Genomic DNA, 55,335 nt, shown 5'->3' on the forward strand with positions numbered 1-55,335 from the left:
GGCTGATGTCGAAGGTATCGGCTGAGCGCAGGCGGGCGGCGAAGATCATCCGGTCGCCAAGTTGCTCGATGCGCGGCGAGGCGGCGTGCTCGGTGAGTGGCGCCTGCGCAGGGCCATGGCCCTGATAGTCGACCAGGACGGTTCTGTCATCCTGGTCGTATTCGATTTCATTGCTCATGTCGGTCAGTTCCTGATGGCCCAGAATTTCAGTTCAAGCTCAGCGAACTCGCCGGACACATGGAAGGCGAACCCTCCGGAGCGTTGAAGTTGAGCCAGGTCATCGGCGCTGAGTTCGAGAATGAAATAAGTCTTGTTGGCGTGGAATGCGATCTGCCGTGGTGCCACCGGCAACGGCTTGATCTTTATCCCTGGCAAGTGCAGGTTGACCAATTGGCGAATCTGCTCCACCCCACCGACCTTAAGGTGCGCCGGCAAGCGATGGCGCAGCTCCTCGGAGTCGCAGCTGGCACTAGCCGCCAGGACGAACGAAGCCGAGCCCAGCAGTGCCCGGTCGTGCAATGGCGCGACGATGATCCCGTACTCACGCACCTGCAGCTCCAGCTCGATTGCGTGCTGCTCCAGCACCATCGACAGCACCTGACGGATCGCGTCCATCAATTTACGGAAGCACGCGCCCTGGTCGCTGTGCTGGTAACCGCTGTCCAGGCGCGGTCGCTTGCTGTCACTGGCAAAGGTCGCCAAATCGCCGAGCATGGTCAGCAGCGTGCGGTACAGCTCCTGAGGGTGCACCTGCTCCAGGCCCAGGTCATGGCGCAGTAGCAACTCGGTACGGTTGATCAGTTGCAGCATCATGAAGTCGCCGACTTCAGCACCGCCAACCTTGCCATTGGACCGAATGCGATCAGCAATGGCATCGCCGCGATGCCCGAGCATGCTGATCACCTCCTTCAAGCACGACAGCAGGTAGTTCGAGGCCTGCACATGAATGAAGGTCGGGACGAAATCGGGGTCGAGGCTGATCACCCCATCCGGTGTGGTATCGAGCACTTCGCAAAATTTGAGCTTTACATACGCCTGATCGCTCTGTTGCTCGCCCAGCAGCAAGCGGAACTCCGGCTTCGCGCAGTTAACCTGGCTGCTGGTGTCTTCGCCGGCGTTGGAGTCGGCCACTTCCGCTTCATAGGCGGTGTAGCGCGCCAGCACGTCAGACTGCTCTGGGCGCCGCGCCTCGACGTGATTGCCGGTCACCAGCGGCAACGCCAGATAGACCGGGGTATTGCTCGTGTTGGGAGGCACGTCGAGGGCCAACGGCTCAGTATTTTCGAACAGGCTGCCGTCAGGCAGGACACCCGAGGCCTGGCTAACCACCAGCTTGCCCATGTCGAGGAAGTGCAAATCGATTTCCAGACGCAAAAAACCCCAGCAATTGCTGCTCAGCAGCTGGGTGCGGGTTTTCATCTGGTGGTCGTAGTAACGATCGTTATGCTGGAAGTGCTGCGGACGCAGCAACATGCCTTCCTGCCAAATGACTTTATGTACATTCATGATGATTTGTCCGCCTTGGAGAGCGTTGCGTTGCGGGTGCGGATACCAGCCTGTTCGAGGATTAAATCGGCTTCGTTCAGTTGCGTTGGCGTGAGCTGCAACACATAGCGCCACTGGCTTTGAGAAAGATCGCGATAAGCGGCGAGCACACCGACATAACGACTGCCGGGTTCGACGCTGAGCTTGAGTGTCACGGTTTCACCCGGGCGCAGTTCCAGCTCTTCGCTGGCAACCATGTCCGGCTCCAGCGACTCCTTGGCACGCTCGTAAAGGCTGAAAAAGTCGGCGTTTTCGAAGGCTACCGGGTGCTTGAGCTCGATCAGCCGCACCACGATGGGCGACGGACGACCATTGAGATCGGGGTTGAGCTCATCGCTGGTCGTGAGCGTGAGGTTCAACTTGGTGAGGGTTGAATACGGCGACAGTGACGAGCAACCGGCCAGTAGTGCCAGAGCCGTCAGCGCAGCCAGCGTCTTGAACATCAGCGTTGCGAAGCGAGACATGCGCGTTATCCTTGGTGGTCGGTGTGAAGGGTGCCAATCAGGCGAATCTGTTCTTCGTAGGCCTGAGCGAAGTCACGGGCCAGCAGGCGCTCGACCCAGTCATCGTCCTCACGCAAGGCCTGGTGATAGCGGCCAAAAGCCCGCCAGCGACTGCCGGCAGTGGCCAGCAGCGGTTTGCTGTCACGTTCGAAACGCAAGGTCAGCTGCTGTGGCGAGAAATGCTCGAGCGCGCCACGCAGCGCCGCGCGGCTGGCCGCCAAAAGCGCCACCTGATGCGCCTGCAATTCGCGCAAAGCCCCTTGGATGGCCTGCTCCCCCGAGGGCTGCCCGGGTTGGCTGCGCTGCAGCAGGATGCCCAACACTTCGTGGGTATCCAGGGCGAGTTTGAGCGGGTTTTTGCTGACGCCCTGGGCACTGCACAGCGCCAGACGCAATTCGCCTTTCAGTTCATCGCGGGTATACAGGCTTTGCTGCAGGCCGCCGATGCTGTGCTTGAGCAGGCCTGCGGCATTGATCGCCAAGGCCTCACGCTCGTCCTGATCAAGGTCAGTGAGTTCCACACCCAGCGCTGCAGCAAATTGCCTCCAGAAATCTTCACGCGTGTCAGCCACCGGGGCTTGTTCGGCTGCGACCGGCGCCTCGGGCGGCGCCACCAGCTCCGGCACCAACAGGCTTTCCACGTCGATACGGGCGAAATCCGCGCGTTGCTGGGTGGCCTGCCGTGGTGGGTCAAGTGCGGCCAGCTCGTCGATTGGCGCATACATCCGTTCCTGCTCGTCCAGCATCTTGAGCGGGTCGAGGCCGATGAATGCGTCATCGGGAATGGTGCTACCGGCAGCTTGCGGGCGCCCTGCTTCGACCTCCGGGGTTGCCGACGTGCGCACCAGAAGCGCACGGATCTCGAACCGCCCCAGCCTGTACACGCTGCCGTGCTCAATGCGATGCGGCGTCCCCTTGTACAGACGTGCGCCGTTGCTGAGCCAGGTTCCGTTACTGCTGGTATCGGTGAGAAAAAACGCCCCGTCACGGTAACTGACCTTCGCGTGGCATTTAGACAACTGAGATGTGCTATCGGGGATGACCCAGTCGCAACCCTCGGCCCGCCCGATCACCCCTCCCTCCAGGGTGAAAGACCAACTGCGCGCCAGCTTAGGTTCGAACTGCCAGCTATTGAGCATTTCGAAAACCAGTTCCATCGTGATGCTCCTTGCGGTCACTTACCGCGATTGACCGCCTGTGGATCACCCAAGGGGCGATAGGTGTTGTCGTTGAACTTGTAATTGCCGCTACAACCGCCAAGGCCGCTGAGAACGAACAGAACCAGCAGAGCGGCTTGCCACTGACGAACAGACATCAGAAGGTCTCCATGAGTAGAAAATGCATACAACGCCGCCCCTTGCGGGCGACGAACCAATTGATAAAACGCGCGTGGGGAACCCTGCTGCGCTAGCCCTCTACATCACTGAGGTTGATGTTCAGGCGTCCAAGGCGGTACAGCAGCGTGCGTCTGGGCAAACCGAGCTCACGGGCTGCCAGGCTCTGGTTACCGTCGTTCTTGCGCAGGCAAGCGAGCAGCAGATGGCGCTCGACCCTCTCCAGGCGCTCGCGCAGGTTCAGGCCGACGGCCTCCGGCAGCGCTTCGCGGTTCAAGGAGAAATGCTCCGCCTGCAGCTCGCCGCCTTCGCACAGCAACACCGCCCGCTCTACCAGCCCCTTGAGCTCGCGCACGTTGCCCGGGAAGCTGTAGTTCAGCAGTAGATTCAGGGCCGTTTCCGACCAACTCACCCGTTCGCGGCACAGGAAGGCACAGGCCTTTTCGGCGAAATGCCGGGCCAGGTCGAGGATGTCGCCTTCGCGCTGGCGCAAGGCCGGCAACTCGATCGGGAATTGCGCCAGGCGGTAGTAAAGGTCTTCACGAAAGGTGCCTTCACTGACCAGCATCGCCAGGTCGCGATGGGTCGCAGCGATGATGCGCACATCGACCTTATGCGTGTCGTTTGAACCCAACGGACGGATCTCACTTTCCTGCAATACGCGCAGCAGCTTGGCCTGCAGGGATAAAGGCATGTCGCCAATTTCATCCAGCAACAACGTGCCGCCATTGGCCGCATCGAACAGCCCCGGGCGGTCGCAATCGGCGCCGGTGAAAGCACCTTTTCGGTAGCCGAACAGCTCGCTCTCAAGCAGGCTCTCTGGAAACGCGGCACAATTCTGTACAACGAACGCCTGGGAACGCCGCGGGCCGTAGTCGTGGATGGCGCGGGCCACGACTTCCTTACCCGTGCCGGTCTCACCACAGAGCAATATGGTGTAGGGGCTATGCAGCACCTTGCTGATCAACCGGTAGGTCTGACGCATGGCCGTGCTGGTGCCAATGAGCCCGTAACCGCTGGCACTGACCGGGGTGCTGGCCTCTGCTTCTGCCGCGCGCAGCGGACGATGCAGGTGGTGCAAGAGCTGCAATTGCCCGAGCACGAACGACCCCAGTTGCAGCATCGAGTCGGCAAATGCCTGCAGGTCCATATGTTCCCGGCTGGCACACAACAACAAGCCTTCAACGGCCTTTTGTGTATTGACCAATGGCACGCACAGCAGCGACTGCCAGGGTGTGTCCCGGGGTGGCAGAAAATTGGTATCGTGCAGGCTGCCGTTGAGCCCGACCATGTTCACCACGCGGCTCTGGCACAAGGCAAACTGCAGCAGTTGCTCGCCGTTGTAATCTGCCGACAGGCTCGCCGCTTCCCGGGGTTGCAGCGCGCCGTCCAGGCATTCTGCACTCAAGCCCAGCCGCGTATGGGTGGCATCGAGCAGGTACAACTGGCTCAGCTCGCAGCCGCTGAGTTCGGCTACCCCACGCACGAACTCACCCAGCAGTGCCGGGCCGTCAGCCGCCCGGGCCAGACTGACAAGCTGCGCCACCAGCGCCTCAGCGTACATCAGCGGTTGCGGTACTTGCGTGAACATCACACCCACCTCAAGCGAACTGGCACGTCACGCCGCCGCTACTGTCGAGCGTCGCGTGCACTTGCTTGAGGGTTTCTCTGCGAGCCATGGCCTCAAGCAGACGGTCGGCCACCAGTGGCAGCACATGTAGATCAAGCAGGTGATCGATCAGGCGCGCACCGCTGTCGCTCTGGGTACAGCGTTCAGCCAGGTGATCGACCAGGCGCTGGCAATACGTGAATACCAGCTGGCGACGGCTCAGGCGTTCCCCCAAACGATTCAGTTTGACTTCGATCAGCTCACGCAGCACTGCGCCGCCAACCGGATAGAAGGGCACCACGCGCATGCGCGCCAGCAGCGCAGGCTTGAAGTGCTGGCTCAGGACCGGCCGAATGCTTGCTTCCAGGGCCTCTGCACTCGGTCGGTCGTCGCTTTCACACAACCTGCTGATGCGCTCGCTGCCCAGGTTCGAGGTCATCAGGATCAGGGTGTTGCGAAAGTCGATCGACCGCCCTTCACCGTCGTTGACCACGCCCTTATCGAAAATCTGATAGAACAGGTTCAGCACATCCGGGTCGGCTTTCTCGACCTCGTCAAGCAGCACCACTGAATAGGGTTTCTGCCGCACCGCCTCGGTCAGCATTCCCCCCTCACCGTAACCAACATAGCCAGGCGGCGCGCCGATCAGACGCGACACGGTGTGCTTTTCCTGGAACTCCGACATGTTGATGGTGGTAAGGAAACGTTCGCCGCCATACAGCAGGTCAGCCAGGGCAAGAGCGGTTTCAGTCTTGCCTACCCCGCTTGGGCCTACCAACAGGAAAACCCCCACCGGTGCATCCGCTTTGTTCAGCCCCGCGGCGGTCGCACGCATCGAGCGGTCCAAGGCGTGCACTGCTTGCTCCTGACCGCGAATCCGCGTGCGCAGGTCGGTGGCGAAACTCGCCACCTTGGCATTGTATTCACGGGCCAGTTGCGTCAGCGGTACGCCAGTCCAGGCGCTGACCACTTCAGCCACCAGGCGCGGGCAAACCTCAAAGCTGACCAGACGCTCCTGGCGCTGGGCATCACTCAGGGCGCGATGGGTTTCATCAAGGGCGGCTTCCAGCGCCTCGACGCCCAGTTCTTCTTCCTCACTCGCGTTTAGGGGCTCAATCGTCCTGCCTTCGGCCCCCTCCTCTACCGCCCCCTGTGGTGGCTGGCAGGTGGCAGCGCGGGCTTTGGACAGTTGTTGACGCAACGTGAGCAGCCGCTCGGCCAGGGTGCGCTGTTGGTGCCAGCGTGTTTCCAGCCTTTGCTGCTCGACGGTGGCTTCTTGCAGACGCGCCTGCAGCGCATCCAGTGCCTCCTGGTCGATCGCCAGGCCGGCCTCGCTATCGCGGCGCATCGCCTGAAACTGGCGATTGCCTTCGGCCAGCTCGCCACGCAGGGATTCCAGGCTCTGCGGCGCAGCTGCCAGACTGATCCGTACCCGCGCACAGGCAGTATCAAGCACATCCACCGCCTTGTCCGGCAATTGCCGACCGGCCAGGTAACGGGCCGACAGCTCGGCTGCCGACACCACCGCATCGTCGCGCAGGTAAATACCGTGGCTCTGTTCGTAGACCTGGGCCAGGCCACGCAGAATGGTCACCGCCTCGCTGACCGTCGGCTCGTGCAACTGCACGGGCTGAAAACGTCGGGCCAGCGCAGGATCTTTCTCGAAGTACTTCTTGTACTCGGCCCAGGTCGTGGCAGCAATGGTGCGCAGTTCGCCACGGGCCAAGGCTGGCTTGAGCAGGTTGGCCGCATCGGAACCGCCTGCCTGCCCCCCTGCACCGATCAGGGTGTGGGCCTCGTCGATAAACAGAATGATCGGCTTGGGCGAGGCTTTGACCTCGTCGATCACACCCTTGAGGCGACGCTCGAACTCACCCTTGACGCTGGCGCCCGCCTGCAGCAACCCCATGTCCAGCGATAACAGCTCAACACCCTTGAGCACCGCGGGCACCTCGCCGGCAGCGATGCGCGAGGCCAAGCCTTCAACCACGGCAGTTTTCCCGACGCCGGCTTCACCGACCACAATCGGGTTGTTCTTGCGCCGACGGGCAAGGATGTCGATCATCTGACGGATGGCGCCATCGCGGCACAACACCGGATCAAGCCGATCTTCGCGTGCCTGCTGGGTCAGGTTATGGGTGAATCGCTGCAACAGCGACTCACCGGAAGCCGGGGTTTTACCGCTGTCAGATGCCTCTTGCCGCGACAAGGCAAAATCCTTCAGACGCTCGATGTTCAGCCTGGCCAACACCGACTGGTATCGGCTACCGGCATAACGCAATGGGTTACGCAGCAGCGCGAGGATCAGCGCCGCCTGCTCAACCTGATGCTGACCGAGTTCAAGGTTGGCCACCAGCAAGGCATCCTGCAGCCATTGCACCAGCTCAGGCGCGAACACCGGGTTACGTGAAGCACTCTGCTCAACCCGCGGCTGCAAGGCTGAACTCAGCTCACCAATGTCCACTTCGGCATCCTGCAGTGCCCGAGCCAGCAGACCGCCCGGGCGCTCCAGGAGTGCCAGCAGCAGGTCTTCCACCAGGATTTTGTTGCCGCCGCGAGCCACGCAGCGTTCGGCAGAGTGCTCCAGGTCACGGCGGGTTTCGGCGTCGAGCGCCTGGATCAGTTGCTGCAGGTCTACGTTGATCATCTCATGTGTCCTCAATCCGTTTTGCTGCCCAGAATGACCACGCCGTCGGCACGCTCACGGCCGAGCCAGCTGGTCCATCCAAGGCGGCAGGCGTTCTGCTCGCCGATGCGCAGTTCGTGAATTTCCTCCTGGCGCAAGACCAGGCGAATGTCGTAATCCAGCGGATCACGCAGGGTGAAACGCACCAGCGCACACAGTGGCTGGTAACCCACACCGATCGGCAGAAACTCGTGAAAGCGCTGCCAGTCCAGTTGGCGGACATGGATGCGAAACTTGCCGCAGCGGTCGCGCACCCGCTCGCCGAGCACCAGGTCCTCGCCGAGCATGCTGTTGGCGAGGGCCAACCGATTGCGTTGCTCCTCAAGGATCACCACCCGGCGCTCGATGCATTGCTCGATCAGCAGGTCGGCATGCTTGAAGTAGTAACGCAGCACAGCCTCAATCAGCGCCGCCGAATGGGCCCGCAGGCTGAGCAGGCCGAGGTACGGCAACAGTCGCTTCCAGTTCAGCTCCCTGGCTTTGCGGATATCCTTGCCACCGAGACCGATCAGGGCGAACAGCTGCGCCGAAAACGGGTCGAACGCGCCGCGCCTGAAACTGGCGTGGTAGCGATACTTGCTCCAGATCGGCAGCATCAAACGCTGCAGGCGATGATGAAACAGGTCGAGAAAACCACGGATCGGGTTGCCGCCTTCACTGTCACCCAGGGCCTGCTCACCGTAAAACGCCGGCAGCGGCGAGCTGGCCCCGAACAACCCGATCAGGTTGAAACGCAGCCGCGCGCGCATCTGCCCCTGCTCTTCGAAAAACTCCACGCGATCGATATCGCTGCCAGGGAACCCCAGGCTTGGATTGGCCTGAAATTCCAATTGCTCATAGAGGTCTTCTTCGCTCAGGTCAGGATGAGCTTCGCGCAGCCGCTCCAGCACCACCAGCACCGCCTGAAACAGCGAGTACTCGCGGATGACTTGGGCCAAGCCGCTCAAAGCAGGGGCTGAAGCCCCATACGTGGTGTCCATTGGTACACCTCTCCCTGTGTACTGTTTACCCGCAGCTCGTGATAGGAGTTGAGACTGGCGTAAAGAGCGAAAAACTCGTTGAGTACCGAAGCGAACACGAACATGTCGCCTTCGCCGATGTAGCTTTGCGGATCCATAGTCAGCTCAGTGCGCAACCCGCGCATCGGCAAGCCCCGATGCAGCCTGTCGACATGCGTATGCCGAATCGACTTGAGCCCACCCAGCAGGCGTTTGCTGACTTTTTCCAGGTGTTGGTCGTAGTAGCGCGGCAGGTCATACGTTTCGAGAATCACCTTCAGTGCCTCGACATTGGCCAGCGACAGGTAGTTGAGTGACATGTTGCTGATCAGCTTCCAGAGAAAGTCTCGATTCAACGGCGGCGCATAACTCGCGGTGACCGGTGTGATATTGCTGAACTTCAGGAACTCCGGAGTTTTCGCGCACGTCTGGTTGATCTGTCCTTGCTTGAGACGACGCGGTAGGTTTTGGTTGGTGCAGGTCAGCTCGACGGACAAGGTTTCGTGCGCTTCGGTGTCGCGCACGCCAAAGCTCAGGTAAGTATCCAGGCCGTCGTGCAACAACGAAGAACGCTGACGGATGCTGTAGTGCGGGTGCGTCTGCGGGACGTCGAAGCTCAGGTCGTGCTCGAAGGACTCGAACGGCACATATTCCTGGTAACCAGTACCGCTGGGGTTCCAGCCGGTCACCGCCTCTACCGAAAACACTCCGCAGTGCTCCAGTGCGTACGTCGCTGGCAGTAACAGGTACTCGTCCTGCTTGCCGTCGAGACGAATCGGCAGTGCATCGTGCTGGAACAGATTGACGATGGGTGTACAAAACAACCTGACATTTTCCAGCGTCGGCCGCAGGCGCTGGATACCGCTCTTGCGAATGTCGAAGCGTACTTCCAGGCCATGTATCTGCTTGAGCGTGTCCTCGGGCAGCGACTGGAGCAAGTCGAGGCCGGTCAGATCGACAAACAGGAATTTGTCCTGAAACGCGAAGTACTCCTGCAGATAGCGATAGCCGCGAAAGGTGTTCAGCGGATACGGGATCAGCGCCTCTTCTTCGGCGAAGCCAACAGGCTGAACGTGTTTGCCCGCCAAACTGAACGACAGCGCGCGGCCGTCGGCACCCAGGCACGGCCTGCCTTCTGCGTCCAGCGGCACCAGTTCGATGCCTTTGAGGTTGCGCAACAGGCTCAGGTAGAGCGTCTGGCTGATGTAACGCTCGCCTGCGAGGTGCAGGCGCAGGCGGCTCAGTTTCAGTTCGCCGACATGGCCGTCACAGCTCATCTGCAGGCGCAGGCTCAGCAGTGCGCCATCACCTTTCACTGAATAGTTCAGTGCCGTCAGGCTCAGTGGCAAGACATCGGTGGGGTAGCAGGTGCGAAAACAGCACTGCACATCATCAATGGGCTCGCTCTGCACCGGGGTATCACGCTCCACACAGTAGGCCGGCCCGGATTGCGGTAGTGGTTCGAACTGCAGAATGCTGAACGCTGGCAGCGGCCGCATATAGTTAGGACACAGCAGGTGCATCAACGAGTGGCTCAGTTCCGGTAACTCGTCATCGAGCTTCTGGCGCAGCCGCCCAGTGAGGAAAGCGAAACCTTCCAGCAGGCGCTCGACGTCCGGGTCTCTCCCGGCCTCACTGAGAAAGGGAGCCAATGCCGGACTACGCTCGGCGAAGCGGCGACCTAACTGGCGCAACGCGGTAAGCTCGCTTTGGTAGTAATGGTTGAACGACACTTCGGGTTCCTTGCTTTCTGTGCTCGTGAACGTCGTGAAGCCAGCAGCATTGGCATCGACGTGCTGTTGGCTGACGCCGTCGGTTTAACTGACTTCGGCCTTGCCGCTGCCATCCAGGCACGCGGTAAACCGAGCCTGGCGCTTCAAGCCATCGACCTCCAGCAGGCCTTCAATGGTGAAAGACAAGCGAAGCGGATCGTGCTCACGTGGCAGGGAAACGACACGCACACCGCTCAGGCGCGGCTCATAGGCTTCGATGAAATTCTCGATGGCCAGACGCGCCTGGTTCAGGGCGTCGTGCAGGCTCAGGCGCATGTCGTTAAGGTCAGGCAGCCCGTAATCGGACAACGTTTGCACGCTGCCCGCACGGGTACTGAGCATCTTGCCCAGGTGGGCAGCCACCGACGCCATGATGCAAACTTCGTGACTCCAGCCGGAACGCTTGTCAGCTTCGCCACCCAATCGTTCGAACAGGCTGCCGTAACCACTCATGACCAGGCTCCTGACTACTCTTTGTCCAGCTTGCCAACCAGCGACAAGGTGAAATCAGCGCCCATGTACTTGAAGTGCGGACGCACGTTCAAGCTGACGCGGTACCAGCCTGGCTCACCCTCTACATCGCTGACAGTGATCTCTGCGGCGCGCAGCGGACGACGGCCACGCACTTCAGCACTCGGATTCTCCTGATCAGCCACGTACTGACGGATCCACTTGTTGAGCTCCAGTTCGAGGTCGGTACGTTCTTTCCACGAACCGAGCTGCTCGCGCTGCAACACTTTCAAATAGTGAGCCAGTCGGTTGACGATCATCATGTACGGCAACTGTGTGCTGAGCTTGTAGTTCAACTCGGCAGTCTTGCCTTCATCACTGGTGCCGAAGAACTTTGGTTTCTGCACAGAGCTGGCGGAGAAGAACGCGGCGTTGTCACTGCCTTTGCGCATCGTCAGGGAAATGAAGCCTTCTTCGGCCAGTTCGTATTCACGGCGGTCACTGACCAGGACCTCGGTCGGAATCTTGGTTTCGATTTCGCCCATGCTTTCGAAGTGATGCAGCGGCAGGTCCTCGACGGCTCCACCGCTCTGAGGGCCAATGATGTTCGGGCACCAGCGGAACTTGGCGAAACTGTCGGTCAGCTTGGTACCGAACGCATACGCCGTGTTGCCCCACAGGTAATGCTCATGGCTGTTGGCAACAGTTTCCTTGTAGACGAAGGATTTCACCGGGTTGGCTTCTGGGTCGTACGGGTTACGCAACAGAAACCGCGGCAGGGTCAGACCGATGTAGCGCGAGTCTTCCGACTGCCGGAAACTCTGCCATTTGGCAAATTGCGGGCCTTCAAAGTGATCTTTCAGGTCTTTGAGGTCTGGCAGGCCGGTAAAGCTTTCCAGGCCGAAGAACGCCGGACCGGCGGCGGCGATGAAGGGCGCGTGCGCCATGCAGGCGACACTGGACACGTACTGCATCAACTTCACATCAGGCGCGCTGGGGGACAGGTAGTAGTTGGCGATGATCGCGCCCACCGGCTGGCCACCGAACTGACCATACTCAGCGGTGTAGACGTGCTTGTACAGGCCGGCCTGCATGACTTCCGGCGAGTCTTCGAAATCATCCAGCAGGTCCTGCTTGGAAACGTTGAGGATTTCGATCTTGATGTTTTCGCGGAAATTGGTGCGCTCGACCAGCAATTGCAGGCCACGCCAAGCCGACTCCAGTGACTGGAAGTCTTCGTGGTGAACGATTTCGTCCATCTGGCGGCTGAGCTTGGCATCGATCTCGGCGATCATGCGATCAACCATGGCCTTCTTGACCGGTTCACCGTCATTTTGCGGTTTCAGCAACTCTTCGATGAAGGCTGATACGCCGCGCTTGGCGATACCATAGGCTTCGTCTTCCGGCGCCAGACGGGTTTCGGCAATGATGCTGTCGAGAAGGCTGGACGTGCCGTTCTCGTGACTGTTCTGTTGTGCTGCACTGGTGCTCATAAGTATTGGCTTCCTTGACTGGCTCAGGCTTTAGGTTCGGTGGCGCTCAGGCCCAGCTCACCCAGCACACGGTCCCGCGATTCGTCGTCGGCAAGTACCGCTTCGATGGCTTTACGAAATGCAGGCGCGTTACCCAGCGGACCTTTAAGGGCCACCAGCGCGTCGCGCAGCTCCATCAGCTTTTTCAGCTCAGGCACTTGCTCGACCAGGCTGGCGGGATTGAAGTCTTTCATCGAGTTGAGCCGTAGCGTGACCGCCAGGTCTTCTGTGTCATTCTCTTCTTGAAGCCGGTTGGGCACGCTCAGCGTCAGGCTCAACTCTTGCTTGGCCAGCACTTCGTCGAAGGTCATTTTGTCGATACTGATTGGCTTGCGGTCCTCCACCTTGCGCTCGTCGAGGCGCTGGGTGTAGTCACCGACTGCCAGCAGTTTCAAAGGCAGTTCAATTTCTTCCTGAACCCCACCGGTGGCGGGTTTGAAGGTAACGTTGATGCGTTCCTTGGGGGCTACCGAGCCTTCTTTGGCCATGGCAATTCTCCGTGCGGTTGTTGGCCCAAAGGCCTATTCGAGTACCACTTCAAGGTCGAGGTGGCACAGCCTGCGATAAATCTCTTCTTTGTGTTCTCGCACGACATGGTTCTGCGGCAGCAACTCACAGCAGCTATGCAGCAGGTGCAACACTTCCAGCGCCAGATCCGGCTCCCAGGCATGCAGGCCCGAGTGCTGCAATTGCGTGTCGAGGGTTTCAAGCTGGGTCTTGGCCAGCTCGTACTTCTTGGCCATGAAACACAGCCGTGCCAGGCTGAACTGCCAGAAAAACCGCGCCCGCCCACCGAGGGCACTTTGCAGGCCTTGCTTGAGGACCTGCACGGCAACCTTGAGGCCGTCTTTACGCAGAATCGGCAGCACTTGCTCAAGGGCAGCGTCCCAAGCCGGCTGGCTCGCGGACGGTTCAACCTTGCGTGGCGCGCTGTCGCTGTGCAGGTGGGGCATAACGTGGGCGCTGATCCAACTGCGGGTAGCCGGATCAGCGAACGGCACACCATCGTGGAAGTGCAGCTCCACCACCCCCGGCAAACGCTGAAGCAAGAGCGCGAAGTGAAACTCCACTTCGCGCATTGCCTGGTCGGCATTCAAGCCTTGCAGGCACTCCCAGGCCAGACGCTGCCCGTCAAACCAGAACGGCGCCCGAGCCAGGCTCGCTTCAACCTCGACCAGCAAATCGGCGAACTGCCCATTCGCGTAGCGCTCCTGGCAGGCCTTCAACTTGTCGGCCGGCAGCCCACGCAGCGCGGTGATCTGCTCACTGTTACGCTCGGGCGCGGCCGTGATAGGCAGCCACAGCATGGTGCGATTCAAGCGCAGCGCGCGCACATCAATAGCGTTCTGCTTGAGCCACCAGGCACACAGCGGACGAGCGTGCTCCTGCAACCCTCGCAGCGCCTTCTGGGCGTCCTTCTCATTCTCGATGGGTGCGCCGGGGGTCAACAGCTGGGTAGCGACCTGCTGGACTTGCGCCACGACTGCACCCACAACCCCGGGTTCCGGCTGGTTGTCTGCAGCGCGCTGAACCATATTGTTCAGGCGTCGGCACAGTGGCAGCAGCAGCGGCGCGTCATCCGCCAGATGTTCGGTGAACACGGCATCCAGGCCTTCCAGATGCCCGGCCATGCTCCTGAACAGGGGCAGTTGCTCCTTGATCGGAATGCTATCGCTCAATACTTGTTCAAGGCGTTGCAACAGCCAGCCGACAGCTGCTGCACGCGTGCGCCCTTTGACCGGATGAACCTCCTGCCAGTGGTGTTCGCACAGGTGGTGCAACACGCCAATGCCCGCCAGCAGCCCGGCAAAGGATTCCCGCTGATACAAGGCCCAGGTCAGCCAGACCGCCACCCGCAGATCCTTGGATTGGGTACGCAGCAAAGCTTCACTGACCTGCTGCACTTTCAGCCAGTCGATCTGACCGTGTTCATGCATGGACCGGGCTTTAGCCAACTCGCCTTCCAGCGCCTCGAACTCGCTCGAAAAGCGAACGTCCTCACCTGCAAAACTTTGCTTGCAGATGGCTGACTTCGCGAGCTCAAGGTAGTGAGCCGACAATTTGCTGGAGTAGGACATTTAGACTGATTTCATTAAAGTTGGCCGGCATAAAAACTTGTTCCTGGCTGCCCCTATACCCGCCCTCAAGACGAGTAATAAAAACGCACCAGAGAAACCGAGCCCAAAAGATACGCCGGATGAGAAATTACCCCCATCAGACGCTTCTTTCCTACTTGTGGGAATTTTCCCAAAACAACACCTATCGCAGCACCTACGGCAGCACGGTATTGAATTATTGGGGTGATGGCGCAAGACTTGGTAAAAGTCAGCCCGAAGAAGCGTTGGGATCAACCCAGGCGCGGGCAATGAATATTTAATAACCAATCAAGCAGGCGCCTGAGTTCTCCAATGGCGATAAAAATGCCACGTCCTCTTTTCATGCTATTGCTGTTGGCGGGGTGCCAGGCAGCGTCCTATCCACTGCCAGAAAGCCAGAAACTCTCGACCGAGAAAGTCGCCCAGATTGCTGCGACCATTGAGCAGAAATACCCAAAGCTGTCCAGCGAAACGCGCAGGCAGCTGCTGAGCACTGTTGTGCAATCGCTGGACAATATGGTGTTTATCGAAGGTGGTGAATTCGAGATGGGGGACTTTGGCTGGCCGTATGATGATGATCCTGAAAATTTATGTGACTGGCCTTGTGGAGTAGAGCCGGAGCGCATGGGAAATATCAGCCCGTTCGGAGAAGATGACTTTGTTCACCCTGTAAAATTGAGCAGCTACCATTTTTCAAAGTTTCAAACAAAGCTTGAAGACTTCGACCTCTATTTTGTTACTCAAGGCAAACCGTTATTTGATAAAGAGCTAAGAAAGCGTGAGGATTTACAATTCCGCTATCAGCCCGATCTTCCTGCACCTGTTAAAGACTGGCAGGAGGCGAAAGATTACTGCGGCTGGCTCGGTCTGCTGAGTGGTTACCCCGTGGACCTACCTACCGAAGCACAATGGGAGTTTGCTGCTCGAAACCGCGGTAAGTACGTAGCATTCCCTACGGATAACGGCAGTTTGAATTTTGGACGAAATTTCCCAGAGTCCAATAGACTGAAACCATTCCCAGTCGATACTTTTACTCCTAATCCGTTGGGAATTTACAACCTTTCAGGTAACGCAACAGATTGGGTCAATGACTGGTACGACAAGGACTATTACCGAAACTCTCCTGTCGAAAATCCACAAGGACCAAACACTGGCACCCAACGCATTAGGCGAGGTGCAACCGTGGCAGAGGAGCCACGTTTCAACGCTAGTGCCGTTCGCCGTTGGGGTGATGACCCGATAAAAAAGGACTACTATTCTACTGTGAGTTTTCGCTGCGCTATACAGTCAGAAAAGCCACTTTAACTTTAAAAATAAAGTCGCTCACAAGCGCCTTTAGCTTCAAGTGCACTACTTTTAGGCAGAACCATAAAAACGCCCGCTACTGCGAGCGCCCTGCTGCACTTTCTTCTTACACCAAGTATCGCCTTGCCCACACCCGGAATAATAAGTAATATTTTTCTGATATTTCGGATCACGACATTTTCTGAAAATCACCATTAGATAAACGTGATAACCTTCAGACTTCGCTCAGTAAGCGCTGGATTACCCACATGGCAAAGCAAATATCATTACTCGTCTGTTCTCTAATGCTGACAGCCTGCCAGGCCCAAACATATCCACTGCCTGAAAGCCAGAAACTCTCTGGCGAGAAAGTCGCCCAGATTGCTGCGACCATTGAGCAAAAATACCCAAAGCTGCCCAGCGAAACGCGCAGGCAGCTGCTGAGTACTGTTGTGCAGTCGCTGGACAATATGGTGTTTATCGAAGGTGGTGAATTCCAGATGGGGGATTTTGGCTGGCCGTATGATGATGATCCTGAAAATCTATGTGACTGGCCTTGCGAGGTAGAACCGGAGCGAATGGGTAACATCACCCCATTCGGGGAAGATGACTTCGTTCACACTGTAAAACTGAGTAATTACCACCTTTCAAAATTCCAAACAACGATAGCTGATTTTGACCTGTTTTTCATCGCGCAGGGCAGGCCCATCTTTAATTCCGAACGACGTGATCGTGATGATTTAAAGCATTTCTTTCATTCTAATCTGCCAGCGCCCACACTAAACTGGCAAGAGGCCAAGGACTACTGTGGCTGGCTAGGACAGCTGAGTGGTTATCTCGTGGATCTACCGACTGAAGCACAGTGGGAATTTGCCGCTCGGAACCGTGGCCAGTATGTAATGTTTCCTACGGAAAATGGCAGTTTGAACTATGGACGAAACTTTCCGGAGCCCGGCAAGTTTGACACATTTCCGGTCGATCAATTCCCCCCAAGTCCGCTGGGACTCTACAGCCTCTCGGGCAATGCTACTGACTGGGTCAATGACTGGTACGACAAAGACTATTACCAACAGTCCCCCGTGGACAATCCAAAAGGCCCAAGCACTGGCACCCAGCGAGTTAGACGAGGTGCGAATGTTTTAGAGGAGCCACGTCTGAACGCTAGTACCGTCCGCCGATGGGGCGATGAGCCTAATCAAAGATTTTATAATCCGGGCGCCAGCTTTCGCTGCGCCATTCAATCAGCAAGCTCATTTTGATTTCAAAAACAAGGCGCCCTCAAGCGCCTTGTTCTCGATTGCGTCAATAACGCTAAACCAATCCATCAAACCGCCCACTATTGCGAGCGGCCAACAGTACCTTCTTTTTACGCCAGGCATTGCTGGGTGTCCACACCACTCTGAGTGAAGGCTCAGGTGGTCGGTTTACTGCCAAGCTGTCAAGAAACCAATTAAACTGACTTTGCTGATAACCGTCCAATATGGTGTTAATACGCTCCAGACTCGCCATCGCGCTGACCTTACTGCCATTGGGCGAGCAGTGCTCGAGCACCTCAATGAATTGCCTCCAGCTTCGTATCTCTGAAAGAATTATTACAAGTGCCGTCTCTTGCCGCTCATTGAAACTCTCGACAAACCCTTCCGTGAGCACGTAGACCATAGGTCCAACCGTTTCAGGTGGAAGCAAGCTCAAAGGCACAACCTGGTTCTGAACCATCATGAATTTTTGCGACTCGTGACTTATCAGAAAGTCGGCCAAATTTTGCGCCTCAAACTTCGATGCTTGACGCATCCTCCACCAATCAAGCATTTTCGAAGCGCTATTATTAAACGCTTCCCGAGCTACTTTCATGGGTGAGGTTGCGACCTGATAAAGACCGACAGACAGGTATTTAAAAGCCTGATCCGTCACCCCTAGTAAGTGCCGGTAGTCCACGTCCGCCAGGGCTTTGCAAAACAGTAAAGTCAGTTTACCTATCTGCTCGATATCCACCACCGTACCAAACCCACCACCGGCACCAGGGCCCAAAACTACAGAGCCTTTACAGTTTAATGCTAATCGATCTTTCGAAATACTAAGACCAAACTCCCCACTCCCTCCAACTCCAACTGCCGCATTCCCCTCCACACTGATTTTCGCCAACTCAACCCAACTGCTGGCGGCATTAGCCTGCCCCACTACCGCCTTCCCCATCCCTTGATTGTCCGGCTCTACCCATTCAAACGCTCCACTCAGCACACCACCGGCTTGCGCTCCGGCAAACGCATCGCCCTTGACACCGATGTTGCCACTGCGACCGACTTCCATGCGCGGTGTACTCAACAACGCAGTCGCACCCGCCGGGGTTTCGCTGGGCTTGAACTGGGTTTTAACCCCCGCTTCTCCCTGCACCTTGGCACCGACAAAACACGACAGTTCCAGTTTGCCGCTCAGGCGGAACACGCCCATGGGGTGCAGCACTTCCTTACCCAGGGCATTGCGGTAGGACATGTTTGCGATATAGCCGCCCTGGCTCGGAAAGTACCGACTGAACGACGCCGAGCCCTCCGCCAGCGAGAACGCGGCGCTGCCTTTGACGCCCACGTCGATGTTGCCTTCCTTGGGGTTCCAGTTGTTCACGCCAGCACTGGCGCTGGCAGCAAAGCGCAGGGCGTGCGCTTCTGCCGAGACCGCGTAGCGCGCGGCATCGCTCTGGTTGGTGGTCCAGGCCACTTCTTGATGCAAACTGTTGAGCAGGTTGTCTTCCTGGCTGCTCCAGCTGCTGAGTTTAAGTTCCAGGTTGCCCAGGGGGCCGGCTTTTCGCCCTTCGCCGATACCCACTTTGATGTCGTTGATCAGGTCTTTGGCCAGCTGCTTGTTGAAGGGTTTACCTGCCATGGCGCGTGTTGCGACGCGGACCTTCCAGGAAGTGGTCTCGCGGTACGCAACCGGGATGTAGTGACGGCGACTGGGGTCGCTGAACAGGATGATCTCTACCACCTCAATACCCGACCGAGCTTGCCTGCCCTGCTGCCGTTCAACGCTGCGCCCTTTACCATGTTTCAGGTCGGGGGCCGCGCTGTTGGCCAGTGTGGCGCTGTCTGCGGGTTCGGCGCTTCGCTGGGCCGCCAGTTGCGCGCGCAGTTGGCCGATTTCAGCGTCCAGTGCGGCGATCTTTTTTTGCTGCAAGGACTTCCAGTTGTTTTCGAACTGCATGGTGCCAACAAAACTGGGGTTGTAGCGCTGATACCAGTCGCGCGCCTGTTGCAAGGTTGCCAGTTGCCCTTGAAGGTCTTTATCGGAAGTCAGCGGCGCTGCTTGAGTGGCTTGCGGCTGCGGTTCACGCTTCAACAAGCCAGCCTCTTCGGCCTTGGCTGACCAGGCCTCTTTGATGCAGCGGGCGCAAGCACAACTGGCTTCGGGATTCTGCTGCTTGTTGCATTGGGTGATCGGCAACGCGTTGGCCAGATTCTGATGCAGTTCATCCATCAGCTTTTGCACCCGGCTGACTTCCTGCTTCAGGGCCTTGGACTGTTGTTCGGTCAATACATAGAAGTGCGGTTCTCCGGTGATATGGGCAATGTCGACCAGTTCTTCGTTGCATTCGGACTGCCCTTTGGGGACTGTCCAACTGGTGTCATGCGCATGCATCGGCGGTGGTAGCTCGGGCGCTGGTGTGGCGCCGGGCAGCTGCAACACCCAACCGGGTTGGATCTGATCGGGATGGTTGATGATCGGGTTGAGGGCCTTAAGCTCGGAGACCTTCGTGCCATGTTGTTGAGCAATTTGCCCGAGGGTGTCGCCGTATTTAACCGTGTAGGTGCTGCTCATTGTTCATCGTCCTTGTGAGTCAGAGGCGTTCAAGTTCGAGCAGCTTGTCGCCAAGCCCCAAGTCGTCACGGGCTAAAATTGCGGCAGCTGCAGCGAGGTTGCTGAAGCCTTCGCCCTGGCGCAGCGCCAGGCGCAACCAGCGCTCCTGTTCGGCGGGCTGCAGATACCCGGCTTTTTGCGCGGCCAGTAACTGTCGATAAACGAAAGCGGTCGGCTCGGACAACGGCAATACCGCTTGATAGTCCTGAGCAAAGCGCGCGGCCAGCACCTTCAAACGCTGCTGAGCGATCTGCTCCTGACGCTCGTGCCCCAGGTGCAACCAGCCTGGCGGTTGAGCCTCTGTCGCCAACAGGGGTTCAGGGTGCGCCTGTTGACGCCAGCCCAGCCCGTTGCGCCAGGCCATGGCGGTCATCGGCCCCATGAACTGCGCCAGCTCGCTTTCCTCAAGGCTGTTCAGCAACGGCTCAAGCCAGCGAGGGTCGAAAAAGCGCAGCATCTGCGCCGCTGCGTCATCGGTACTGACGGTGAGCAGGCTGCGCCAATGCTCAACCGCTTGCTCAAAGGCGTGCGCCTCCTTGAGGTAGGCCACACAGCCGGCATCGGCCTGCTCCAGCAGGTTGCCGGCATACATCGCCAGCGCATCCGGATATGGGCACAACAAAGCAAAGGGGCCCACGCTTTGCACAGCGTTGTAGGGGGTGTTGTCCAGCAGCGGAACACAGCGCTCGACGCCGAAGCTGATGGCCTGCTCGATACGGGCCTGCATGTCTGGGTCAAAACTGGCATCGAGAATCACGCACATGATTCCGGGCCCCACAGGGGTTTGAAACGGCGATGTGATGGGCTGAATCATGCTGCTGTACCTGGCGAGTGGATCGGGCAAATTCCGGAGGCATCAAGCTTGCAACCCGGGCTGGGCAGCAGTACGCCAGCCAGCGATTGCTGGTGATAAAGCGCCAGGGCGGGAGGCGGCAGCGCGACAGCGGCCCGCAGCCCGTCAAGCAGCCCAGGCAATACTGAAGCAGCAGCGCATCCCGTGGCGGGCACACCACCGAGTTGAATGTCGGTACTGCTGAAAATGCCGCCGGGGCCGATGACGATGTGCTGACCGCCGCCCTTCAAGGTGATGCTGGCCCCGGCGTCGAGAATCAAGTGGGCACCGGCTTTGAAGTGGACTTGCTGACCCGCTTCAGCCGCCAGTGTTTGCCCGATCCGGGTGTGGCTGCTGTTGGCGACTTGCAGGTAGTCGTTGGCCTTGAGTTCGACCTTGCGGTCGGCGGTCACCGTGCGTTGGTCTTCGGCTTCAAGCACCGCAATGCTGTTGCCCTTGATGGTTTCATGGCGCTCGTTGCCCACCTGCAGGCGGCTGTCGTGTTCGATGTTTTGTTCCAGATCGCGCTGGGCGCGCAGGTAGATCAGCTCCTGGCCGCTACGGTCTTCAATCGACAGTTCGTTGTAACCGCTGCTGTCGGGCGTACTGCGGCTGCGCAGTACGGTCTTGGTTTTGTTGGCGGGCAGCGGATAAGGCGGCGCTGTGCGGATGTTCGACACGCAACCGGTAATCAGCGGCTGGTCGGGGTTGCCCTCCAGAAACGTCACCAGCACTTCCATACCGATGCGCGGCACGGTGACTGCCCCGAAACCCGCACCCGCCCAGCTGGACGCGACCCGCAGCCAGCAGCTGCTGTTGTCGCTGTTCAGTTCGGCGCGGTCCCAGTGGAATTCGACTTTGACCCGACCGTGCTCATCGCAATAGATTTCTTCGCCTTCAGGCCCGGTGACGCGGGCGGTCTGGCTGACCAACAGTGCCTCACGGCTGACCAGCGGCGGCCGGTAGAACACGTCCCAGGGAATGGCGCTGAAACTGTTGCGGTAGCCTTGGTTGAAGCCGTCTGCGGCTTGCCCAACGCTGCTGGCCGCTTCCTCAAACACCTGCGGCTGCTTGCCTTCGTGGCTCACGTTGAGCAGTAACCACAGGTCGTTGCAGGCTTTGCGCGGGTGCTCGGTGAGGCCGAAAAAGTGACCACTGCGCAGCGCGGGTTGATCGCTTTCACCTTCGGCCAGCTGGTAGTCGATCCGGTGGCGTTCCAGGGCCTGGCGGACCAGCTGCTTGCTGCGCTCTTCGCTGTCGAAGGGCATTGGGTAGCGGTAGTCTTCAAGGGCGGGGATGAAGTCGACGCGCTGGCGGCTTTCGAGCAAGCGGCTCGGGCGTTTGAGATCATAGTCGCGGTGAGTGACGCGGCTGGTGCGGGTGCTGAAGCGCTGGCTGAACTGGCTGATTACCGGATGATCGGCGACCATGCCAGCACCTTGTCGATAAGGTGTTTCCGCCAGTTTGGGGAAGAAGCTCTGATGGTCGGTGAACACCAGGTGGTGGCCATCGGCGCTGTGCTGGTGGTGCCAGGCGATGCCTTCTTCACTGCATAGGCGCTGGATGAAACTGAAGTCGGAGGCATCACCGTACTGCGTGCAGTAGTCGCGTTCCGGGCTGGGGCTGACGTGGAAGGTAAAGGCATCGGCCTGAATGCCATGTTCCTGCAGCACCTGGGTAATGATCTGCGGCACGGTCATGTGCTGGAAAATTCGCTGGTTGTGGCTGAACTGCAGGTAATGCAGGGCCGGGACCAGAGTGATTTGATAGCGGGTCAGGCGCCTGCCGGGCTCACCGACCTGGGCGTTTTCGATCCGACCGTGGAGGCCTTCGCCGTTGAGGCCGAATTGCAGGAACGCGGGTTGGCCGAGCAGGCTTTCGATGGCGAAGTCAGGGTGTTCGCTGACCAGTTCCACCTGAATCGCGTACAGGGCGCTGATGGCTTCCGTGCCGTGGAAGGCGAGGACCTTGAAGTCGTTGCGAACACCGGGGATCAGAAATGCAAACTGCACGCTATTGGCTGACGCAAACATAGGCTCATCCTTAAGGTACGGCGCTCAGAAAGGCGCATCAGAAGTGATGAGCACCGCATGGCCGAAACCATGCGGTGCGTTGGTCAGGAGGCCTTAGCCAGCGACCGGAGTACGCCAGTCATCGGAACCGGAAGTGCCGGAGACTTCGTGGGTCCAGGTGATTTTGCGGTAGGTGAAATGCACGTCTTCCAAGTGGGTGAAGTGCGAGTTTGCCGGGTCCTGGCAGTTGTGCATGTAGTCCTTGATGTCGACGATGATCGCGTCTTCAAGGGTGGTGGTGTAGTAATGTTCCTGGGTGCCGGCAGCCGAGGTGCGGTACCACTTGATTTCGATTTTGGTCAGACGCTCACCGGACGTCAGGGCCGCCAGCAGCAGCGGCGATGCCTTGTCGAAGACTTTGGTGATGACCACAGGCTTGTGTACACGCTGACCGGTCGGTTGGCCGGACTGCGGGTCACGCGGAATGATCACTTCGTGCTGGAAGCCCTGAACCATGACCTGGTCTTCGTGACCTTCCTGGTAGGTGTTGCCAACCGAATCGGCGGTGAACGCGCCTGCAGTGATCAAGCCTTGTTTGGTGCCGGTAACGGACATATAAGCGGGGGTAGCCATGAAAACTCCTTGATGAAATTACAGATACCCGGCAGGTAAAAATTACCCGGTGGGTGCCTGTACCCTTATCAAGGGTCATGCCATAAATGGCCTAAGCCTTATAAACCGTGGCCTGCAGCGGTTCCATGGGAAATTGCAGCCAGGCTCCGCAGGAAAATCAGGTGAAATGTGCGCAACTTCTTGCGCAACGCTGTGCAAGAAGTTGCGCACCCATCTGTACAGAACGAAATACAAGGCTTACAGCTACGTGTGCACAGGGTTATCCACTTTTTGAGTGCGCAAGAAGTTGCGCAGTGCGTTGATTGCCGGTAGGAGCGGGCTTGCCCCGCGATTGCGGTGCGACTGAAAAACCGCAATCGCGGGGCAAGCCCGCTCCTACACTGCAAAACCAACCCGCGTTTACTGCGGCCGCAGTATCAATACCCCCAACGGTGGCAGATTCAGCGCCAGCGACAACGGTTGCCCATGACTGGCCACCACTTCGCTGGCCACCTCTCCAAGGTTGCCGTAGTTAGACCCGGCATAGCCCTCGGCATCACTGTTAAGCACCTCCACCCAACGTTCGCCAAACGGCACACCAATGCGATATCCACGCCGCGGCACCGGGGTGAAGTTAGCCACCACCAATAGCGGCTCGCCGCTGGTACTCCAGCGCAGCCAGGCATATACGCTGTTGTGTGCATCGTCACCGATCAGCCACTGGAACCCTTGAGGCTGGCAGTCCTGTTCGTGCAGCGCACGCTCTTGGCGATACAACCGGTTCAGGTCGCCAACCAGGCGCTGTACACCGAGGTGCTCGGGATATTTGAGCAAGTACCAGTCCAGCTCACTGTCGTGGTTCCATTCACGCCATTGGCCAAATTCGCAGCCCATGAACAGCAGCTTCTTGCCCGGATGGGCCCACATAAAAGTCAGGTAGGCGCGCAGGTTGGCGAATTTCTGCCAGCGGTCGCCGGGCATTTTGTCGATCAGTGAGTGCTTGCCGTGCACCACTTCATCGTGAGAAATCGGCAGGATGAAATGCTCGGAGTAGGCATAGATCAGGCCGAAGCTCATTTCGTTGTGGTGGTAGGTGCGGTGGATGGGGTCGTTCTGAATGTAGTGCAAGGTGTCGTGCATCCAGCCCATGTTCCACTTGTAGTTAAAGCCAAGGCCACCCTGCTGGGTCGGCTGGCTGACGCCGGGCCAGGCGGTGGACTCTTCGGCAATGACCAGGGCACCGGGCGCTTCCAGAGCGACGACGTCGTTGAGGTGACGCAGAAAGTCGATGGCTTCCAGGTTCTCGCGCCCACCATGCCGGTTAGGCACCCACTCCCCCGCCTTGCGCGAATAATCCCGGTAAAGCATGGAGGCCACCGCATCGACACGCAGGCCGTCAATGTGAAAGTGCTTGAGCCAGTGCAAGGCCGAGGCCAGCATGAAACCGTGGACTTCGGTGCGGCCGAGGTTGTAGATCAGGGTGTCCCAGTCCTGATGGAAGCCCTCCAGCGGGTTTTCATATTCATACAGCGCGGTGCCGTCAAAGCGCGCCAGACCATGGCTGTCGGTGGGAAAGTGCGCGGGCACCCAGTCGAGGATGACGCCAATCTGCGCCTGGTGGCAGGCATCGACAAACGCCGCAAAGTCTTCGGCCGAGCCGTAACGTGCCGTCGGTGCGAATAACGACAGTGGCTGATAGCCCCACGAACCGCCGAAGGGATGTTCCATGATCGGCATCAGTTCGATATGGGTAAAGCCCAGTTGCTGAACATAAGGCACCAGGCGGTCTGCCAGTTCGCGCCAGTTGTAGAAGCGCGCTACTTCGCCGGTGTCATCCAGTTCGCACTGCCAGGACCCAGCATGCAATTCGTAGATCGACAACGGCGCGTGATGCGCATGACGCTCGCCACGCGTGTGCATCCAGTGCTGGTCCTGCCAGGTGTGCGCCAGTGGGCCGGCCACTTTTGATGCGGTACTCGGTGGCAGTTCAGTCGCCCGGGCCAACGGGTCGGCTTTGAGCGGCAAGATGCCATCGCGACCCAACACTTCGTACTTGTACGCATCGCCGGCCTGCAAGCGCGGCACGAACAGCTCCCACACCCCTGAAGCGTGGCGCAAGCGCATGGGGTGACGGCGGCCGTCCCAGTTGTTGAAGTCGCCGACCACCGACACCCGCCTGGCGTTCGGTGCCCACACCGAAAAACGCACACCACTGACACCGTCTACTTCGAGCACCTGCGCCCCCATGCTGGACGACAGGTCGCGGTGATTGCCCTCGCCAAACAGGTAGAGGTCCATGTCACCCAGTAATGGCCCGAAGCTGTAAGGGTCTTCAGTGACCTGCTCACCATTGGCCCACTGGATGCGCAGGCGGTAAGGCTGCTGCTCATTGAGGTGGGCGATGAACACGCCGGGTACCGGCTGTTGCTCCAGCTCGCCCAGCAGTTGCCCATCGTCTCGGGCAACGGCCTGCACACTCAAGGCGTTGGGCAGATAGGCGCGGACAAACTGGCCGCCCGCACCATCAGGGTGCGGGCCAAGCACAGCGAACGGATCAGCATGCTCGGCCCTGACCAGGGCGTCGATGTCACGTTGATCCAGCCCGCCTTCCTCGCGCTTGCGTTGTTTCATTCAACTTTCTCCCCAGGTACTTGTCAGGCCATGGAGGCCATGCAAAGGCACGGCCAACCAACTTGGGCGGTTTTCGGCTTCGTACAGAATTTCATAGGCCGCCTTTTCCAGGCTGAACAGTTCCAGTGCCGCACGCTCGCCGTCGGCATGTTCCCAGGCATGGGGCATGGCCGCAGTGGCCAGCCCATAGGCCTCGACAAAGGCCTGTCGGGCCTGGTGCAGATAACGCCTGGCGACTCGCTGACGGGCCTGGCGGGCGTTGTCCGAGAGGTCGACACTGGAGGCACTGCGCAGCACCATCGCAGCAGCATAGTCGAAGGATCGCAGAACGCCGCTGACATCCTTGTAAGGGCTGTGTTTAGCCCGGCGCTGGTCCAGTGGTCTGGCCGGCTCACCTTCGAAGTCGATCAGGTAGGCATCGCCCTGCACCACCAGCACCTGCCCCAGGTGCAGGTCGCCGTGAACGCGCATCAACAACCCACCCTGCGCTTGTTCGCTCAACGTCTCGATATGGGCCAGCAGATCCTGGCGCTGCTGTTGCAGGTCGTCGACCAGGGACTGGCTGTCGCTGTCCAGCTTGCCATGGTGGGCCTGGAGCAGATCCAGGGCGTGGGTCAATTGGCTACCGATCTGCGTGGCCCATGCCTGACAGTCCTGTACGCTACTGGGCCGCGGCTGGAATGCGGGGTCGTGACTCGGCGCGGCCAGCAACAGGTGCATTTCCCCCAGACGCTGGCCCAGCATGGCGGCAAAGTCGGCCAGCTCGTGCAAGGCATCGGTATGGCCATCGCGCTGCGATTGGCCGGGCTCCAGTTCATCGCGAATGGCCCGTTCCAGGTTGTTCTGAGTCCAGTCCCAAGCATCGCCCTGATTGCTCAGGTAGCCTTGGGCAATCATCAGCAAATGGGGATTCTGCTGAGCATCCACCCGGTTCAACCAACCCAGCAGCGGTGAGATGTTGGTAAAGCCGGCAGCAGTGAGGTAGGCACTCATTTCCAGCTCCGGGTGAACCCCCGGGTTGACCCTACGAATCAGCTTGAGTACCACACTGCCCCCTACCACCACCGAACTGTTGGACTGTTCGGTGGAGAGATAGCGCACCGCAGCATCGTCGTTCAGATTCAGCGCGACCAGTTGCTCAGTGGCATGGAACTGCAACTCGCCTTCTGCGCACGGCAAACGTGTACCGTCCCGGCACGCCGCCAGCAAGGCATGGATAAAGCTGTCGAGAACGAAACCATCGGTGATCAGGCCAACCTGACGCCCGCGCCGGACCCGGGCCAAGGCCAACTGCTGGGGCGGTGCGCTGGTGAGCTGGTCTTCGCCGATCAACCCGAACGGCAACTGGTAGCGGCTACTCAGGCCGGCGCTGGTCACTTCTATCTCACTGAGCAGCACCGGGCTGCTGGCGCTGCCGAAGCGCACGCCGTAGGCGATGTGAACGTGCTCAATGCCGGTGTCCTTGCCTGCGAACCAACGGCGCTTGGGCAAGTACTGCGGCAGGATGCTGTCTTGCAGAGTGGCCCGTGCAGGCGCTTCAAGCAGCTCTTCCATGCGTTTTTTCAACACCAGGGTGGTGAACTCCGGCAGGCTTTGCGCCGGTTCCACGTGCCAGCTGGGCATCTGGTCTTTGTCGGCCAGCAGGAACCAGTAAAACCCGTACGGCGCCAGGGTCAGCAGAAACGGTAGTTGACCAATCGGCGGGAAGGCGCTGCCACCGAGCATCTCTACCGGCACACAGCCGACGTAGGCCGACAGGTCGAGTTCAGCCGCTTGGGCTGCGCGCGATACGTTGGCGACACAGAGGATGATTTCGCGTCTGCCGTCGGTATCGGTGTACTCACGCAGGTACGCCAGAATCCGCCGGTTGCTCGGCGAAAGCATGATCAGGCTGCCGCGACCGAAGGCCTTTTGCTGTTTGCGCACAGCCAGCAGGCGGCGATTCCAGTTCAACAGCGAGTGCGGGTCGTTGGCCTGGGTTTCAACGTTGATGGCGGCGAAGCCGTACAGTGGGTCCATGATCGGCGGCAATACCAAGCGCGCAGGATCGGCCCGCGAAAAACCACCGTTGCGGTCGACCGACCACTGCATCGGTGTGCGCACACCGTCGCGGTCACCCAGGTAGATGTTGTCACCCATGCCGATTTCATCGCCGTAATACAGCGTCGGCGTGCCGGGCATCGACAACAGCAGGCTGCTCAGCAATTCCACCCGCCGCCGGTCACGTTGCAGCAACGGCGCCAGGCGGCGCCGGATGCCCAAGTTGATGCGCGCCCGGCGATCTTCGGCATAGTAGTTCCACAGGTAGTCGCGTTCGCGGTCGGTGACCATCTCCAGGGTCAGCTCATCATGGTTGCGCAGGAAGATCGCCCACTGGCAATTGCTCGGTATGTCGGGGGTCTGGCGCAGGATATCGGTGATCGGAAAACGGTCTTCCTGGGCCACCGCCATGTACATGCGCGGCATCAACGGGAAGTGGAAGGCCATGTGGCACTCATCGCCCTGCCCTTCACCGAAGTACAGCTGGGTGTCTTCCGGCCACTGGTTGGCTTCGGCCAGCAGCATGCGGTCGGGGTAGTTGGCATCGATCTCGGCGCGTATCTGTTTGAGCACCTGATGGGTTTCTGGCAGGTTTTCGTTGTTGGTGCCGTCACGCTCGATCAGGTAAGGGATGGCGTCCAGGCGCAAGCCGTCAACGCCCAGATCAAGCCAGTAGCGCATCACATCGATGACCGCTTTGAGCACCTGCGGGTTGTCGAAGTTGAGATCCGGTTGATGCGAATAGAAACGGTGCCAGAAGTATTGGCCGGCTATCGGGTCCCAAGTCCAGTTGGACTTCTCGGTGTCGAGGAAGATGATCCGCGTGCCGTCGTACTTCTGATCACTGTCAGACCACACGTAGAAATCCCGGGCCTTGCTGCCGGGCTTGGCACGCCGGGCTTTCTGAAACCAAGGGTGCTGGTCGGAGGTATGGTTGATGACCAGCTCGGTAATCACCCGCAGGCCGCGTTTGTGGGCTTGGGCGATAAAGCGTTTTACGTCGCCCAAGGTGCCGTAGTCCGGGTGTACGGCTTTGTACTCGGCAATGTCGTAGCCATCATCACGCCGGGGTGACGGATAGAACGGCAGCAGCCACAGGGTGTTGACGCCCAGTGCGGCAATGTAATCGAGCTTGGCGATCAGGCCGGGAAAGTCGCCGATGCCGTCGTTGTTCGAATCGAAGAAGGATTTGACGTGTACCTGGTAAATGATCGCGTCTTTGTACCAAAGCGGGTCGTCGATAAAGGCTGCCGGGCGGCTTCGCTTGGCCATGGTCGACTCCTTTCTAGAGGGCTTTTTCGATACGCCAGATTGCAAACGGCAGGTGCCAGGGTTCGATGCGCATCCATTGGGTTTTGCCGTGCCAGGTCCAGCGGTGGCCGGTCATCAGGTCTTCACCGACGGTGTCGGCGTTGTCATCCAGGCCCAACTCCCAGAGTGGCAACTCGAAGTGCGCCTCCTGGGCGTTATGCGGGTCGAGGCTGATGGCCACGAGGATGAAGTTGTCGCGTTCGGCCGTGCGCTTGCCGAAGTACAGGATGTTGTCGTTCCAGGCGTGGTAAAAAGCCACGCCCAAGTGCGTCTGCAGCGCTCGGTTCTGCCGGCGGATGCGGTTGAGCAGAGCGATCTCGGCGATGATGTTGCCGGGCTGGCTGAAATCGCGCGGGCGGATCTCGTACTTCTCCGAGTCCAGGTATTCTTCTTTGCCCGGAATTGGCGTGGCCTCGCACAGTTCGAAGCCCGAATACATGCCCCATAAGCCCGAGCCCATGGTGGCCAGCGCCGCTCGAATGAGAAAGCCGGCACGCCCTGACTCATGCAAGAAAAATGGGTTGATGTCCGGGGTGTTGACGAAGAAGTTGGGGCGGTAGCAATAACGCCACGGCGGCTGGTTGAGTTCCTCGAAATAGCTTTGCAGCTCTTGCTTGGTGTTGCGCCAGGTAAAATAGGTGTAGCTCTGGGAGTAACCGACCTTGCCCAAACGCGCCATCATGGCCGGTTTGGTAAAGGCTTCGGCAAGAAAAATCACCTCCGGATACTGGCTGCGCACATTGGCGATCAGCCAGTGCCAAAACGGCAGCGGCTTGGTGTGCGGGTTGTCGACCCGAAAGGTTTTCACCCCTTCCTGCACCCAGCCCAGCACTACATCACGCAGGGCCAGCCACAGCGACGGCACCGCCTCGGCGGCATAGAAGTCGACGTTGACGATGTCCTGGTACTTCTTCGGTGGGTTTTCCGCATAACGAATGCTGCCATCCGGGCGCCAGGAGAACCAACCGGGGTGCTCTTTGAGCCAGGGGTGGTCTTGAGAGCACTGAATGGCGAAATCCAAAGCGATCTCAAGGCCATGCTCGGCGGCTGCGGCAACCAGGCGGCGAAAATCCTCGCGGCTGCCCAGTTGTGGATGGATCGCCTCGTGACCACCCGCCTCACTCCCGATAGCGTAGGGGCTGCCCGGATCATCCGGCTCGGCTTGCAGGGCGTTGTTGCGACCTTTACGAAAACGCATACCAATCGGGTGAATCGGCGGGAAATACAGAACGTCAAAGCCCATGTCACGAATCATCGGCAAGCGCTCATGGACGTCGTTGAAGGTGCCATGACGCTGGGGATCATCGGTGATCGAGCGCGGAAACAGCTCATACCAACTGGCGAACACAGCCTGATGGCGTTCGACATCCAACGGGTATTCGGGGCTACGGCTCAGAAAGCTGCGATGGTCGGTCTCCCGCATCAACAGCGCCGTATCAGCGTGCAGCAGCGTCGCCACTTGCGCCTCGGGGGCCAGGCCCGGGAGCGTCTGGTGCAGTGTTTGCAACTGCTGACGCAGCAGGCCGTGGCTACGCTGAATGCTCTGCTCCAGCAGCAGCAAACCCTCTTGCAGCTCCAAATCCACCGCCAGGCCAGCGGTGAACTTCTTCTCCAGATCGTGGCAATAGGTGGCAAACGGGTCGATCCAGGCTTCGATGCTGAACAGGTAACGCCCCTGCTCGCTGACATTGAACTGCGCCTGCCACGCGTCATTGCCCGCAAAGGCCATGGGCAGGCAATGCCAACGTCGACTGCCGGCTTGCCGCCAATTGAGCACGACGGCCAGCGTGTCATGGCCATCGGCGTACACCTTGCTGCTCACCTGCAGCACCTCGTCCACCACCGCCTTGACTGCAAACACACCGCCATCGAGTACCGGCTGGGTGTTCTCGATCACGATACGTGGCTCCAACAAGGCCTGGGAAAGGCTCACGGCCTGGTCGGGGTGATCGTTTGCCGGGGCGACGCGGTCGGTTTCGAAAGGCTCATCGCGGGTCATCGATCCTTGCTCCGTTACGAGAGGGCAGTAAGAGTTCAGAGCGAGTCAGCGGCGAGGGGTTCAAAAAAAATGAGCGATTGGCGCGGTGTGCAGTCCACATGCACGGAGTCCACTCATACAGATCCCCGTTGCGAGGTCAGGTTATGAACATCCCTATTCCGGCAGAAACACCCGATCCGAATATAGACGACCCGACGCTGCCACCTGGCGTGCCAGAGGAAGATCCCGATGAACTGCCAATCAAACCGACCGTGCCGCCTACCGTGGGCGACCCGCCGGCGGAGGATCCACCGATAAAGGCTGGGAGTTGAAGGTAGGAGCGGGCTTGCCCCGCGATGCGATGTGACTGATGGTCCGCTATCGCGGGGCAAGCCCGCTCCTACAACTCAGTGCCCCGCGAATCAGCGGTTAGACAGCTCTTCGATGCTGATTTCGCGCATACGGAACTTCTGCACCTTGCCAGTCACCGTCATCGGAAACTCATCGACAAAACGGAAGTGACGTGGCGTTTTGAAGTGAGCAATGCGGCTTTTGCACCACTGCTGCAGCTCGATCTCGCTGGCGCTGTGCCCAGGATGGAACTTGATCCAGGCGACAATCTCCTCACCGTAACGCTCATCTGGAATTCCGATGACCTGAACATCAGCCACCGCCGGGTGAGTGAAGAAAAACTCTTCCAGCTCGCGGGGGTAAATGTTTTCACCACCGCGAATGATCATGTCTTTGTTACGCCCGGCGATGCAGACGTACCCCGCCTCGTCCATGGTCGCCAGATCTCCAGTGTGCATCCAGCCCGCCGGGTCGATGGCCTCGTGGGTGGCATCGGGGTTGCCCCAGTAGCCGAGCATCACGCTGTATCCACGGGTGCACAGCTCACCGATCTGCCCACGGGGAACGACGCAGCCGTGTTCATCGACGATCTTGCTTTCCAGTTGCGGCTGGGTACGGCCGACGGTGGTCACACGCAGTTCCAGTTCGTCGTCCGGGCCGGTTTGCAGGGACACCGGGCTGGTTTCGGTCATGCCATAGGCGATCTGCACCTCGCTCATGTGCATCTGGTCGATCACCCGGCGCATGACCTCGATCGGGCAAGTTGCCCCAGCCATGATCCCGGTACGCAGGCTGGTCAGGTTGAAGTCACTGCGCTGCGGATGGTCGAGCATGGCAATGAACATGGTCGGTACGCCATACAGTGCCGTGGCCCGCTCTTCGGTGACCGTGCCCAACGTCAGCAAGGGGTCGAAAGCGTCGTTGGGGTAGATCATGGTGCTACCGTGGGTGACACAACCCAGGTTGCCCATGACCATGCCGAAGCAGTGGTACAAAGGTACTGGGATCACCATGCGGTCCTGCTCGCTCAGGCCCAGGCTCTCGCCCACCATGTAACCGTTGTTGAGGATGTTGTAGTGGCTCAGGGTCGCGCCTTTGGGGAAGCCGGTGGTACCAGAGGTGTACTGGATGTTCACCGGCTGATCGAACTGCAGGCTGTCTTGGCGGGCCTGATAGTCGCTCAGCGAAGTCTGATCGGCCAGCCCCGTCAATTGTGCCCAGGGCAGGAACCCCGCCGGTGGTGTGTCGTCGAGGCTGATCAGGCCACGAAGATCCGGCAGTCGCTCACCGCTGAGCTGCCCTGGCTGTTGCTCACCCAGCGAAGGCAGCAGCTCGGCCAGCATGGCGTGGTAATCGGAGGTTTTGAACGCCCCGGCGCAGATCAGCCACTGGCAACCGGATTGTTTGAGTACGTATTCAAGCTCACTGGTGCGATACGCCGGGTTGATGTTGACCAGGATCACGCCGATCTTGGCAGTGGCGAACTGGGTAATGCACCACTGCGCGCAGTTTGGCGCCCAGATGCCCAGACGGTCGCCGGTCTTCAGGCCCAAGGCCATTAGCGCCCGGGCGTGACGATCTACACTGTCAGCCAACTGCTGCCAGGTGTAACGTAGTTGCTGGTGACGCACCACCAGTGCCTCGCGTTCAGCGAAACGCGATACGGTGTTGTCAAACGCCTGGCCAATGGTCATGGCCAGCAAGGGCTTGTCTTGACGCCCTTGGGTATAGCTCGGTTGATTCATGGCGATCCCTTGTTGTGGTTGTTCTGGGAGCTGATTCAAGCGGGTCTTACTCTGGCGCATATTTACGTTAACGTAAAGGTCATGATGCGATTGACAGTTATCAGCCTCAGGTTTACGTTAACGTAAAGGTGATAGCTGATCGCGGGGCAAGCCCGCTCCCACAGCGCGAAACCTGTAGGAGCGGGCTTGCCCCGCGATAAATTCCAAGAACAAACACAAAAGGTGCCCGCATGCATTATCCAACCCTGAACTTCGCCCTGGGCGAAACCATCGACATGCTTCGTGACCAGGTGCAGTCGTTTGTTGCTGCAGAGCTGGCACCGCGCGCTGCACAGATCGACCAGGACAACCTGTTCCCCGCCGACATGTGGCGCAAATTCGGCGACATGGGTTTGCTCGGTATCACCGTCAGCGAAGAATACGGCGGCACGGGCCTGGGCTACCTGGCCCACGTGGTGGCCATGGAAGAAATCAGCCGTGGTTCCGCTTCGGTTGCCCTCTCCTACGGCGCCCATTCCAACCTGTGCGTCAACCAGATCAACCGCAACGGCAATGCCGAACAGAAAGCCAAATACCTGCCTAAGTTGATCAGCGGCGAGCACATCGGCGCCCTGGCCATGAGCGAACCGAACGCCGGTTCCGACGTGGTCTCGATGAAGCTGCGTGCCGAAGAACGCGGTGACCATTTCGTCCTTAACGGCAGCAAAACCTGGATCACCAACGGCCCCGACGCCAACACCTATGTGATCTACGCCAAAACCGACCTGGACAAAGGCCCGCACGGTATCACCGCGTTCATCGTCGAACGTGACTGGAAAGGCTTCAGCCGCAGCAACAAGTTCGACAAACTGGGCATGCGCGGCTCCAACACCTGCGAGCTGTTCTTCGACAACGTCGAAGTGCCCAAGGAGAACATCCTCGGTGCGCTCAACGGCGGTGTGAAGGTGCTGATGAGCGGCCTGGACTACGAGCGCGTAGTGCTCTCCGGCGGCCCGACCGGGATCATGCAGGCCTGTATGGATCTGGTGGTGCCTTATATTCACGACCGCAAGCAGTTCGGCCAGAGCATCGGTGAATTCCAGCTGATCCAGGGCAAGATCGCCGACATGTACACCCAGCTCAACGCCAGCCGTGCTTACCTGTACGCCGTGGCCCAGGCCTGTGACCGTGCCGAAACCACCCGTAAAGATGCCGCCGGGGTGATCCTCTACACCGCTGAGCGCGCAACCCAGATGGCCCTGGAAGCCATCCAGATCCTCGGTGGCAACGGCTACATCAACGAATTCCCGGCTGGCCGCTTGCTGCGCGACGCCAAGCTCTACGAAATCGGTGCCGGCACCAGCGAAATCCGCCGGATGCTGATCGGCCGCGAACTGTTCAACGAAACTCGCTGAGCGCGAGAGCGATAAGCGGCAAGCGATAAGCCACAAGCTGCCGATACGCCGACTTACTCTTGCAGCTTGAAGCATGCCGCTTGAAGCTGCGCCAGGAGCCACGATGATTCTGAAATCTCAGTTAAATCCCCGCGCACCAGAGTTCGCGCTCAATCATGCGGCCATGCTTGAACAGGTCCAGGCCCTGCGCACTTTGCTGGCCAAGGTCCATCAAGGTGGCGGCCACAAGGCCCAGGAGCGCCACACTTCGCGCGGCAAACTGCTGCCGCGTGACCGTATCGACCGCCTGCTCGATCCTGGTTCACCCTTTCTGGAGATCGGCCAGCTGGCGGCTCATGAGGTGTATGGCGAAGATGTTCCAGCCGCCGGCGTAATCGCCGGCATCGGCCGGATCGAAGGTGTCGAGTGCATGATCGTAGCCAACGACGCTACGGTCAAAGGCGGCTCCTACTACCCGCTGACAGTGAAAAAGCACCTGCGCGCCCAAGCCATCGCCCTGCAGAACCGCCTGCCCTGTGTGTACCTGGTGGACTCCGGTGGCGCTAACCTGCCGCGTCAGGATGAAGTGTTCCCGGATCGCGAACACTTCGGGCGGATCTTCTTCAACCAGGCCAACATGAGCGCCCTGGGCATTGCTCAGATCGCTGTGGTCATGGGCTCGTGCACGGCGGGTGGCGCGTATGTGCCAGCCATGGCCGATGAAGCGATCATGGTCCGTCAGCAAGCCACCATTTTTCTCGCCGGCCCGCCGCTGGTCAAAGCCGCTACCGGTGAAGTGGTCAGCGCCGAAGACCTGGGGGGTGCCGATGTGCACTGTAAAACCAGTGGTGTTGCCGACCATTACGCTGACAACGACGAGCATGCCCTGGCCATCGCCCGACGCTGCGTAGCCAACCTCAACTGGCACAAACAAGGCAAACTGGCCCAGCAAACCCCGATTGCCCCGCTGTACGACGCACAGGAGTTGTACGGTGTGGTACCCGCCGACGCCAAGCAACCCTTTGATGTGCGTGAAGTCATCGCCCGCCTGGTCGACGGTTCGGTATTCGATGAATTCAAAGCGCTGTTCGGCACCACCCTGGTGTGTGGCTTTGCCCACCTGCACGGGTATCCGATCGCGATCCTGGCTAACAACGGCATTCTGTTCGCCGAAGCCGCGCAAAAAGGCGCGCACTTCATTGAATTGGCTTGCCAGCGTGGCATTCCGCTGCTGTTCCTGCAGAACATCACCGGTTTCATGGTCGGGCAAAAGTACGAAGCTGGCGGTATTGCCAAGCATGGCGCCAAGCTGGTGACCGCCGTGGCCTGCGCCCAGGTGCCGAAGTTCACGGTGATCATCGGCGGCAGCTTCGGTGCCGGAAACTACGGCATGTGTGGCCGTGCCTACGACCCACGCTTCCTGTGGATGTGGCCGAACGCACGGATCGGTGTGATGGGTGCCGAACAGGCTGCCGGTGTACTGGCGCAGGTCAAGCGCGAGCAAAGCGAACGCAGCGGCCACCCGTTCAGCGCCGAAGACGAAGCCCGGCTCAAGCAGCCGATTCTCGACCAGTACGAACACCAGGGCCACCCTTACTACTCCAGCGCCCGTTTGTGGGATGACGGCGTCATTGACCCGGCTCAAACCCGCGAGGTGCTTGGCCTGGCGTTATCCGCTGCCTTGAACGCACCGATTGAACCAAGCCGTTTCGGCATTTTCCGGATGTGACCATGAGCGACTTCACTACCCTTGAGCTGATCAAGGACCCCCGTGGTTTCGCCACCTTGTGGCTGAGCCGGGAAGCAAAAAACAACGCCTTCAATGCCCAGATGATCCGCGAGCTGATTCTGGCCATCGACCAGATCGGCGCTGACACCAGCCTGCGCTTCGTTCTGCTGCGCGGCCGCGGCCGGCACTTCAGCGCTGGCGCCGACCTGGCCTGGATGCAGCAATCTGCGGCACTGGACTACAGCAGCAACCTGGACGATGCCCGCGAGCTGGCCGAGCTGATGTACAACCTGGCCAAGCTCAAAGTGCCGACCCTGGCGGTGGTTCAGGGGGCAGCCTTCGGCGGCGCCCTGGGCCTTATCAGCTGCTGCGACATGGCCATTGGCAGCACCGACGCGCAGTTATGCCTGTCGGAAGTACGCATCGGCCTGGCCCCTGCGGTTATCAGCCCGTTCGTGGTACAGGCCATGGGCGAACGAGCAGCCCGTCGCTACGCCATCACTGCCGAGCGTTTCAGCGGCGAGCGCGCCCGCGAGCTGGGCCTGCTGGCCGAGGCGTACCCAGCCGCCGAGCTGGAACAAGCGGTCGAACAGTGGATCGACAACCTGCTACTCAACAGCCCACAAGCCATGCGTGCCAGTAAAGAACTGCTGCGCGAAGTCGGCCACGGTGAACTGACCCCGGCATTGCGCCGTTATTGCGAGAACGCCATTGCCCGTATCCGCGTCAGTCCCGAGGGCCAGGAAGGTTTGCGCGCTTTTCTGGAAAAACGCAGCCCGGCCTGGCAGGCCGAACCGTCGAACAAGGAGCCGCGCTCATGACCCACACCCCGTTGACCACCCTGCTGGTTGCCAACCGTGGCGAAATCGCCTGCCGCGTCATGCGCACCGCCAAATCCCTGGGCCTGACCACGGTTGCCGTACACAGCGCCATTGACCGTGATGCCCGACACAGCCGCGAAGCCGATATCCGCGTTGATCTGGGCGGCGCCAAGGCCGCTGAAAGCTATCTGGATATCGACAAGCTGCTGGCAGCGGCCAAGGCCAGCGGTGCCCAGGCGATTCACCCCGGCTACGGGTTCCTCTCCGAAAACGCAGGCTTTGCCCGCGCCATCGAAGAGGCCGGGTTGATTTTCCTCGGCCCACCGGCCAGCGCCATTGACGCCATGGGCAGCAAATCGGCAGCCAAGGCCTTGATGGAACAAGCCGGTGTACCGCTGGTGCCGGGTTATCACGGCGAAGCGCAAGACCTGGAAACCTTCCGCGCGGCAGCTGAACGGATCGGCTACCCGGTATTGCTCAAAGCCACCGCTGGCGGTGGCGGCAAGGGCATGAAGGTGGTTGAAAGCGAAAGCCAGCTGGCCGAAGCCCTGGCCTCCGCCCAGCGCGAAGCGCAGTCGTCGTTCGGCGATGCGCGGATGCTGGTGGAAAAATACGTACTCAAGCCACGCCACGTCGAAATCCAGGTGTTTGCCGACCAACACGGCAACTGCCTGTACCTCAACGAACGTGACTGCTCGATCCAGCGCCGTCACCAGAAAGTCGTCGAAGAGGCCCCTGCCCCAGGCCTGAGCATCGTCCAGCGCCAGGCCATGGGTGAAGCTGCGGTCAAGGCCGCCCAGGCCATTGGTTATGTCGGCGCGGGCACCGTGGAGTTTCTGCTCGATGCCCGCGGCGAGTTCTTCTTCATGGAGATGAACACCCGCCTGCAAGTTGAGCACCCGGTCACCGAAGCCATTACCGGGCTGGACCTGGTGGCCTGGCAGATTCGCGTGGCCTGTGGCGAACCGTTGCCGATCACCCAGGATCAGGTACCGCTCAACGGCCATGCCATTGAAGTACGTTTGTATGCCGAAGACCCGGCCAACGATTTTCTGCCTGCCACCGGCCACCTGACGCTGTACCGCGAGTCGGCAGCAGGGGAAGGCCGTCGGGTAGACAGCGGGGTCAGTGAGGGTGACAACGTCTCGCCGTTCTACGACCCGATGCTGGGCAAGCTGATTGCCTGGGGAGAAACCCGTGAACAAGCGCGCCTGCGCTTGCTGGCCATGCTCGATGAATTCGCCATTGGCGGCGTGAAGACAAACATTGCTTTCCTGCGGCGCATCCTGGCGCACCCGGCGTTTGCCGAAGCTGAACTGGATACCGGCTTCATTCCACGTTACCAGGCGCAACTGCTGCCACCTGCGCAGCCTTTGTCAGCGTTGTTCTGGCAAGCGGCCGGCGAGGCCTTTATCCAGAGCCAACCGAGCACACCACGCCTGGATGACCGCCACTCGCCGTGGGCCAGCAACAGCGGATTCCGGGCCGGGGTACCTGCACAGGTCAGCCTGCACCTGAACTGCAACGGTCAGAATCAGGCCTTGAGCCTGGTGCACGCCACGTCGTCGCCCTTCACACTGCAAGGCGAACACTTGCAGGTAGAAGCCGAAGGCATGCGCAAGCGGCACTTGGCGATCCGCCGCGACCATACCCTGTACTTGCAATGGGAAGGCGAACTGCACGCAGTCACGCCTTACGACCCGATTGCCGAAGCCGATGCCAGCCACAGCCACCAAGGCGGCCTCAGCGCCCCCATGAACGGCAGTATCGTGCGGGTGCTGGTGGAGGTCGGCCAACAGGTTGAGGCCGGTACACCGCTGGTGGTGCTCGAAGCCATGAAGATGGAACACAGCATCCGTGCGCCACAGACCGGGACCGTCAAAGCGCTGTTTTGCCAGGAAGGTGAGATGGTCAGCGAAGGTGCTGTGCTGGTGGAACTGGAAGAGGAATAAAACCCGGCGCCTGTAGGAGCGGGCTTGCCCCGCGATAGCGGTGTACCTGACACACCGCGTCGCGGGGCAAGCCCGCTCCTACAGCTCAGAACTTCATCAAGGCCTGTACGACGACACCGAGCACTTGCGTTTGCTCGGTGAACAGCGCCTTGGGATAAGTCGGGTTCAACGGCTTGAGGTAGCGTTGGCCACCCTCTTCGATCAACTGGCGAAAGACTGTCGCAGTGCTGTCCGGCGAGCGTGCAATCAGCAGCTTGCCGGGGGCCGCGCTGTGACCGGTGTCCACCAGAATCAACATGCCTTGCGGCACACTCCAGCCCACCGGCGCGGTCATCGCATCCCCTTCAACACGCAGCCAGAAGCCTCGCCCCAGCGCCGCGTGGTCGCTGGACTGGTATTGATCGGCTGCAGACGCTGCGGCCTCGTCGAGGCTGTCCCAGGCGAGTATCGGATAGCGAAAATACAATTCGTGCCGCTGGCCGTCGGCGCCTGTCACCGTGGCCGGAAACGCGCTCTCACCATAAGCGCTGTTGTCTTCGCGCAGCTGATGGGGGTAGACCATGCGCAACGGCGGGAACCCGACTTCCACCAGAATCTGGTTGAGCACCCGCAATTTTGGCTCTCGCTCACCGCGCAGCCAATGGCCTACAGCACCTTGAGTGACACCGATTCGTTCGGCGAGGTTTTCCTGCGTGATCTTCAGTTCACGCATTCTGGTTTTAACCAGATCAGTCCAATTATCCATGGCTGGCACGATACGGACTGCCCTTCGGCGCTCAATACACAAATTGTAGTATTTAAAGATTAGCCATAACTACAAATCGTATTAACATCGCGCACGACACTCGATTGTTCACCCACAAGGCAGGTAGCCGAATGACGCAGTTTCCCGCAGACAAGGACATTCCTCTGGACAACGAATCGCTCAGCAGCAGCGATGCCGCCCGGCGTGCACTGGACTTTTACTTGAACCCCACCCCGCCCGCCGAGTCGGCGCTGGCCTGCTGGCTGGTGCCTCGCGAAGGCCTTGATGAAACTCAGGCCACTGAACATGTCACGCAGCTATTGCGCTGCGCTGCTGCCACGGCACAAGAGTCGGCCAGCGGCTTGCAGGGTATCCACCGCGACCTGGCGTTAACGGTGGTGCACATGATCAACATCGCCAAAACGGTGCTCGAACACCTGCCCGCCGCTCGTCAGAGAAGTTAAATCGTCAGAAGGGAAAACCTGGAAAGCCGCCAGAACAACGGCTGCAGAGCCGTTGATGGAACGGGGGAGCGCATTCAGTAAAAGTTTTTTACGGAATGGAAGAAAAATTCATTTGACTTGCAAATGATAACGATTATTATTGCTCGCAACTGGTCGCGAGACTGGTTGGATAACTGAAAGCCCTTAGGTCGGACTCTCAGATTATCTCCTCATCAGGCTAATCACGGTTTTTGACCCGGCTTTTTGCCGGGTCTTTTTTTTTGGCTCTTCAGGCTAATGAAGGCGGGTGTTGCTTGAATGGCCGCGATGATAGCAAAGGAATGTCGCATGGTGAAGCACGTCACACGCGTTTGCAGAAATAGCACTTGAGAATCAATCTCGTTACGGCTAATCTCTTCTCGCGTCAAGGACGATGCCCCCTTCTCCCCCTTTTCCAGCAAGGAGCTTGTACATGACCCGTCTGTTGCTGCCCCTTGAGCACCACCCCCACGCCCAGGACCTGGCTGACCACGCCATGCTAAAACAGCTGAAAAAGCTGCCACGCCGCGTGCAGCAGGTGTTCCTCCTCAGCCGCCTGGATCAAATGAGCTTTGCCGACATTGCCCGGCGCCTGGAACTGCCTGCACTGTCCGTCGAACGCCACATGAACCAGGCCCTGCAAAGCGTTCGCGCAGAGCATGACGCGCTGGCCAGCCGGGCCGGCCAATGGTATGTGCGCCTGCAAAGCCCGCTGGTAACCCCCAGTGAGCGCATCGACTTTCGCCGCTGGCTGGACGCCGCCCCCGAGCACCGTGAAGCCTTCCACGCCACTGAGCTGCGTTGGCGCACACTGCTGGCCCCGGCCCGGCAACTGGGCCATGATGGCTGGTACCGCCAAGGGCGTGCGGCCTTGTCCATAGGCGGATGCTCGGTGGCCATCGGCCTTGCCGTTGCGGCACTGGCAGCGATCGGTTTCTGGTCCTGAGCCAGACGTGTAGAGTGAGGGTCACAACAACTCTACAGGACCCTGGTGATGACTGTGACGCTGCCCCCTCTGCACATCGACTGCGACTTTGATTCTGGCAACATCCTCATCAACGATGCCAGTGACCCCCGGCGTACACGGCTGGCGATTCGTCCCGATACACAGAGCGACCACTTTCAGTGGTTTCACTTCAAAGCCAGTGGCCTGACCCCAGGCCAAACCCACGACTTCGTGCTGGAAAATGCCGGCCAGTCGTCCTACAACGAGGCCTGGACGGGCTACCAGGCGGTCGCCTCTTACGATCAGCAACACTGGTTTCGTATCCCCACCGCGTTTGACGGCAAGGCCCTGAGCTTTTCACTCACCGCAGCGCAACCACAGGCCTGGTTCGCCTACTTCGAACCCTACCCGCGCGCCCGCCACAATCAACTGATCGAGCGTGCCAAAGGACTGCCTGGCGTCACCTTGCTGGCTACCGGTCGCAGCGTGGAAGGCCGTGACATTCCGCTGCTACGCGCTGGTGACGGCGCCGTAGGCAAGCGCAACCTCTGGATCATCGCCCAGCAACATCCTGGCGAACACATGGCCGAATGGTTCATGGAAGGCGTGATCGACCGCCTGCAAGGCAACGACGCCACCGTGCAAGCGTTGCTGCAACAGGCCAACCTGTACCTGATCCCCAACATGAACCCCGATGGCGCGTTGCGCGGCCACTTGCGCACCAATGCCGCCGGCCAGGACCTCAACCGTGCCTGGCAGAGCGCAAGCACCGAGAAGAGCCCGGAAGTGCTGTTTGCTCAGGTGCAAATGAAGCAACACGGCGTTGATCTGTTCCTCGACGTGCATGGCGACGAGGAAATTCCTCATGTGTTCACCGCTGGCTGCGAAGGCAACCCGGGTTTCACCCCGCGCCTGGCCGAACTTGAACAAACCTTCCGCGATAACTTGTGCGCACGCACCCGCGACTTCCAGCAAGTGCACGGTTACCCACGCTCAGCCCCGGGCCAAGCCAACCTGACCTTGGGCGCCAACAGTGTCGGCCAGGCTTACGATTGCCTGTCGCTGACCCTGGAGATGCCGTTCAAAGACCACAACGACGCGCCCGATCCAGCAACGGGCTGGAATGGCCAGCGCTCACAGGCACTGGCCAGCGCCGTGCTGGATGTACTGGGGCAAATGGTGCACAAACTGCGCTGACGCGCCTTCAGGCCTGACCGTGAGCTTTATGCTTGAGCTTCTCGGTGTCGACCCGCACGAACACCGAGTCGGCGGTCACGGTCAGCACATCGCCAGCCCAGACTTCACAGATCACTCGGCTCTTGCGCCCTACCTCACCCTCAACCCGTGCCTTGAGCAGCAGCTCGACGCCCATGGGCGTAGGTTTGAGGTAGGTCAGGTTGAGTTGCCCGGTCACACAGTCGATGCGCGGCAAGCTGCCCGGCTCACGCCCTTCGGCGCGGTAGTGATAGGCCATGGCGGCCCAGTTGGAATGGCAGTCAACCAGCATGGCCAGCAGGCCGCCGTACACCAGCCCGGGCCAGCCTAAAAAGGTGCTGTCGGGCGAATGTCGGCAGACCAGATGAATACCGTCGGCATCCCAATGGCTCTGCAGGTGCAAACCGCTTGGGTGGGAGCAACCGCAGCCATAGCAGACGCCCTCGGGGGCGGCCAGTTCCTGAACGGATAACACGGGGTTGTTCATAAGCTTCCTGATTGTCTGTTATTAGAGGGAAAGCTTGCCGATAGTACCGTCATACAACGCAAAAGCCCATGAATTGGTCATGGGCTTTTGTCTGCGTCTACGCCGGCGCTACGCGCCTTTTGAGGTCAGCGGGGCGGTGATTACAAGCCCAGCTCCTGCGGTGTAAGCATGTCGCATTCAAAGGCGATCCAGCCGCCTTCCAGCTCGGCGTGGCCGTTGACGATCGGGCCGTAGTAGCTCAGGCCGTTGTCCAGGGTCACACAGATGTGCGTGGCTTTGTCGGGCGCGGCCAGGGTGCCGACAAAATGCACTTTCTTCAGGGTTTCAGTCACGGCCTCCAGGCCGACCCGAATGGCGACGTTCTCCACTGCTTCGACGTCTTCGTGCAGGTCGTCGCTGACGGTCACGGTGGCTGTGTAGTTGTACATGCTTGAACTCCAACGACGGATTGATCGGCGTCTGCTGACGCTCGCGGGCGCCTAGGGTAATGGAGTGAAACGGAAAAATCCCGCGCACTTCGACATCCGGCGGCTGCAAAGACTGGTATTGTGCGCCCCCACCAAGACTATTCCGGGAAAACACATTGACCGCTGAACAACCCCTGACCGCCGACCTGTTCGAAGTCGACAAGCGCCTGAGCCTCAAGCCCGTGGTGGATTTCAACACTTACCTGCTCAATGCTTTCGGCGACGGCGCTTGCCGTTGCAGCCGTTGCCTGGCTGGCACTGGTGAAGAAGCGGGTTACGCCCATGCGCACAGCTTTGTGCTTGAAGGCCAGACCGTGCACCGCCGCTTTGCCAATACCGCTGGCAGTGACGTGCTGCTGGTGCTGAAAAAAGCCTGGTTGTCGTATACCAAGGCCGAGCTGACAACGGTGGGTACGCTGGACATGGACACCCTGCGCGCCTTCGTCGAGCCTGAACTGCGCAAGCGCCTGGCGCCCTTGCTACTGGCCAGCGGCCTGGCCCGCGAGGTTGAGGGGCAGTGGCTGTTGCAGGCCCAGGCAGGCGATTGATCCTTTGCCCGCCCTGCTCCTGGAACCCTGCCAGGAGCAGGCCTGCAAAGCCCTCCCGCTACCCGCCCACTGCTAACGCATAAGGCCCCTCGGCCAGTTGTTCACGCAAAAACGCCACGCAACTGCGCACCTTGGCCGAACTGCCCGACCGCGCTGCGGTCACCGCCCAGATATCCGCTGGTTGGTGATAAGCCGGCAGCACCCGCACGAATGAACCGTCTTGCAGATTGCCCACCACGTCCCAGTAAGACGCCATGATGATGCCGTGGCCCTCCAGCGCCCACTGGCGAACGATATCGCTGTGGTTAGCAGCCATGGGCCCGGTGACCTTGACCGTCTCAGCACCCTGCGGCCCCACCAGGCGCCACACGCCGAAGCGGTCATCCCGGCTGCGAAACAGCAGGCAATCGTGCTGCGCCAACTCAGCCGGAACCCGCACAGTTCCTCGTCGCGCCAGGTAATCGGGGCTGGCCGCCAGTACCCGTTTATTTTCCCCAATGCGGTGGGCGATCAGGTGCTTCTCCTGAACTTCGCCCACGCGAATATCAATGTCGAAGTTCTCGCCGATCAGGTCCACACGGCGGTCCATCAGCTCCAGCCAGATATCCAGTTGCGGATGCCGATGACGCAGCAGCGACAGGATCGGCGCTACATGCTCTCGTCCCAGGCGCAGGCTGGTACTGATGCGCAGGGTGCCACGTGGCTCGCTGTGCGCCTCGGACAGCGACTCAAACATCGAGTCGACGTTTTCTAGGATTTTCTGCGCCCAGGCAAACGCCGCTTCGCCATCGCTGGTGATGTTCACCCGCCGCGTGGTGCGGTTGAACAGCTTCACGCCCAGCAGGGACTCCAGGGTGGCGATGCGCTTGCTGACGTGGGCAGGCGACAAGCCGATCTCGGTGGCCGCGCCAATGAAACTGGAGCGCCGGGCCACCTCGCAGAATAACTGCAGGTCGCGCAGCAGCGATTCATTATTCGCTATGAGCGCATTCTGATTCTTCATTTGGCCCGATTATCTCCCCAGCGTTTTTTATTAGCCTCTCACAAAACCGCCGCTGCGGTCTGCTCTGTCCCACAAGAACAACGAGAGTGCCATGACCCCCTTACGCATCGCCGTCGCCGGTGCCGGCCTGATCGGCCGTCGTCACATTGAACTGATCCAGGCCAGCCGCGACTGCCAGCTGTGCGCACTGGTTGACCCTGTGCCTGCCGCGGCAGCGCTGGGCGCCCAGCACGGTGTCGCGGTGTATCCCTCGCTTGAGCAGTTGTTCAGCGCACAACGCCCGGACGGCGTCATCCTCGCCACCCCGAATCAACTGCATGTGCAAGGTGCACTGGCCTGTATCGAACACGATGTCGCGGCACTGATCGAAAAACCGGTGGCCCATAGCCTGGCAGAAGGCAAACGGCTGTTGGCGATTGCCGAACAACGTCAGGCGCGGCTACTGGTAGGTCACCACCGCGCGCACAGTACGATTCTCGACAAAGCTCGCGAGCTGATTTACGAGGGCCTGCTGGGTGACCTGGTGGCCGTGATGGGCAGTGCATTGTTCTACAAGCCAGCGGACTATTTCGACACTGCCCCCTGGCGCCGCCAACCCGGTGGTGGGCCCGTGTTGATCAACATGATTCATGAGATCGGTAACCTGCGCTCGCTGTGCGGCGAGATTGTCGCCGTGCAAGCCCAGGCGTCCAACGCCACCCGCGGCTTTGCCGTGGAAGACAGCGTGGCCATCAGCCTGCGCTTTGCCAGTGGTGCCCTCGGCACGTTTCTGCTTTCCGATACCGCCGCCTGCGCGCGCAGTTGGGAGCAGACCGCCCGGGAAAACCTCGACTACCCCAGCTACGCCGATGAAGACTGCTATGTGATTGCTGGCACCCGTGGTTCGCTGTCGATCCCGAGCATGCGCCTGAAGTACTACGCAGACAGCGACCAGCGCTCCTGGTGGAAGCCCTTCAGCACTGCTGTCGCCGCCCTGGAGCCCGCCGATCCGTTGCAGCGTCAGTTGACGCACTTCTGCCAGGTGATCCGCGGTGAAGCCCAGTCACTGGTGACGGTACGCGATGGCGTGCGCAACCTGCAGATCGTCGAGGCCATCAGCCAGGCCGCGCTCACCGGCCAGACGATAGACACTGCCTCTCTTTAGCCCTCTGACTGACTCACTGAACGGAACCTTGTCTCGATGACCACCCTGCTTGTGCTCAACGGCCCCAACCTGAACATGCTTGGCCTGCGCCAGCCCGACGTCTATGGCCATGAAACCCTGGCCGACCTTCAGCGCCTGTGCGAGCAGGCCGCCGAACGCCTGCAACTGATGCTGGAGTTTCAGCAAACCAACCATGAAGGCCAGATGATTGACTGGATTCACCAGGCTCGTGGCCGGGTCGATGGCATTATCATCAATCCCGGCGCCTGGACTCACACCTCAGTGGCGATCCACGACGCCTTGATTGCCGCCGAAGTACCGGTAATCGAAGTGCACATCTCCAATGTGCATCGCCGGGAAGCGTTCCGCCACCACTCTTACGTGTCACTGGTGGCCAAAGCGGTGCTGGCGGGTTTCGGCACCCACGGCTACGTGCTGGCTATCGAGCACTTCGCTCGCGGGCGCTGATCAACCTCAGTCTTCCAGCGGTTTAGGCGGTGCGGCAGGCTTAGCAGGCTTGGCCGGTTTGCCGGATTTGGCATCGCCAGCAGGCTTGGCCTCGGCTTGTTTCTTCTCGGCCACGGTGGGCGCAACGATGGCTTTCTCTTCCGCCGGCAAGGCATCGACGGCAGCAAAGATCGATTTGGGCTCTACCGCGCCCTCATGCTTGATCTCATGCTTCTGGCCGTCCTTGCCCACTAACACGACCTGGGTGCCATTGCGTGCGCCCAGGCTGAGTTCGCGGATCAGGGCCATGGTGGCCTGCTGGTCAAGGAACTTGTCGTCGCGCTTGCCAACCATGGCGGCGACGCTATAAAGCACCAAGCCGCGATCATCGAACTCTTTCTTCGTGGACGGGTCTTTGAGCGCTTCGTTCAGGCCACGCAGGGTTGGGTCAGCGGTGCTGGGCGCAATGACGATCAGGGGGCGGGACTTGTACAGGTCCTGGTTCAAGGGGGACTCGTCAGCAAGGACGGGGCCGGCAATGGCCATTAACGTGGCAAGGGTCAGTGACCGTACGAGCATGCGCATCTCCTTCAAATTCCATGCTTCAAAGACTACAGATCGCGACGAAAGATCCGAGGTGCGAGCCTAAACTACAGGACGAAATCCGTGGACAGATCAAAGGTAACTTCCGATTTCCGTGTAAGGCCTTGACCGTGTCCAGAAGAGGCTGACATCTGAATCTGAGGATAGCTGATGGCTGTCAGCCACGCCTGCCACTGCCGCCGCTAAAGGACTGAAGCATGAGCATTGCCGATACCCTGCTGTTGTTATTGATCCTGGCCACTGCCCTGGGTTGCGGCCTGATGGGCGGATTGTTCTTCGCGTTTTCCAACTTCGTCATGACCGCTCTGGAACGTATCCCGGAACAAAGCGCGGTGACGGCCATGCAGTCCATCAACAAGGTGGTGCTTAACCGCTTGTTCCTGGCCTTGTTCCTGGGCACTGCGCTGACCAGCATCATGCTGCTGACCTGGGCGTACCAACGCTGGCCGTTGCCCGGCAGCCTGTGCATGGCGATTGGCAGCGCCCTGTACCTGGTGGGCAACATTGTGGTGACGATGCTGTTCAACGTGCCGAAAAATCAGGCCCTGGCACGCCTCGACCCAGCCAGCAGCGAAGCGACTGCCGCCTGGCATCGCTACGTTCCGAGCTGGAACCGCTGGAACCATGTGCGCACCGTGACGGCGCTGGCGGCTGCGGCGTGGTTGATGGTGGCGCTGTGGCTGGTGCGTCACTGACGTCACTCCTGGTAGGAGCGGGCTTGCCCCGCGATAGCGGCCTGTCAATCACACCGCATCGCGGGGCAAGCCCGCTCCTACAGGGGACCCGCTAGAACAGGCCCATTTGCCGGTCGATCAGCGCGGTGAAGTCATCGTCCACAAACGGCAAAATGGCGTCGGCCACCGGCTGCAGTTGCCGGGTCAGGTAATGGTCATAGTCAATCGCTGAATGCCGTGTTTCCAGAGGCTCAGGGCCCGCCACGGTAATCACATAGCTGATCCAGCCGCCATTCTGGTATTGCCGTGGCCGCCCCTGACGCTGGTTGAAGTCGTCGGCCATCCGAGCAGCCCGCACATGCGGTGGCACGTTACGTTGGTAGTCCGCCAGCGGGCGACGCAAGCGCTTGCGGTAGACCAGTAATTCATCCAGCTCCCCGGCCAGCGTCTGACGCACATATTCGCGCAGATAAGCCTGGTACGGCTGCCTGCGGAAAATGCGCTCGTACAGTTCCTGCTGAAACTGCCGCGCCAACGGCGACCAATCGGTACGCACACTTTCCAGGCCCTTGAAGACCATTTCATCCTGTCCGTCGCTACGCTGCACCAGGCCGGCATAGCGTTTCTTGCTACCTTCTTCGGCCCCGCGGATGGTGGGCATCAGAAAGCGCTTGTAGTGCGTCTCGTATTGCAGCTCCAGGGCGCTATCCAGCGCGTAGGTGTCGCGCAGATACTCGTGCCACCATTGATTGACCTGCTGCACCAGGCGACGGCCAATGACGTCGGCGTCGGCCTCGCTGTGGGCGCTTTTGAGCCAGACAAAAGTGGAGTCGGTGTCGCCATAAATCACCGTATACCCCTGCGCCTCGATCAGCTCGCGGGTACGCCGCATGATCTCGTGGCCGCGCATCGTGATCGACGAAGCCAGGCGCGGATCAAAGAAACGGCAGCCACTGGAACCCAACACGCCGTAGAAGGCGTTCATGATGATCTTCAAGGCCTGCGACAACGGTGCGTTTTTCTCACGCTTGGCGGCTTCACGCCCCTGCCAGACGCGCTCGACAATGGCCGGCAAGCAGTGATGAACGCGGGAAAAGCGCGCGCCGCGAAACCCCGGTACCGAGGTGTCGTCACCCGGCTCACGAAGGCCCTCGACCAAGCCCAGCGGGTCGATGAGAAACGTACGGATGATCGAGGGGTACAGGCTCTTGTAGTCCAGCACCAGCACCGACTCGTACAAACCGGGCCGCGAGTCCATGACAAAGCCGCCGGGGCTCGCTTCCTCGGGGCGCTCCCCCTGGTTGGGCGCGACAAAGCCCCGGCGGTGCATCAACGGAATGTACAAATGACCGAACGCGGCAACCGAGCCGCCACTGCGATCCGCCGGCAGGCCAGTCACCGTCGCCCGTTCCAACAGAAAAGTCAGCAGCTCGGTCTTGGCGAAAATACGCGTGACCAGCTCGCAGTCCTTGAGGTTGTAGCGCGCCAGCGCCGGCTTGTCCTCGGCAAACATGCGGTTGATTTCGTCCATGCGCTGATACGGCGTATCAATGGCTTTGCCTTCGCCGAGCAAGGTTTGCGCGACGTTTTCCAGGCTGAACGAGGGAAAGCTCCAGGTCGCTGAACGCAGCGCCTCGATGCCGTCAATGATCAAGCGGCCACTGGCCCCAGCAAAAAAGTGCGCGCGACTGCCATGCTCGCGCCACTCCATCGGCTCCCCGTCGCGCCCCAAACACAGCGCAACCTTCAACTGCTCGGCGTGGGCCTGCAGCACGCGCAAGTCGAACTGCACCAGGTTCCAGCCAATGATCGCGTCCGGGTCGTGGCGTACCAGCCATTGGTTCAAACGCTCCAACAACTGCCCGCGGCTGTCGCAATATTCAAGCGCGAAGTCGAGCTCGCTGGCATCGCCATTGGCCGGTCCGAGCATGTACACCTGACGCTGCCCGCAGCCCTCCAGGGCAATGGAATACAGCTCGCCGCGCTCGGTGGTTTCGATGTCCAGCGATACCAGCTTCAGCGTTGGCCGGAAATCAGGCGCCGGTTTGAGCTGGGCGTCATTAACCACGCCCTGCGCATCGGTGGTGCCACTGAAGCTGACCGGGGCGGTGATGAAACGCTCCATCAGGTAACGGTCGGGCGGACGAATGTCGGCCTCGTAAACCTGCACGCCAGCCGCCCGCAAGCGTTTCTCCAGCTGCATCAACTGGCGGTGCTGGCGGCAGTACAGGCCCAACACCGGCCGCTGTTCAAAATCGCGCAACTCAAGGGGGCGCAGTTCCACCCCGCGCTCACCCCGCAGCACCGTCTGTGCCTGCTGACGATGAGCCGCCGGGATAAAGGCTACGGAGGTTTGCAACGGCACACGCAGGCGACGCGGGCCTTGATCGGTGGCCAGCCAGAACTCGACGCACGTCCCTGCCGGGGTATCGCGCCAATGCCGGGTCAGGACAAAGCCCTGCTGTAACTCCACCACTGCAACCTCTGAAGCACCTGATCTATGCTGCGATTCTACCCCAGCGCCCTGCCGCTCGATCACCTGCATGGACTATTAGTCATATAAATAGTCGACCCCCTGGGCAGGCAGTTGCTGCACCCGTGCCTGCAAGTATTCACCCAGCACCTGGATCTGCCGGGCCTGAGGGCTGGACTTCAGCCAGGTCAGGTAATAGCCCTCGCCGGTTGCAACCGCCTGAGGAATCGGTGCCACCAGCCGACCGGCGTCGAGTTCAGTACGGGCCAGCAGCAGATCGACCACGGCAATCCCCGCGCCTTGCTGGGCCGCAGACATACCTTGATCCAGTGTGTCGAACAGTTGACCACGCTCCAGCCCGGCCTGCGACGCCCCCAGGCGCGCCAGCCAGCGCCGCCAGTCACGGCGGTCTGCCGAGCAATGCAGGTACTCGCCGCCCTGCAGGCCGGCAAGCCCATGCGCGAGTGTCCGCTGGTAGTCAGGGCTACACACCGGTAGCAGCCACTCCTCGAACAGCTTGAGGCTGTCGATATCAGCCGCAAAACGCCCATCGGCCAGCAGAATCGCTGCGTCATAAGGCTCGCTGTAGAAGTCGACGCTGTCGATGTCCATCCACACACTGGACAATTGCACATGACTGGGCGGCCCGGACTGACGGTACCCGTCCAGAACCCCGAGCAGCCAACGAGTGGTCAAGGTTGAAGGGGCCTTGAGGCGAATACTGTTGCGCTCTTTTTTCAGCAGCGCACAGGCATTGTCGATGATCTTGAAACCCACTTTCAGCTCTTGTGCCAGCACCCGCCCGGACGCGGTCAACGACAGTTTCGGGCCGCGGCGCTCAAACAACGCACAATCAAACAAACCTTCGAGGGTCTTGATGTGGTGGCTGATGGCCCCTTGAGTCAGTGCCAACTCCTGGGCCGCCCGGGTGAAGGAGCCGTAGCGCGCCGCCACCTCGAAAGCCCGCAAGGCCTGGAGTGCAGGAATTCGTTCGGACATGGGCCACCTGAAGCATGAGTAAGACTAATAGAAAGCCATAACAACAGTCGTTTTACAAGGTCGCAGGGGCTGTCGAAAATGCCCGCCAACCTGACTGCTGCCGAGCCTGCTGATGAACACCGCCTTGCTGTTGACCTACGCACTCACCGTACTGCTACTGATTGCCACCCCCGGCCCTGTGGTCGCCCTGGTGGTCAATACCGCCGCCAACGCAGGCCGCCGCCAGGCGCTATTAACAGCGCTGGGTACCAACGGGGCCTCGTTGGTACTGATTGCCCTGGCCGCCAGCCTGATTCTGACCAGCGCAGTGATCGCCCCACATTTGCTGACAGCGCTCAGCGTGGTGGGTTGCCTGTTCATCGGCTACCTGGCCATCGGTAGTCTGCGCCAGGCGCTGACACAGAACGCCGACACCGTGGTCCGCGCCCGTGCCCAGGGTGGCCTGTGGAAAGGCTTTACCATCGGCTTGTCGAACCCGAAAGACATCCTGTTCTTCATGGCCTTCTTCCCCCAGTTCATCCAGATCACCGCACAAACCAGTCACAGCTTGTTACTGCTTTCCTTGGTGTGGGTGATTATCGATCTGGCGATTCTGGGTGCTTACATTCTGCTGACCACAACGCTGGCGAGCCCGCGGCATCAGCGCCTGATCAGCCTGACCAGCGGTGCGATGCTACTAGTGATCGCTGTAATGGGCCTGTTTTACAATCTCCAGGCGTTTTGGCCTTGATCTACGTGGCTTTCGAGACCGGTCCTACAAAGGTTAGAATGGCCGCCTTTGCCCAGGCCCCTTCGACCCCCACTATGGACAGTTGGATTGAACCCTGAACATCACCGCGTTGTTAATCATTTGATGCCCAGCCTTAAAGCGCTCCTTTTTCGAGGTTTTACCCGGCGACGTGTGCGCGTCTGTTCCATGCTGCTTGCCATACTGGTGCCTGGCTGCGCCTTGGCAGATGGAGTGCGGATCGATCCCCACGCCGACCTGCTGTACCGCCAGGCCCTGACGTTGCTGGAACAGGCCGAGCAACAGGTCAATAGCTTCAGCCTCAAGACCAGCTCCACCGAGCAAGACCTGGCGCAACAGGGCCAAGCGCTGGGGCGACCGCTGGCGCCCGCCGTGAGTCTGCTCAACAAAGCCGTGGAGTTGGACCATCCCGTGGCCCGCTACCGCCTGGCGCTGTATTACATGACCTATTTGCCGGCCGAGCAGATTCCACCTGCCGCCTGCCCGCTGCTGCAAACCAGCCTGGAGCAAGGCTTTGCGCCAGCGGCATTAGGGATCGAAGCCTGGTGCACGGACTACCGCCAAAGCGCAGCGTTTGCCAAAAATCTCAACCACGTCCAGGCCGTTGCCAACCGCTACGCGTCCTATTACCCGCAACCGGCAGAACGCCTGCTGTGTAGCCCGGAACAACCCCAGGGGCTGGCCCTGCAGTGGGGGCGCCAGCGCGACTTCCTGGCCGAGATCTATCGTTTGCAGGGTAATGACAACCCCGATCAACGCCAGCGTCTCTGGCAAAAAGCGGTTGATCTCAATGGTTGCTTTGCCGTGCGCCAGCGTCTGTTCAGCAAGCATCTCTGACCGCTTACTGAGGCCGGGTGAGCCTGGACAGCAAGATCGTTCAAGTCACCCGCGCGCCGCTCTGGCATGCTGTACAACCTTGTCCAGTTGTTGCAGACGTCCATGTCCAGTCCACCCTTCGCACGCCAGGCCTTCACCCGCGGCGCCATTGCCATTACGCCGTTGTCCCTGGCGGTCGCCCCCTGGGGCTTACTTGCCGGTTCAATGGCCATCGAAGCCAACCTCAGCGCCTGGGAAGGCCAGGGGTTGTCGGCCATCGTTTTCGCCGGCGCGGCACAACTGGTTGCCATTGGCATGCTCAAGGGCGGAGCCAACCTGTTCTCGATCCTGCTGACAACCCTGCTACTGACCTCTCAGCACTTGCTTTACGGGCTGTCGATGCGCCCGGTACTGTCAGGGCTGCCGACTCGCTGGCGGTTGGGCCTGGGGTTTTTGCTCACCGACGAATTCTTTGCCCTCACCAGCCAATATGACCAACAACAGTTCAACCGCTGGTATGCACTTGGCGTAGGCCTGACGTTCTACATTGCCTGGAACCTGTTCACCCTGATCGGCATTATTCTTGGCCAGAACATTCCGCACCTCGACCAGTTGGGCCTGGACTTCTCTATTGTCGCCACCTTCGTGGCCCTGATCGCGCCGCTGGTACGCAACCTGCCCACGGTTGTCTGTGTGGCGGTGTCGTTGTTCAGCTCGGTACTGTTCAGCGCCTGGCACTGGGACACCGGCCTGGTGGCGGCCGGCCTGCTGGGCATGAGCGCCGGCTTCATCTGTCAGAAATTCAGCGGAGCCCGCTCATGATCTTTGCCTTGATTATCGGCATGGGCTTGCTGGTGTTTCTCAACCGTTACGCCTTTATCGAACCGCGTCTGCCGCTGCGCCTGAGTTCCAACGCACGACAGTTCCTCGGCTTTGCCGTGCCGGGCATGTTGACCGCCATTTGCGGGCCGATCATTTTCCTGCCGGGCCACCAACTCGACCTGAGCCTGACCAACCCCTACCTGCTCGGATCAATCGTCGCAGTGGTGCTGGTGCTGTTGACCCGCAGCACCTTGATCAGCATGCTGGTGAGCATGGCTTTCTTTTTCGTCTTTCGCTGGTGGTTGAACGGCAGCCCATGAACGCAGCACCGCAAGAACAGACCCACTTCTGGCAGGCGCCCGCACTCGGGGATGTCGAGATGTTGCACGCCCGGTATTTCCAGCAACGCTTTGCGCCGCATGTGCATGAGGGCTATGCGATCACCCTCATCACCTCCGGTGCTCAGCGCTTCTGGCATCGCGGCAGCGAGCATGTGGCGCCAGTGGGCAGCATGGTGTTGATCAACCCTGACGAGATACACACTGGCGCCAAAGCGCATGAACAAGGCTGGCGTTACCGGGGGCTCTACCCACAAGGTGAGCGCATTACCGGGGTGCTGGACGAACTGGAGATCAAACGCGACGGCCTGCCCTGCTTCAAGGACAGCGTTCTGCACGACCCGCAACTGGCCAACGCCTTCATCCAGTTGCACTGCCTGGCCGAACAGGGTGCCAGTGCGCTGGAACAACAAAGTGCCTGGCGTGAAGCGGTATTGATGCTGGTACACCGCCATGCGCGCATCGCTAGCCCGCGTGAGCCTGGCAACGAACCCTGCGCCGTGGCCCGGGCAAAAGAGTTGATGGACAGTCGCCTGGCTTACCCACCCTCGCTGCAAGAGCTGGCGACAGCGGTCAACCTTTCACCGTTCCACTTTGCCCGGGTGTTTCGCCAGGCCACTGGATTGCCGCCACACGCTTGGCTGAAACAACGGCGCTTGAGCCGCGCTCGGGAGTTGTTGAAGAACGATTGCCTGCCGTTCAACGTGGCCTTTGCTCTGGGCTTTTCGGATCAGAGCCATTTGAACCGGCAGTTCAAACAGGCTTATGGGGTGACGCCTGGGGAATACCGGCGTGCCTGTGTCGGAGATCAGCTGGCTTGAATGTGCTTCGCTAGCAGCAGGGTAGGTCCGGTGGGAGCGGGCCTTGCCCCGCGATCGGCTGCGCAGCGGCCGTAAAAACAGCTGCTTGCAAGGCAACTGACATACCGAAGCGACTGAATGGCTGCCGCTTCGCGCCAGATCGCAGGACAAGCCAGCTCCCACCGGGAGCTGGCTTCATGGTCGATGCAAGGCAGTTGCTCCCACTGTGGGAGCGGGCTTGCCCCGCGATGTTTCAGGCCGGCGCCGAAGTCCGGATCAGGTGATCGAACGCTGCCAACGAAGCCTTGGCACCCTCGCCCACCGCAATGACGATTTGCTTGTAGGGCACCGTGGTCACATCACCAGCGGCAAACACACCCGGCAGGTTGGTCTGGCCACGGGCATCAACAATGATCTCGCCGCGTGGAGACAAGCTGCCGCTTCGCGCCAGATCGCAGGGCAAGCCAGCTCCCACCGGGAGCTGGCTTCATGGTCGATGCAAGGCAGTTGCTCCCACTGTGGGAGCGGGCTTG

At 60.0% G+C, this 55,335-nt stretch carries 48 protein-coding genes and 1 pseudogene (1 of these 49 running past the window's edge); 20 read left to right on the plus strand and 29 right to left on the minus strand.

Annotation, left to right across the window (positions count from 1 at the left end):
- The 13 genes from icmH to tssA all read right to left on the minus strand — a co-directional run.
- A protein-coding gene (icmH, locus tag E1573_RS14970) for a type IVB secretion system protein IcmH/DotU (RefSeq protein ID WP_133214974.1) crosses the window boundary here: on the minus strand, positions 1–178 show its beginning. The gene continues 710 nt to the left of window position 1, outside the view; only the first 178 of its 888 coding nucleotides appear in the window; its start codon is at positions 176–178; its stop codon lies beyond the left edge, outside the window.
- Between the two features lie 5 nt (positions 179–183).
- On the minus strand, positions 184–1,506 hold the full coding sequence (gene tssK / locus E1573_RS14975; RefSeq protein WP_133214976.1) for a type VI secretion system baseplate subunit TssK: 1,323 nt from the start codon (positions 1,504–1,506) through the stop codon (positions 184–186).
- Entirely contained in the window at positions 1,503–2,009 is a 507-nt protein-coding gene (gene tssJ, locus E1573_RS14980; RefSeq protein WP_133214978.1) for a type VI secretion system lipoprotein TssJ, read from the minus strand. Before tssJ ends, tssK begins: the two co-directional genes overlap by 4 nt.
- Positions 2,010–2,014: 5 nt before the next feature.
- Positions 2,015–3,205: a type VI secretion system-associated FHA domain protein TagH gene (gene tagH / locus E1573_RS14985; protein ID WP_133214980.1), complete on the minus strand. Its 1,191-nt coding sequence runs from the start codon at positions 3,203–3,205 to the stop codon at positions 2,015–2,017.
- 17 nt (positions 3,206–3,222) lie between these two features.
- Positions 3,223–3,363: a type VI secretion protein gene (locus E1573_RS14990; RefSeq protein WP_133214982.1), complete on the minus strand. Its 141-nt coding sequence runs from the start codon at positions 3,361–3,363 to the stop codon at positions 3,223–3,225.
- Between the two features lie 92 nt (positions 3,364–3,455).
- The gene (locus tag E1573_RS14995) at positions 3,456–4,973 is read right to left on the minus strand and encodes a sigma-54-dependent Fis family transcriptional regulator (protein WP_133214984.1); all 1,518 of its coding nucleotides are present in this window, start codon (positions 4,971–4,973) and stop codon (positions 3,456–3,458) included.
- Positions 4,974–4,983: 10 nt separating this feature from the next.
- The gene (gene tssH, locus E1573_RS15000; RefSeq protein ID WP_133214986.1) at positions 4,984–7,638 is read right to left on the minus strand and encodes a type VI secretion system ATPase TssH; all 2,655 of its coding nucleotides are present in this window, start codon (positions 7,636–7,638) and stop codon (positions 4,984–4,986) included.
- An 11-nt stretch (positions 7,639–7,649) separates the two neighbouring features.
- The gene (gene tssG / locus E1573_RS15005) at positions 7,650–8,657 is read right to left on the minus strand and encodes a type VI secretion system baseplate subunit TssG (RefSeq protein ID WP_133214988.1); all 1,008 of its coding nucleotides are present in this window, start codon (positions 8,655–8,657) and stop codon (positions 7,650–7,652) included.
- Positions 8,621–10,408 carry a type VI secretion system baseplate subunit TssF gene (gene tssF, locus E1573_RS15010; RefSeq protein WP_133214990.1) on the minus strand — a complete coding sequence of 596 codons (1,788 nt, stop codon included), beginning with the start codon at positions 10,406–10,408 and terminating at the stop codon, positions 8,621–8,623. Before tssF ends, tssG begins: the two co-directional genes overlap by 37 nt.
- Positions 10,409–10,492: 84 nt before the next feature.
- A complete protein-coding gene (tssE, locus tag E1573_RS15015; RefSeq protein WP_133214992.1) occupies positions 10,493–10,900 on the minus strand; it encodes a type VI secretion system baseplate subunit TssE in 408 nt (135 codons plus the stop codon).
- Positions 10,901–10,914: 14 nt separating this feature from the next.
- Entirely contained in the window at positions 10,915–12,390 is a 1,476-nt protein-coding gene (tssC, locus tag E1573_RS15020; protein ID WP_133214994.1) for a type VI secretion system contractile sheath large subunit, read from the minus strand.
- A gap of 23 nt (positions 12,391–12,413) precedes the next feature.
- Positions 12,414–12,917 carry a type VI secretion system contractile sheath small subunit gene (gene tssB, locus E1573_RS15025; protein WP_133214996.1) on the minus strand — a complete coding sequence of 168 codons (504 nt, stop codon included), beginning with the start codon at positions 12,915–12,917 and terminating at the stop codon, positions 12,414–12,416.
- A gap of 33 nt (positions 12,918–12,950) precedes the next feature.
- The gene (gene tssA, locus E1573_RS15030) at positions 12,951–14,507 is read right to left on the minus strand and encodes a type VI secretion system protein TssA (protein WP_133214998.1); all 1,557 of its coding nucleotides are present in this window, start codon (positions 14,505–14,507) and stop codon (positions 12,951–12,953) included.
- A 119-nt stretch (positions 14,508–14,626) separates the two neighbouring features.
- On the opposite strand from tssA, the gene E1573_RS15035 reads away from it, so the two are divergent.
- The 3 genes from E1573_RS15035 to E1573_RS15045 all read left to right on the plus strand — a co-directional run bounded on the left by E1573_RS15035 (position 14,627) and on the right by E1573_RS15045 (position 17,068).
- Positions 14,627–14,806, plus strand: coding sequence for a hypothetical protein (locus tag E1573_RS15035; RefSeq protein ID WP_133215000.1), 180 nt, complete (start codon positions 14,627–14,629; stop codon positions 14,804–14,806).
- A gap of 43 nt (positions 14,807–14,849) precedes the next feature.
- On the plus strand, positions 14,850–15,830 hold the full coding sequence (locus E1573_RS15040) for an SUMF1/EgtB/PvdO family nonheme iron enzyme (protein ID WP_133215002.1): 981 nt from the start codon (positions 14,850–14,852) through the stop codon (positions 15,828–15,830).
- Between the two features lie 248 nt (positions 15,831–16,078).
- Positions 16,079–17,068 (plus strand): SUMF1/EgtB/PvdO family nonheme iron enzyme, encoded by a 990-nt coding sequence (locus E1573_RS15045; RefSeq protein WP_133215004.1) that lies wholly within the window; start codon positions 16,079–16,081, stop codon positions 17,066–17,068.
- 52 nt (positions 17,069–17,120) lie between these two features.
- On the opposite strand, the gene E1573_RS15050 is transcribed toward E1573_RS15045, so the two are convergent.
- From E1573_RS15050 to E1573_RS15080, 7 genes are all read right to left on the minus strand, one after another.
- Entirely contained in the window at positions 17,121–19,619 is a 2,499-nt protein-coding gene (locus E1573_RS15050; protein WP_133215006.1) for a LysM domain-containing protein, read from the minus strand.
- Between the two features lie 19 nt (positions 19,620–19,638).
- On the minus strand, positions 19,639–20,472 hold the full coding sequence (locus E1573_RS15055; RefSeq protein WP_133215008.1) for a DUF4123 domain-containing protein: 834 nt from the start codon (positions 20,470–20,472) through the stop codon (positions 19,639–19,641).
- Complete coding sequence (locus E1573_RS15060) at positions 20,469–22,523, minus strand: type VI secretion system tip protein VgrG (RefSeq protein ID WP_133215010.1); 2,055 nt, start codon at positions 22,521–22,523, stop codon at positions 20,469–20,471. Before E1573_RS15060 ends, E1573_RS15055 begins: the two co-directional genes overlap by 4 nt.
- Positions 22,524–22,616: 93 nt before the next feature.
- Positions 22,617–23,135: an Hcp family type VI secretion system effector gene (locus E1573_RS15065; protein ID WP_133215012.1), complete on the minus strand. Its 519-nt coding sequence runs from the start codon at positions 23,133–23,135 to the stop codon at positions 22,617–22,619.
- Positions 23,136–23,534: 399 nt separating this feature from the next.
- Positions 23,535–25,745, minus strand: coding sequence for a 1,4-alpha-glucan branching protein GlgB (gene glgB, locus E1573_RS15070; RefSeq protein WP_133215014.1), 2,211 nt, complete (start codon positions 25,743–25,745; stop codon positions 23,535–23,537).
- The gene (gene treS, locus E1573_RS15075) at positions 25,746–29,057 is read right to left on the minus strand and encodes a maltose alpha-D-glucosyltransferase (RefSeq protein WP_133215016.1); all 3,312 of its coding nucleotides are present in this window, start codon (positions 29,055–29,057) and stop codon (positions 25,746–25,748) included.
- 13 nt (positions 29,058–29,070) lie between these two features.
- Positions 29,071–31,095, minus strand: coding sequence for an alpha-1,4-glucan--maltose-1-phosphate maltosyltransferase (locus tag E1573_RS15080; protein WP_133215018.1), 2,025 nt, complete (start codon positions 31,093–31,095; stop codon positions 29,071–29,073).
- Between the two features lie 143 nt (positions 31,096–31,238).
- Between E1573_RS15080 and E1573_RS26730 the strand changes: the two genes are divergently transcribed.
- Entirely contained in the window at positions 31,239–31,406 is a 168-nt protein-coding gene (locus tag E1573_RS26730) for a hypothetical protein (RefSeq protein ID WP_165957334.1), read from the plus strand.
- 90 nt (positions 31,407–31,496) lie between these two features.
- On the opposite strand, the gene E1573_RS15085 is transcribed toward E1573_RS26730, so the two are convergent.
- The gene (locus E1573_RS15085) at positions 31,497–33,170 is read right to left on the minus strand and encodes an AMP-binding protein (protein ID WP_133215020.1); all 1,674 of its coding nucleotides are present in this window, start codon (positions 33,168–33,170) and stop codon (positions 31,497–31,499) included.
- Between the two features lie 230 nt (positions 33,171–33,400).
- On the opposite strand from E1573_RS15085, the gene E1573_RS15090 reads away from it, so the two are divergent.
- From E1573_RS15090 to E1573_RS15105, 4 genes are all read left to right on the plus strand, one after another.
- Complete coding sequence (locus E1573_RS15090) at positions 33,401–34,564, plus strand: isovaleryl-CoA dehydrogenase (RefSeq protein WP_133215022.1); 1,164 nt, start codon at positions 33,401–33,403, stop codon at positions 34,562–34,564.
- A gap of 103 nt (positions 34,565–34,667) precedes the next feature.
- Positions 34,668–36,272 (plus strand): carboxyl transferase domain-containing protein, encoded by a 1,605-nt coding sequence (locus tag E1573_RS15095; protein ID WP_133215024.1) that lies wholly within the window; start codon positions 34,668–34,670, stop codon positions 36,270–36,272.
- 2 nt (positions 36,273–36,274) lie between these two features.
- A complete protein-coding gene (locus tag E1573_RS15100; RefSeq protein WP_133215026.1) occupies positions 36,275–37,093 on the plus strand; it encodes a gamma-carboxygeranoyl-CoA hydratase in 819 nt (272 codons plus the stop codon).
- Complete coding sequence (locus tag E1573_RS15105; protein WP_133215028.1) at positions 37,090–39,045, plus strand: acetyl/propionyl/methylcrotonyl-CoA carboxylase subunit alpha; 1,956 nt, start codon at positions 37,090–37,092, stop codon at positions 39,043–39,045. Before E1573_RS15100 ends, E1573_RS15105 begins: the two co-directional genes overlap by 4 nt.
- An 85-nt stretch (positions 39,046–39,130) precedes the next feature.
- On the opposite strand, the gene E1573_RS15110 is transcribed toward E1573_RS15105, so the two are convergent.
- Positions 39,131–39,790, minus strand: coding sequence for a S24 family peptidase (locus E1573_RS15110; RefSeq protein ID WP_133215030.1), 660 nt, complete (start codon positions 39,788–39,790; stop codon positions 39,131–39,133).
- Between the two features lie 131 nt (positions 39,791–39,921).
- Here E1573_RS15110 and E1573_RS15115 point away from each other — a divergent pair, with 131 nt between their 5' ends.
- The 3 genes from E1573_RS15115 (at position 39,922) to E1573_RS15130 (ending at position 42,415) form a co-directional block, all read left to right on the plus strand.
- The gene (locus E1573_RS15115) at positions 39,922–40,254 is read left to right on the plus strand and encodes a DUF6124 family protein (RefSeq protein ID WP_133215032.1); all 333 of its coding nucleotides are present in this window, start codon (positions 39,922–39,924) and stop codon (positions 40,252–40,254) included.
- Between the two features lie 451 nt (positions 40,255–40,705).
- Positions 40,706–41,218, plus strand: a complete 513-nt coding sequence (locus E1573_RS15125; RefSeq protein ID WP_133215036.1) for a DUF4880 domain-containing protein — start codon at positions 40,706–40,708, stop codon at positions 41,216–41,218.
- 48 nt (positions 41,219–41,266) lie between these two features.
- Positions 41,267–42,415, plus strand: coding sequence for a M14-type cytosolic carboxypeptidase (locus E1573_RS15130; RefSeq protein ID WP_133215038.1), 1,149 nt, complete (start codon positions 41,267–41,269; stop codon positions 42,413–42,415).
- Positions 42,416–42,422: 7 nt separating this feature from the next.
- On the opposite strand, the gene E1573_RS15135 is transcribed toward E1573_RS15130, so the two are convergent.
- Positions 42,423–42,920: a PaaI family thioesterase gene (locus E1573_RS15135; RefSeq protein WP_133215040.1), complete on the minus strand. Its 498-nt coding sequence runs from the start codon at positions 42,918–42,920 to the stop codon at positions 42,423–42,425.
- A 140-nt stretch (positions 42,921–43,060) separates the two neighbouring features.
- Positions 43,061–43,348 (minus strand): hypothetical protein, encoded by a 288-nt coding sequence (locus tag E1573_RS15140; RefSeq protein ID WP_128325072.1) that lies wholly within the window; start codon positions 43,346–43,348, stop codon positions 43,061–43,063.
- Positions 43,349–43,503: 155 nt separating this feature from the next.
- Between E1573_RS15140 and E1573_RS15145 the strand changes: the two genes are divergently transcribed.
- Positions 43,504–43,935: a hypothetical protein gene (locus E1573_RS15145; protein WP_133215042.1), complete on the plus strand. Its 432-nt coding sequence runs from the start codon at positions 43,504–43,506 to the stop codon at positions 43,933–43,935.
- A gap of 58 nt (positions 43,936–43,993) precedes the next feature.
- On the opposite strand, the gene E1573_RS15150 is transcribed toward E1573_RS15145, so the two are convergent.
- The gene (locus E1573_RS15150) at positions 43,994–44,938 is read right to left on the minus strand and encodes a LysR family transcriptional regulator (RefSeq protein ID WP_133215044.1); all 945 of its coding nucleotides are present in this window, start codon (positions 44,936–44,938) and stop codon (positions 43,994–43,996) included.
- A gap of 91 nt (positions 44,939–45,029) precedes the next feature.
- On the opposite strand from E1573_RS15150, the gene E1573_RS15155 reads away from it, so the two are divergent.
- Positions 45,030–46,082 carry a Gfo/Idh/MocA family protein gene (locus tag E1573_RS15155; RefSeq protein WP_133215046.1) on the plus strand — a complete coding sequence of 351 codons (1,053 nt, stop codon included), beginning with the start codon at positions 45,030–45,032 and terminating at the stop codon, positions 46,080–46,082.
- A gap of 36 nt (positions 46,083–46,118) precedes the next feature.
- Positions 46,119–46,550 (plus strand): type II 3-dehydroquinate dehydratase, encoded by a 432-nt coding sequence (gene aroQ, locus E1573_RS15160; protein ID WP_133215048.1) that lies wholly within the window; start codon positions 46,119–46,121, stop codon positions 46,548–46,550.
- Positions 46,551–46,556: 6 nt separating this feature from the next.
- Here aroQ and E1573_RS15165 read toward each other — a convergent pair whose 3' ends face one another.
- Positions 46,557–47,108, minus strand: a complete 552-nt coding sequence (locus E1573_RS15165; protein WP_133215050.1) for a DUF4174 domain-containing protein — start codon at positions 47,106–47,108, stop codon at positions 46,557–46,559.
- Positions 47,109–47,329: 221 nt separating this feature from the next.
- Here E1573_RS15165 and E1573_RS15170 point away from each other — a divergent pair, with 221 nt between their 5' ends.
- Complete coding sequence (locus E1573_RS15170; RefSeq protein ID WP_133215052.1) at positions 47,330–47,827, plus strand: DUF1772 domain-containing protein; 498 nt, start codon at positions 47,330–47,332, stop codon at positions 47,825–47,827.
- Between the two features lie 91 nt (positions 47,828–47,918).
- Here the strand turns inward: E1573_RS15170 and E1573_RS15175 are convergent, their stop codons facing one another.
- Together E1573_RS15175 and E1573_RS15180 are read right to left on the minus strand one after the other, a co-directional pair.
- Positions 47,919–50,279: a DNA polymerase II gene (locus E1573_RS15175; RefSeq protein ID WP_133215054.1), complete on the minus strand. Its 2,361-nt coding sequence runs from the start codon at positions 50,277–50,279 to the stop codon at positions 47,919–47,921.
- A 78-nt stretch (positions 50,280–50,357) separates the two neighbouring features.
- Positions 50,358–51,278 (minus strand): LysR substrate-binding domain-containing protein, encoded by a 921-nt coding sequence (locus tag E1573_RS15180; RefSeq protein ID WP_133215056.1) that lies wholly within the window; start codon positions 51,276–51,278, stop codon positions 50,358–50,360.
- A 112-nt stretch (positions 51,279–51,390) separates the two neighbouring features.
- Here E1573_RS15180 and E1573_RS15185 point away from each other — a divergent pair, with 112 nt between their 5' ends.
- From E1573_RS15185 to E1573_RS15205, 5 genes are all read left to right on the plus strand, one after another.
- On the plus strand, positions 51,391–52,008 hold the full coding sequence (locus tag E1573_RS15185; protein WP_133215058.1) for a LysE family translocator: 618 nt from the start codon (positions 51,391–51,393) through the stop codon (positions 52,006–52,008).
- A 186-nt stretch (positions 52,009–52,194) separates the two neighbouring features.
- Complete coding sequence (locus E1573_RS15190) at positions 52,195–52,863, plus strand: sel1 repeat family protein (protein ID WP_133215060.1); 669 nt, start codon at positions 52,195–52,197, stop codon at positions 52,861–52,863.
- Between the two features lie 102 nt (positions 52,864–52,965).
- Positions 52,966–53,664 (plus strand): AzlC family ABC transporter permease, encoded by a 699-nt coding sequence (locus E1573_RS15195; RefSeq protein ID WP_133215062.1) that lies wholly within the window; start codon positions 52,966–52,968, stop codon positions 53,662–53,664.
- Entirely contained in the window at positions 53,661–53,984 is a 324-nt protein-coding gene (locus E1573_RS15200) for an AzlD domain-containing protein (RefSeq protein ID WP_133215064.1), read from the plus strand. Before E1573_RS15195 ends, E1573_RS15200 begins: the two co-directional genes overlap by 4 nt.
- Positions 53,981–54,823, plus strand: a complete 843-nt coding sequence (locus E1573_RS15205) for an AraC family transcriptional regulator (RefSeq protein WP_133215066.1) — start codon at positions 53,981–53,983, stop codon at positions 54,821–54,823. Before E1573_RS15200 ends, E1573_RS15205 begins: the two co-directional genes overlap by 4 nt.
- Before the next feature lie 232 nt (positions 54,824–55,055).
- On the opposite strand, the pseudogene E1573_RS15210 reads toward E1573_RS15205, so the two are convergent.
- Positions 55,056–55,253: pseudogene (locus E1573_RS15210) on the minus strand (FAD-dependent oxidoreductase); the annotation flags it as partial.
- Positions 55,254–55,335: the final 82 nt, after the last annotated feature.

The sequence above is a fragment of the Pseudomonas sp. H9 genome (assembly GCF_004353925.1).
In the GTDB taxonomy this organism is placed as follows: domain Bacteria; phylum Pseudomonadota; class Gammaproteobacteria; order Pseudomonadales; family Pseudomonadaceae; genus Aquipseudomonas.

Coding starts and splice junctions, on each gene's coding strand:
- tssK (WP_133214976.1), bottom strand. CDS start 1,506: ATGAATGTACATAAAGTCATTTGGCAGGAAGGCATGTTGCTGCGTCCG.
- E1573_RS15180 (WP_133215056.1), bottom strand. CDS start 51,278: ATGTCCGAACGAATTCCTGCACTCCAGGCCTTGCGGGCTTTCGAGGTG.
- treS (WP_133215016.1), bottom strand. CDS start 29,057: ATGGCCAAGCGAAGCCGCCCGGCAGCCTTTATCGACGACCCGCTTTGG.
- E1573_RS15055 (WP_133215008.1), bottom strand. CDS start 20,472: ATGATTCAGCCCATCACATCGCCGTTTCAAACCCCTGTGGGGCCCGGA.
- E1573_RS15130 (WP_133215038.1), top strand. CDS start 41,267: ATGACTGTGACGCTGCCCCCTCTGCACATCGACTGCGACTTTGATTCT.
- tssA (WP_133214998.1), bottom strand. CDS start 14,507: ATGTCCTACTCCAGCAAATTGTCGGCTCACTACCTTGAGCTCGCGAAG.
- E1573_RS15200 (WP_133215064.1), top strand. CDS start 53,661: ATGATCTTTGCCTTGATTATCGGCATGGGCTTGCTGGTGTTTCTCAAC.
- tssC (WP_133214994.1), bottom strand. CDS start 12,390: ATGAGCACCAGTGCAGCACAACAGAACAGTCACGAGAACGGCACGTCC.
- tssB (WP_133214996.1), bottom strand. CDS start 12,917: ATGGCCAAAGAAGGCTCGGTAGCCCCCAAGGAACGCATCAACGTTACC.
- E1573_RS15150 (WP_133215044.1), bottom strand. CDS start 44,938: ATGAAGAATCAGAATGCGCTCATAGCGAATAATGAATCGCTGCTGCGC.
- E1573_RS15185 (WP_133215058.1), top strand. CDS start 51,391: ATGAACACCGCCTTGCTGTTGACCTACGCACTCACCGTACTGCTACTG.
- E1573_RS15140 (WP_128325072.1), bottom strand. CDS start 43,348: ATGTACAACTACACAGCCACCGTGACCGTCAGCGACGACCTGCACGAA.
- tssG (WP_133214988.1), bottom strand. CDS start 8,657: ATGGACACCACGTATGGGGCTTCAGCCCCTGCTTTGAGCGGCTTGGCC.
- aroQ (WP_133215048.1), top strand. CDS start 46,119: ATGACCACCCTGCTTGTGCTCAACGGCCCCAACCTGAACATGCTTGGC.
- tssH (WP_133214986.1), bottom strand. CDS start 7,638: ATGATCAACGTAGACCTGCAGCAACTGATCCAGGCGCTCGACGCCGAA.
- E1573_RS14990 (WP_133214982.1), bottom strand. CDS start 3,363: ATGTCTGTTCGTCAGTGGCAAGCCGCTCTGCTGGTTCTGTTCGTTCTC.
- glgB (WP_133215014.1), bottom strand. CDS start 25,745: ATGAAACAACGCAAGCGCGAGGAAGGCGGGCTGGATCAACGTGACATC.
- E1573_RS15050 (WP_133215006.1), bottom strand. CDS start 19,619: ATGAGCAGCACCTACACGGTTAAATACGGCGACACCCTCGGGCAAATT.
- E1573_RS15095 (WP_133215024.1), top strand. CDS start 34,668: ATGATTCTGAAATCTCAGTTAAATCCCCGCGCACCAGAGTTCGCGCTC.
- E1573_RS15135 (WP_133215040.1), bottom strand. CDS start 42,920: ATGAACAACCCCGTGTTATCCGTTCAGGAACTGGCCGCCCCCGAGGGC.
- E1573_RS15170 (WP_133215052.1), top strand. CDS start 47,330: ATGAGCATTGCCGATACCCTGCTGTTGTTATTGATCCTGGCCACTGCC.
- E1573_RS15205 (WP_133215066.1), top strand. CDS start 53,981: ATGAACGCAGCACCGCAAGAACAGACCCACTTCTGGCAGGCGCCCGCA.
- E1573_RS15155 (WP_133215046.1), top strand. CDS start 45,030: ATGACCCCCTTACGCATCGCCGTCGCCGGTGCCGGCCTGATCGGCCGT.
- tagH (WP_133214980.1), bottom strand. CDS start 3,205: ATGGAACTGGTTTTCGAAATGCTCAATAGCTGGCAGTTCGAACCTAAG.
- E1573_RS15110 (WP_133215030.1), bottom strand. CDS start 39,790: ATGGATAATTGGACTGATCTGGTTAAAACCAGAATGCGTGAACTGAAG.
- E1573_RS15105 (WP_133215028.1), top strand. CDS start 37,090: ATGACCCACACCCCGTTGACCACCCTGCTGGTTGCCAACCGTGGCGAA.
- E1573_RS15115 (WP_133215032.1), top strand. CDS start 39,922: ATGACGCAGTTTCCCGCAGACAAGGACATTCCTCTGGACAACGAATCG.
- E1573_RS15085 (WP_133215020.1), bottom strand. CDS start 33,170: ATGAATCAACCGAGCTATACCCAAGGGCGTCAAGACAAGCCCTTGCTG.
- E1573_RS15060 (WP_133215010.1), bottom strand. CDS start 22,523: ATGTTTGCGTCAGCCAATAGCGTGCAGTTTGCATTTCTGATCCCCGGT.
- E1573_RS15195 (WP_133215062.1), top strand. CDS start 52,966: ATGTCCAGTCCACCCTTCGCACGCCAGGCCTTCACCCGCGGCGCCATT.
- tssE (WP_133214992.1), bottom strand. CDS start 10,900: ATGAGTGGTTACGGCAGCCTGTTCGAACGATTGGGTGGCGAAGCTGAC.
- E1573_RS15040 (WP_133215002.1), top strand. CDS start 14,850: ATGCCACGTCCTCTTTTCATGCTATTGCTGTTGGCGGGGTGCCAGGCA.
- E1573_RS15125 (WP_133215036.1), top strand. CDS start 40,706: ATGACCCGTCTGTTGCTGCCCCTTGAGCACCACCCCCACGCCCAGGAC.
- E1573_RS15065 (WP_133215012.1), bottom strand. CDS start 23,135: ATGGCTACCCCCGCTTATATGTCCGTTACCGGCACCAAACAAGGCTTG.
- E1573_RS15165 (WP_133215050.1), bottom strand. CDS start 47,108: ATGCTCGTACGGTCACTGACCCTTGCCACGTTAATGGCCATTGCCGGC.
- E1573_RS15035 (WP_133215000.1), top strand. CDS start 14,627: ATGAGAAATTACCCCCATCAGACGCTTCTTTCCTACTTGTGGGAATTT.
- E1573_RS15090 (WP_133215022.1), top strand. CDS start 33,401: ATGCATTATCCAACCCTGAACTTCGCCCTGGGCGAAACCATCGACATG.
- E1573_RS14995 (WP_133214984.1), bottom strand. CDS start 4,973: ATGTTCACGCAAGTACCGCAACCGCTGATGTACGCTGAGGCGCTGGTG.
- E1573_RS15190 (WP_133215060.1), top strand. CDS start 52,195: ATGCTGCTTGCCATACTGGTGCCTGGCTGCGCCTTGGCAGATGGAGTG.
- E1573_RS26730 (WP_165957334.1), top strand. CDS start 31,239: ATGAACATCCCTATTCCGGCAGAAACACCCGATCCGAATATAGACGAC.
- tssJ (WP_133214978.1), bottom strand. CDS start 2,009: ATGTCTCGCTTCGCAACGCTGATGTTCAAGACGCTGGCTGCGCTGACG.
- E1573_RS15100 (WP_133215026.1), top strand. CDS start 36,275: ATGAGCGACTTCACTACCCTTGAGCTGATCAAGGACCCCCGTGGTTTC.
- E1573_RS15045 (WP_133215004.1), top strand. CDS start 16,079: ATGGCAAAGCAAATATCATTACTCGTCTGTTCTCTAATGCTGACAGCC.
- E1573_RS15080 (WP_133215018.1), bottom strand. CDS start 31,095: ATGACCCGCGATGAGCCTTTCGAAACCGACCGCGTCGCCCCGGCAAAC.